Source organism: Enterococcus sp. AAFC-DPL-6103, from assembly GCF_058216595.1.
In genome coordinates, this window is record NZ_CM177102.1 from 1 (window position 1) to 57,671 (window position 57,671).

Annotated in this window: 53 protein-coding genes (1 of these 53 running past the window's edge); 44 read left to right on the forward strand and 9 right to left on the reverse strand. The window is 35.5% G+C overall.

Features of this window, described 5'->3' with window-relative positions; genetic code table 11:
• From dnaA to AC4BC3_RS00070, 14 genes are all read left to right on the forward strand, one after another.
• A complete protein-coding gene (gene dnaA, locus AC4BC3_RS00005; RefSeq protein ID WP_490466657.1) occupies positions 1-1,335 on the forward strand; it encodes a chromosomal replication initiator protein DnaA in 1,335 nt (444 codons plus the stop codon).
• Between the two features lie 169 nt (positions 1,336-1,504).
• Positions 1,505-2,635 (forward strand): DNA polymerase III subunit beta, encoded by a 1,131-nt coding sequence (gene dnaN, locus AC4BC3_RS00010; RefSeq protein WP_490466658.1) that lies wholly within the window; start codon positions 1,505-1,507, stop codon positions 2,633-2,635.
• A 225-nt stretch (positions 2,636-2,860) separates the two neighbouring features.
• Entirely contained in the window at positions 2,861-3,103 is a 243-nt protein-coding gene (gene yaaA, locus AC4BC3_RS00015) for a S4 domain-containing protein YaaA (RefSeq protein ID WP_067483660.1), read from the forward strand.
• A complete protein-coding gene (gene recF, locus AC4BC3_RS00020; RefSeq protein ID WP_490466659.1) occupies positions 3,090-4,214 on the forward strand; it encodes a DNA replication/repair protein RecF in 1,125 nt (374 codons plus the stop codon). Before yaaA ends, recF begins: the two co-directional genes overlap by 14 nt.
• Positions 4,211-6,157, forward strand: a complete 1,947-nt coding sequence (gene gyrB, locus AC4BC3_RS00025) for a DNA topoisomerase (ATP-hydrolyzing) subunit B (RefSeq protein WP_490466660.1) — start codon at positions 4,211-4,213, stop codon at positions 6,155-6,157. The genes recF and gyrB overlap by 4 nt, the downstream gene beginning before the upstream one ends.
• Before the next feature lie 21 nt (positions 6,158-6,178).
• A complete protein-coding gene (gene gyrA / locus AC4BC3_RS00030) occupies positions 6,179-8,671 on the forward strand; it encodes a DNA gyrase subunit A (protein WP_206907815.1) in 2,493 nt (830 codons plus the stop codon).
• 182 nt (positions 8,672-8,853) lie between these two features.
• A complete protein-coding gene (gene rpsF / locus AC4BC3_RS00035; protein WP_067483652.1) occupies positions 8,854-9,153 on the forward strand; it encodes a 30S ribosomal protein S6 in 300 nt (99 codons plus the stop codon).
• Positions 9,154-9,200: 47 nt separating this feature from the next.
• Positions 9,201-9,713 carry a single-stranded DNA-binding protein gene (gene ssb / locus AC4BC3_RS00040; protein ID WP_206898961.1) on the forward strand — a complete coding sequence of 171 codons (513 nt, stop codon included), beginning with the start codon at positions 9,201-9,203 and terminating at the stop codon, positions 9,711-9,713.
• Positions 9,714-9,737: 24 nt separating this feature from the next.
• Positions 9,738-9,974 carry a 30S ribosomal protein S18 gene (rpsR, locus tag AC4BC3_RS00045; protein ID WP_016623165.1) on the forward strand — a complete coding sequence of 79 codons (237 nt, stop codon included), beginning with the start codon at positions 9,738-9,740 and terminating at the stop codon, positions 9,972-9,974.
• A 156-nt stretch (positions 9,975-10,130) separates the two neighbouring features.
• Positions 10,131-12,104, forward strand: coding sequence for a DHH family phosphoesterase (locus AC4BC3_RS00050; protein ID WP_206907813.1), 1,974 nt, complete (start codon positions 10,131-10,133; stop codon positions 12,102-12,104).
• 5 nt (positions 12,105-12,109) lie between these two features.
• Positions 12,110-12,562, forward strand: a complete 453-nt coding sequence (gene rplI, locus AC4BC3_RS00055; RefSeq protein WP_206907811.1) for a 50S ribosomal protein L9 — start codon at positions 12,110-12,112, stop codon at positions 12,560-12,562.
• Between the two features lie 256 nt (positions 12,563-12,818).
• A complete protein-coding gene (gene dnaB / locus AC4BC3_RS00060; RefSeq protein WP_206898959.1) occupies positions 12,819-14,186 on the forward strand; it encodes a replicative DNA helicase in 1,368 nt (455 codons plus the stop codon).
• A gap of 209 nt (positions 14,187-14,395) precedes the next feature.
• Positions 14,396-15,688: an adenylosuccinate synthase gene (locus tag AC4BC3_RS00065; protein WP_490466661.1), complete on the forward strand. Its 1,293-nt coding sequence runs from the start codon at positions 14,396-14,398 to the stop codon at positions 15,686-15,688.
• Between the two features lie 228 nt (positions 15,689-15,916).
• Positions 15,917-16,780: a DegV family protein gene (locus AC4BC3_RS00070; RefSeq protein ID WP_206907806.1), complete on the forward strand. Its 864-nt coding sequence runs from the start codon at positions 15,917-15,919 to the stop codon at positions 16,778-16,780.
• A 55-nt stretch (positions 16,781-16,835) separates the two neighbouring features.
• Here AC4BC3_RS00070 and AC4BC3_RS00075 read toward each other — a convergent pair whose 3' ends face one another.
• Positions 16,836-18,458 (reverse strand): ABC-F family ATP-binding cassette domain-containing protein, encoded by a 1,623-nt coding sequence (locus AC4BC3_RS00075; protein ID WP_490466662.1) that lies wholly within the window; start codon positions 18,456-18,458, stop codon positions 16,836-16,838.
• A gap of 226 nt (positions 18,459-18,684) precedes the next feature.
• Here AC4BC3_RS00075 and AC4BC3_RS00080 point away from each other — a divergent pair, with 226 nt between their 5' ends.
• Positions 18,685-19,209, forward strand: a complete 525-nt coding sequence (locus AC4BC3_RS00080) for a DUF308 domain-containing protein (protein WP_206907794.1) — start codon at positions 18,685-18,687, stop codon at positions 19,207-19,209.
• Positions 19,210-19,254: 45 nt separating this feature from the next.
• Here AC4BC3_RS00080 and spxB read toward each other — a convergent pair whose 3' ends face one another.
• Positions 19,255-20,982: a pyruvate oxidase gene (spxB, locus tag AC4BC3_RS00085; RefSeq protein ID WP_206907792.1), complete on the reverse strand. Its 1,728-nt coding sequence runs from the start codon at positions 20,980-20,982 to the stop codon at positions 19,255-19,257.
• Between the two features lie 154 nt (positions 20,983-21,136).
• On the opposite strand from spxB, the gene AC4BC3_RS00090 reads away from it, so the two are divergent.
• From AC4BC3_RS00090 to AC4BC3_RS00120, 7 genes are all read left to right on the forward strand, one after another.
• The gene (locus tag AC4BC3_RS00090) at positions 21,137-21,955 is read left to right on the forward strand and encodes a ZIP family metal transporter (RefSeq protein ID WP_206907790.1); all 819 of its coding nucleotides are present in this window, start codon (positions 21,137-21,139) and stop codon (positions 21,953-21,955) included.
• Positions 21,956-22,469: 514 nt separating this feature from the next.
• On the forward strand, positions 22,470-23,045 hold the full coding sequence (locus tag AC4BC3_RS00095) for a TMEM175 family protein (RefSeq protein ID WP_490466663.1): 576 nt from the start codon (positions 22,470-22,472) through the stop codon (positions 23,043-23,045).
• 321 nt (positions 23,046-23,366) lie between these two features.
• Positions 23,367-23,609 (forward strand): helix-turn-helix domain-containing protein, encoded by a 243-nt coding sequence (locus tag AC4BC3_RS00100; RefSeq protein WP_206907787.1) that lies wholly within the window; start codon positions 23,367-23,369, stop codon positions 23,607-23,609.
• A gap of 516 nt (positions 23,610-24,125) precedes the next feature.
• Complete coding sequence (locus AC4BC3_RS00105) at positions 24,126-24,491, forward strand: PTS sugar transporter subunit IIB (RefSeq protein ID WP_490466664.1); 366 nt, start codon at positions 24,126-24,128, stop codon at positions 24,489-24,491.
• A 341-nt stretch (positions 24,492-24,832) separates the two neighbouring features.
• Positions 24,833-25,240 carry an NUDIX hydrolase gene (locus tag AC4BC3_RS00110; RefSeq protein WP_206907785.1) on the forward strand — a complete coding sequence of 136 codons (408 nt, stop codon included), beginning with the start codon at positions 24,833-24,835 and terminating at the stop codon, positions 25,238-25,240.
• A 153-nt stretch (positions 25,241-25,393) separates the two neighbouring features.
• Positions 25,394-26,464: an ABC transporter permease gene (locus AC4BC3_RS00115; RefSeq protein WP_206907783.1), complete on the forward strand. Its 1,071-nt coding sequence runs from the start codon at positions 25,394-25,396 to the stop codon at positions 26,462-26,464.
• 9 nt (positions 26,465-26,473) lie between these two features.
• A complete protein-coding gene (locus tag AC4BC3_RS00120) occupies positions 26,474-27,145 on the forward strand; it encodes an ABC transporter ATP-binding protein (protein ID WP_490466665.1) in 672 nt (223 codons plus the stop codon).
• Between the two features lie 213 nt (positions 27,146-27,358).
• Here AC4BC3_RS00120 and AC4BC3_RS00125 read toward each other — a convergent pair whose 3' ends face one another.
• Positions 27,359-28,381, reverse strand: coding sequence for an LLM class flavin-dependent oxidoreductase (locus AC4BC3_RS00125; protein WP_206907779.1), 1,023 nt, complete (start codon positions 28,379-28,381; stop codon positions 27,359-27,361).
• A gap of 432 nt (positions 28,382-28,813) precedes the next feature.
• Between AC4BC3_RS00125 and AC4BC3_RS00130 the strand changes: the two genes are divergently transcribed.
• Positions 28,814-29,593 carry a sulfite exporter TauE/SafE family protein gene (locus AC4BC3_RS00130; protein ID WP_490466666.1) on the forward strand — a complete coding sequence of 260 codons (780 nt, stop codon included), beginning with the start codon at positions 28,814-28,816 and terminating at the stop codon, positions 29,591-29,593.
• A 332-nt stretch (positions 29,594-29,925) separates the two neighbouring features.
• Here the strand turns inward: AC4BC3_RS00130 and AC4BC3_RS00135 are convergent, their stop codons facing one another.
• The gene (locus AC4BC3_RS00135) at positions 29,926-30,798 is read right to left on the reverse strand and encodes an Rgg family transcriptional regulator (RefSeq protein WP_490466667.1); all 873 of its coding nucleotides are present in this window, start codon (positions 30,796-30,798) and stop codon (positions 29,926-29,928) included.
• A gap of 179 nt (positions 30,799-30,977) precedes the next feature.
• On the opposite strand from AC4BC3_RS00135, the gene AC4BC3_RS00140 reads away from it, so the two are divergent.
• From AC4BC3_RS00140 to AC4BC3_RS00150, 3 genes are all read left to right on the forward strand, one after another.
• Positions 30,978-31,781, forward strand: a complete 804-nt coding sequence (locus tag AC4BC3_RS00140) for a hypothetical protein (RefSeq protein ID WP_490466668.1) — start codon at positions 30,978-30,980, stop codon at positions 31,779-31,781.
• 20 nt (positions 31,782-31,801) lie between these two features.
• On the forward strand, positions 31,802-32,233 hold the full coding sequence (locus AC4BC3_RS00145; RefSeq protein WP_206898940.1) for a DUF6568 family protein: 432 nt from the start codon (positions 31,802-31,804) through the stop codon (positions 32,231-32,233).
• Positions 32,234-32,974: 741 nt separating this feature from the next.
• Entirely contained in the window at positions 32,975-33,724 is a 750-nt protein-coding gene (locus AC4BC3_RS00150) for a restriction endonuclease (protein ID WP_490466669.1), read from the forward strand.
• A 191-nt stretch (positions 33,725-33,915) separates the two neighbouring features.
• On the opposite strand, the gene guaA is transcribed toward AC4BC3_RS00150, so the two are convergent.
• Together guaA and coaA are read right to left on the reverse strand one after the other, a co-directional pair.
• Positions 33,916-35,481, reverse strand: a complete 1,566-nt coding sequence (guaA, locus tag AC4BC3_RS00155) for a glutamine-hydrolyzing GMP synthase (RefSeq protein ID WP_206907770.1) — start codon at positions 35,479-35,481, stop codon at positions 33,916-33,918.
• Between the two features lie 57 nt (positions 35,482-35,538).
• Positions 35,539-36,462, reverse strand: a complete 924-nt coding sequence (gene coaA / locus AC4BC3_RS00160; protein WP_490466670.1) for a type I pantothenate kinase — start codon at positions 36,460-36,462, stop codon at positions 35,539-35,541.
• A 252-nt stretch (positions 36,463-36,714) separates the two neighbouring features.
• Between coaA and AC4BC3_RS00165 the strand changes: the two genes are divergently transcribed.
• The 13 genes from AC4BC3_RS00165 to AC4BC3_RS00225 all read left to right on the forward strand — a co-directional run bounded on the left by AC4BC3_RS00165 (position 36,715) and on the right by AC4BC3_RS00225 (position 50,159).
• Positions 36,715-37,320, forward strand: coding sequence for a class I SAM-dependent methyltransferase (locus AC4BC3_RS00165; protein ID WP_490466671.1), 606 nt, complete (start codon positions 36,715-36,717; stop codon positions 37,318-37,320).
• Positions 37,321-37,486: 166 nt separating this feature from the next.
• Complete coding sequence (locus tag AC4BC3_RS00170) at positions 37,487-38,503, forward strand: LacI family DNA-binding transcriptional regulator (protein ID WP_490466672.1); 1,017 nt, start codon at positions 37,487-37,489, stop codon at positions 38,501-38,503.
• 140 nt (positions 38,504-38,643) lie between these two features.
• Positions 38,644-39,945: a pyrimidine-nucleoside phosphorylase gene (locus tag AC4BC3_RS00175; protein ID WP_206907765.1), complete on the forward strand. Its 1,302-nt coding sequence runs from the start codon at positions 38,644-38,646 to the stop codon at positions 39,943-39,945.
• Positions 39,946-39,959: 14 nt separating this feature from the next.
• Positions 39,960-40,622, forward strand: coding sequence for a deoxyribose-phosphate aldolase (gene deoC / locus AC4BC3_RS00180; RefSeq protein ID WP_490466673.1), 663 nt, complete (start codon positions 39,960-39,962; stop codon positions 40,620-40,622).
• A 1-nt stretch (position 40,623) separates the two neighbouring features.
• On the forward strand, positions 40,624-41,025 hold the full coding sequence (locus AC4BC3_RS00185; protein ID WP_206907763.1) for a cytidine deaminase: 402 nt from the start codon (positions 40,624-40,626) through the stop codon (positions 41,023-41,025).
• A 61-nt stretch (positions 41,026-41,086) separates the two neighbouring features.
• Positions 41,087-42,172, forward strand: coding sequence for a BMP family lipoprotein (locus AC4BC3_RS00190; RefSeq protein ID WP_206907762.1), 1,086 nt, complete (start codon positions 41,087-41,089; stop codon positions 42,170-42,172).
• Between the two features lie 214 nt (positions 42,173-42,386).
• Positions 42,387-43,946 carry an ABC transporter ATP-binding protein gene (locus AC4BC3_RS00195; RefSeq protein WP_490466674.1) on the forward strand — a complete coding sequence of 520 codons (1,560 nt, stop codon included), beginning with the start codon at positions 42,387-42,389 and terminating at the stop codon, positions 43,944-43,946.
• A complete protein-coding gene (locus AC4BC3_RS00200; protein ID WP_206898907.1) occupies positions 43,943-45,076 on the forward strand; it encodes an ABC transporter permease in 1,134 nt (377 codons plus the stop codon). The genes AC4BC3_RS00195 and AC4BC3_RS00200 overlap by 4 nt, the downstream gene beginning before the upstream one ends.
• Complete coding sequence (locus AC4BC3_RS00205; RefSeq protein WP_206907760.1) at positions 45,076-46,032, forward strand: ABC transporter permease; 957 nt, start codon at positions 45,076-45,078, stop codon at positions 46,030-46,032. The genes AC4BC3_RS00200 and AC4BC3_RS00205 overlap by 1 nt, the downstream gene beginning before the upstream one ends.
• Before the next feature lie 102 nt (positions 46,033-46,134).
• The gene (gene deoB, locus AC4BC3_RS00210) at positions 46,135-47,301 is read left to right on the forward strand and encodes a phosphopentomutase (RefSeq protein WP_490466675.1); all 1,167 of its coding nucleotides are present in this window, start codon (positions 46,135-46,137) and stop codon (positions 47,299-47,301) included.
• 34 nt (positions 47,302-47,335) lie between these two features.
• Positions 47,336-48,154 carry a purine-nucleoside phosphorylase gene (locus AC4BC3_RS00215; protein ID WP_206907758.1) on the forward strand — a complete coding sequence of 273 codons (819 nt, stop codon included), beginning with the start codon at positions 47,336-47,338 and terminating at the stop codon, positions 48,152-48,154.
• Positions 48,155-48,193: 39 nt separating this feature from the next.
• Complete coding sequence (gene deoD, locus AC4BC3_RS00220) at positions 48,194-48,901, forward strand: purine-nucleoside phosphorylase (RefSeq protein ID WP_206898904.1); 708 nt, start codon at positions 48,194-48,196, stop codon at positions 48,899-48,901.
• 73 nt (positions 48,902-48,974) lie between these two features.
• Positions 48,975-50,159, forward strand: coding sequence for an iron-containing alcohol dehydrogenase (locus AC4BC3_RS00225; protein WP_490466676.1), 1,185 nt, complete (start codon positions 48,975-48,977; stop codon positions 50,157-50,159).
• 59 nt (positions 50,160-50,218) lie between these two features.
• On the opposite strand, the gene gpmA is transcribed toward AC4BC3_RS00225, so the two are convergent.
• The 3 genes from gpmA to rpiA all read right to left on the reverse strand — a co-directional run bounded on the left by gpmA (position 50,219) and on the right by rpiA (position 52,459).
• Positions 50,219-50,905 (reverse strand): 2,3-diphosphoglycerate-dependent phosphoglycerate mutase, encoded by a 687-nt coding sequence (gpmA, locus tag AC4BC3_RS00230; protein WP_067483560.1) that lies wholly within the window; start codon positions 50,903-50,905, stop codon positions 50,219-50,221.
• Positions 50,906-51,070: 165 nt separating this feature from the next.
• Positions 51,071-51,652: a recombinase family protein gene (locus AC4BC3_RS00235; RefSeq protein WP_206907755.1), complete on the reverse strand. Its 582-nt coding sequence runs from the start codon at positions 51,650-51,652 to the stop codon at positions 51,071-51,073.
• A 117-nt stretch (positions 51,653-51,769) separates the two neighbouring features.
• On the reverse strand, positions 51,770-52,459 hold the full coding sequence (gene rpiA, locus AC4BC3_RS00240; RefSeq protein ID WP_206907754.1) for a ribose-5-phosphate isomerase RpiA: 690 nt from the start codon (positions 52,457-52,459) through the stop codon (positions 51,770-51,772).
• Between the two features lie 310 nt (positions 52,460-52,769).
• Between rpiA and rpsL the strand changes: the two genes are divergently transcribed.
• The 5 genes from rpsL to rpsJ form a co-directional block, all read left to right on the forward strand.
• Entirely contained in the window at positions 52,770-53,183 is a 414-nt protein-coding gene (gene rpsL, locus AC4BC3_RS00245; RefSeq protein WP_002294318.1) for a 30S ribosomal protein S12, read from the forward strand.
• 90 nt (positions 53,184-53,273) lie between these two features.
• Positions 53,274-53,744 (forward strand): 30S ribosomal protein S7, encoded by a 471-nt coding sequence (rpsG, locus tag AC4BC3_RS00250; protein WP_067483554.1) that lies wholly within the window; start codon positions 53,274-53,276, stop codon positions 53,742-53,744.
• A 90-nt stretch (positions 53,745-53,834) separates the two neighbouring features.
• Positions 53,835-55,922 (forward strand): elongation factor G, encoded by a 2,088-nt coding sequence (fusA, locus tag AC4BC3_RS00255; RefSeq protein WP_206907753.1) that lies wholly within the window; start codon positions 53,835-53,837, stop codon positions 55,920-55,922.
• Positions 55,923-56,094: 172 nt separating this feature from the next.
• On the forward strand, positions 56,095-57,282 hold the full coding sequence (gene tuf / locus AC4BC3_RS00260; protein ID WP_206898899.1) for an elongation factor Tu: 1,188 nt from the start codon (positions 56,095-56,097) through the stop codon (positions 57,280-57,282).
• A 331-nt stretch (positions 57,283-57,613) separates the two neighbouring features.
• On the forward strand, positions 57,614-57,671 hold the beginning of the coding sequence (rpsJ, locus tag AC4BC3_RS00265) for a 30S ribosomal protein S10 (RefSeq protein WP_005880808.1). 251 nt of this gene lie beyond the right edge of the window; the window shows 58 of its 309 coding nt (coding positions 1-58); its start codon is at positions 57,614-57,616; the stop codon falls past the right edge of the window.

Genomic DNA, 57,671 nt, shown 5'->3' on the forward strand with positions numbered 1-57,671 from the left:
ATGGTATCCCTCGATGCTTTATGGAACGAATTAAAAACTACTTATCAAAGAGATTTATCTCCAGCGAGTTATAATACTTGGATTGAAACTGCAATACCTCGCTCACTAGACAAGCATCAATTTGTCTTAGAGGTTCCAAGTAAGATTCACAAAGAATATTGGGAGAAAAATCTAGCTACAAAAATTGTTGAAGTTGGCTATATGTTGACTGAAGATGAAATTATTCCACGTTTTGTCACTGGTGATGAGATTGAACAAGAAGAAATCGTTATTGAAAAAAATGAGAAGCCAGCTGTCGTTGCCCCGATAAAAAAAGCCATGTTAAATCCTAAATACACTTTTGATACATTTGTCATAGGTAAAGGAAACCAAATGGCGCATGCTGCAGCATTAGTTGTAGCAGAAGATCCTGGATCTATTTATAATCCACTCTTCTTTTATGGTGGTGTTGGTTTGGGTAAAACTCACTTGATGCATGCAATTGGTCATCAAATGTTGTTAAGCCAACCAAATGCAAAAGTAAAATATGTAAGCAGCGAAACTTTCGCAAATGATTTTATCAATTCAATCCAAAATAAAACTGCTGAAGAATTTCGCCAAGAATATCGGAATGTTGATTTACTATTAGTAGATGACATTCAATTTTTTGCAGAAAAAGAAGCTACCCAAGAGGAATTTTTCCATACATTTAATGCACTGTACAATGAAGGTAAACAAATCGTATTAACAAGTGATCGTTTGCCCAATGAAATTCCAAAACTACAGGAACGCCTAGTTTCACGCTTTGCTTGGGGACTTTCTGTCGATATCACGCCACCAGATCTGGAAACTAGAACAGCAATTTTACGAAAAAAAGCTGCTGCTGAGCAATTAGAGATCCCAGATGACACCTTAAGTTATATTGCAGGTCAAATAGACTCGAACATTCGCGAACTTGAAGGAGCTTTGGTTCGAGTTCAAGCTTTTGCCGCAATCAATAGCTCAGATATTTCAACTAGCTTGGCCGCTGATGCTTTAAAGACATTAAAATCTGGAAAAGGTCATTCTCAATTGACTATTTTACAAATCCAAGAAGAAGTTGCTAAGTATTACCATGTTCAGCTGAAAGATTTAAAAGGGAAGAAACGTGTCAAGTCTATTGTTGTTCCACGTCAAATTGCGATGTATCTTGCACGCGAGCTCACAGACAGTTCATTACCAAAAATTGGTGCTGAATTTGGCGGAAAAGATCATACAACTGTCATCCATGCACATGAAAAAATTCAACATTTGATGGATTCAAGCATGAGCATGCAAAATGAAGTTTCAGAAATCAAAAATTTCTTACTTAATTAGTTTGTGGATAAATATGAAAGTTTTTCTTTTTTTATCCACAGTTTGTCCACAGTCTTTTTTTCTACGGACAATTATGGTTTCACTAGTTTTCCACAAAATTAACATGCCCTATTACTTTTATTATTTTAATTAACTAATAATAAATTAACTAATCAAAAGGAGATTCATCATGAAAGTTACTTTAAATCGAGCTAGCTTTATGCAAGAACTACAAACTGTTCAAAGAGCTATCTCAAGTAAAACGACTATCCCAATTTTAACTGGGGTCAAAATCACGTTAACTGAAGAAGGTTTAACTTTAACAGGGAGCAACGCAGATATCTCAATTGAAACACTTTTATCTGTTGAAAACGAAAAAGCTCAAATGCAAATTGAATCTACAGGTTCAATTGTTTTACAAGCACGCTTTTTCAGTGAAATTATTCGTCGTTTACCGGAAGAAAATTTTACTTTGGAAGTTTTAGAAAATAAACAGGTAGCAATTACTTCTGGTAAAGCTAACTTTACTGTCAATGGATTAGATGCAGATAATTACCCACATTTACCAGTTGTTGAAAGTCATAACCAAATGAAATTACCAGTACATGTATTAAATAAACTGATTAATGAAACAGTTTTTGCTGTTTCTCAACATGAAAGTCGCCCAATTTTAACTGGGGTGCATTTAATTTTATCGGATGAATCTTTATTGGCTGTTGCTACAGATTCACATCGTTTAAGTCAACGAGTTATACCAGTAGAACAAACAGCTGATCATTTTGATATTGTTATCCCTGGTAAAAGCTTGACAGAACTTTCTCGCTCGTTGACAAACGAAGAAGAGATTGTTGAAATTAGTATCATGGAAAACCAAGTACTCTTTAAGACAGAAACAATGTTCTTCTATTCTCGTTTACTAGAAGGAAACTATCCTGATACAAATCGTTTAATCCCATCAAGCTTTAACACAGAAGTTGAATTTTCAGTACCAAGCTTATTAGCTGCGATTGAACGTGCTTCATTATTGTCTCATGAAGGTCGCAATAACATTGTTCGTCTATCTATTAATCCAGATTCAGTTGTGTTATATGGAAACTCACCTGAAATTGGTAAAGTAGAAGAAAGCCTAACTTATACGACTAGTAGTGGAGATCCATTAGAAATTTCATTTAATCCAGACTACATGAAAGCTGCTTTACGTGCATTTGGGGATATGAGTATCAAAGTTAAATTCATTTCAGCTATTCGTCCGTTCACACTAGAACCAGCTGAAGAAGGTGTTCAATTTATTCAATTAATCACGCCAGTTCGAACAAATTAATCTTTTTTTCACTCTTTTGCAAAATACTTTGAAAAGAAATAGAAAAAATAAATTTTTAAACAGAGGGCCCTAAAATCAATTTTAAGGCTTTCTGTTTCTTTTTATTCAAAAGACCTTTTTAGAATTAAATCTTCTTATATTTGAAAATATGTGGGAAAATTTGTTTTATTCCTCAAAAAAAGGTATAATAATGCTATGTTTAATAATGAAAATGAGGGATGGATATTGAAACAACAAGTCATTTTAGAAACAGAATTTATGACGTTGGGCCAAATGTTGAAAGAAACTACTGTTATTGGTAGTGGTGGCCAAGCAAAGTGGTATTTAGCTGAAAATACTGTTTTAGTTGACGGTGAACCAGAAAACCGTCGTGGAAGAAAACTTTATCCCGGGATGATGATTGAAGTTCCAGATGTAGGAACTTTTTTTATGGTAAAAAAAGGAAAAGTGAATAATGAGGCTGAATAAGCTCCACCTTAAAAATTATAGAAACTATGATGAATTAACTATGGATTTCTCCAAGAATTTGATTATTTTTTTGGGGGAGAATGCTCAAGGAAAGACGAATCTATTAGAAAGCATTTATGTACTGGCTATGACACGAAGTCATCGTACAACCAGTGAGCAGGAACTAATTGGCTGGGAACAAGAACAAGCGCTTGTTCAGGGAGAAATTAGTAAAGGTTCTTCTAAACTTCCTTTAGAGATTTTACTATCTAAAAAAGGACGTAAAACTAAAATCAATCATATTGAACAAAAAAAATTAAGTAGTTATGTTGGGCAGCTAAATGTCATTTTATTTGCACCAGAAGATTTATCATTAGTGAAAGGTAGCCCTCAGATACGACGAAAATTTTTAGATATGGAATTAGGCCAAATTAATCCTATTTATCTGTATAATTTGGTTCAATATCAGTCAATTTTGAAACAAAGAAATCAATATTTAAAGCAATTGAGTGAAAAAAAACAATCAGATTTGCTTTATCTAGATATTTTATCGGAACAATTGGCAGACTTTGGAAGTAAAGTGTTAAAAGCTAGAAGCCAATTTATTAAAAGATTAGAATTTTGGGCCAATTCACTACATCAACAAATCACGCATCAAAAAGAACAGCTAAGAATTGAATATGTGACTACGCTTAATTCTTTAGAAAATCAAACACAAGAACAAATTCAAAAACAATTTTTAGAAGAATTAGTGAAAAATCAAAAAAAGGATCTATTTCGAGGTACGACAACAGTAGGACCCCATCGAGATGACCTTCATTTTTTTATCAATGAAAAAAACGTTCAAATTTATGGTTCACAAGGACAGCAGAGAACTACTGCTTTAAGTGTAAAATTGGCCGAAATCGATTTGATTAAAGAAGAGACAGGTGAGTATCCAATTTTGTTATTGGATGATGTGATGAGTGAATTAGATGATAACCGCCAATTACATTTGTTGGAGACTATTGAAGGAAAAGTCCAAACTTTTTTAACAACGACAACACTTGACCATGTAAAAAATAAAATGACCGTTGAGCCAGAAATATTCTATGTTCAACAGGGAAAAATAAAAGGAGACGAAACTGAATGACAGAAGAAAAAAGTTTAGTGGATCGCGCTAAAGAATATGATGCCAGTCAGATTCAAGTATTAGAAGGACTGGAAGCCGTTCGTAAACGTCCAGGGATGTATATTGGGACAACAAGCTCAGAAGGATTACACCACTTAGTATGGGAAATCGTTGATAATTCAATTGATGAAGTATTAGCTGGTTTTGCTACTTCTATTCATGTAATTATTGAAAAGGACAACAGCATAACAGTCATTGATGATGGTCGTGGTATACCTGTTGGTATTCAGGCTAAAACAGGTCGTCCTGCTGTTGAGACAGTTTTTACTATTTTGCATGCTGGAGGTAAATTTGGCGGTGGCGGATACAAGGTGTCTGGTGGTCTTCATGGTGTAGGATCTTCTGTTGTTAATGCATTGTCTACGTCGTTAGATGTCAGAGTTTATAAAGATGGAAATGTTTATTATCAAGAATATCGTCGAGGTGCAGTTGTCGATGATTTGAAGATTATTGACACAACTGATCGTCATGGAACAACTGTTCATTTTATTCCAGATCCAGAAATATTCACTGAAACAACTGTTTTTGATTTTAATAAATTGGCAACACGTATTAGAGAATTAGCTTTCTTAAATCGTGGCATGCATATTTCAATTGAAGACAAGCGTGAAGAAGAACCGGTTATTAAAGAATATCATTATGACGGTGGTATTAAGAGCTACGTCGAATTTTTAAATAACAGTAAAAATGTCTTGTTCCCAGAGCCAGTTTATTTGGAAGGTGAGCAGCAAGATATCACAGTCGAAGTATCAATGCAGTATACAGATGGTTATCATTCAAATATTATGAGTTTTGCCAATAATATTCATACATATGAAGGTGGAACACATGAATCTGGATTTAAAACGGCACTGACACGCGTTGTTAATGACTATGCAAGAAAACAAAAATTGATGAAAGAAAATGATGACAATTTAACTGGAGAAGATGTTCGCGAAGGTTTAACAGCTGTTATTTCAATTAAACATCCCGATCCACAGTTTGAAGGTCAAACGAAAACAAAACTAGGGAATTCTGAAGTTCGTACTGTAACAGACCGCTTGTTTAGTGAACATTTTATGAAATTTTTACTTGAAAATCCAAGTGTTGGGCGACAAATCGTTGATAAGGGATTACTAGCATCTAAAGCACGTTTAGCTGCTAAACGGGCACGTGAAGTTACTCGACGCAAAGGCGCACTAGAAATTAGTAATTTACCAGGAAAATTAGCGGATTGTTCAAGTAATGACCCTGAAAAGTGTGAATTATTCATCGTCGAAGGAGACTCTGCGGGAGGATCAGCAAAACAAGGACGTGATCGACAGTTCCAAGCAATTTTGCCAATTCGTGGGAAAATTTTAAACGTCGAGAAAGCAAGTATGGATAAAATTTTAGCCAATGAGGAAATTCGTTCATTATTTACAGCAATGGGTACAGGGTTTGGAGCAGATTTTGATGTATCAAAGGCACGTTATCACAAATTAGTCATCATGACCGATGCCGATGTCGATGGCGCTCATATCAGAACATTACTATTAACACTGTTCTATCGTTACATGCGTCCAATCGTAGAGGCAGGCTATGTTTATATTGCACAACCACCTTTATACGGGGTAAAACAAGGAAAGAAAATCACTTATGTTCAGCCTGGAAAAAATGCAGAAGAGGACTTGAAAAATATTATTGCGACCTTACCTTCATCACCTAAACCAAATGTTCAGCGTTATAAAGGTCTAGGGGAAATGGATGACCATCAACTATGGGAAACAACCATGGATCCTGCTAATCGAATGATGGCTCGTGTAACTGTAGATGATGCAATTGCTGCAGACCAAATTTTTGAAATGCTGATGGGAGATCGCGTAGAACCTCGACGTGCGTTCATTGAAGAGAATGCACACTACGTTAAAAACTTAGATATTTAATCATGAAGGGGGAAAAGAATTGTGAGTGAAAAATTTAGTGAAAACATCCATGATGTCAATCTAACCAATGAAATGAAAGACTCCTTCATCGATTATGCAATGAGTGTTATTGTAGCTCGTGCATTACCTGATGTTCGAGATGGATTGAAACCAGTTCATCGTCGTATCTTGTACGGAATGAATGAATTAGGTGTGACACCTGATAAACCACATAAAAAATCAGCCAGAATTGTTGGGGATGTTATGGGTAAATACCATCCCCACGGTGACAGTGCTATTTATGAATCTATGGTTCGGATGGCTCAGCCATTTAGCTATCGCTATATGCTAGTTGACGGTCATGGAAACTTTGGCTCTGTAGACGGTGACGGAGCTGCCGCAATGCGTTATACAGAAGCTCGAATGAGTAAGATTGCTATGGAAATGCTAAGAGACATTAACAAAAATACAGTTGATTTCCAAAGTAACTATGATGATACGGAAAAGGAACCAGAAGTTCTTCCTGCTCGGTTCCCTAACCTTTTGGTCAATGGAACAACTGGTATTGCGGTAGGAATGGCAACAAACATTCCACCACATAATTTATCAGAAGTTGTGGCAGCAATTGATTTATTGATAGAAAACCCAGAAGTTACGACAAATGAACTAATGGAAGTGTTACCCGGACCTGATTTTCCAACTGGTGGTCTAGTTATGGGGAAATCTGGAATACGCCGTGCATATGAAACAGGTAAAGGATCAATTACTGTTCGTGCAAAAGTTGAAATCACTGAAATGCCAAATGGGAAAGAACGAATTTTAGTTACAGAATTACCATACATGGTAAATAAAGCGAAACTAATTGAACGAATTTCTGAACTTCATAGGGATAAGCGAATTGAAGGAATTACTGATTTACGAGATGAATCTTCTCGTGAAGGAATGCGTATTGTTATTGATATTCGCCGTGATGCTAGTGCTTCTGTTATTTTGAACAACTTATATAAAATGACTTCACTACAAAACTCGTTTGGATTCAATATGTTAGCAATTGAAAAAGGTGTTCCAAAAGTTTTAAGTTTGAAAGAAATTCTTGAAAATTATGTTGAACATCAGCGTGAAGTAATTACACGTCGTACAATTTTTGACAAAGAAAAAGCTGAAGCAAGAGCACACATTTTAGAAGGTTTACGAATTGCGTTAGATCATATTGATGAAATTATTGCTATTATTCGTGGATCAAAATCTGACGATATTGCAAAAGCAACAATGATTGAACGATTTGCTTTGTCAGATCGTCAAGCACAAGCCATATTAGATATGCGTCTTCGTAGATTAACTGGTTTAGAACGTGAAAAAATCGAAAATGAATATCAAGAGTTACTAAAACTAATTGCAGATTTGACAGATATTTTAGCTAGACCAGAACGAATTACTGAAATCATCAAAACGGAACTTGCTGAGTTAAATCAACGTTTTGGCGATAAACGTCGGACAGAACTTTTAGTTGGTGAAGTTTTGAGCCTAGAAGATGAAGATTTAATCGAAGAAGAAGAAATCGTTATTACTTTGACAAATAATGGTTACATCAAACGTGTTGCTAATAACGAATTTAGAGCCCAAAGACGTGGTGGACGTGGTGTACAAGGTATGGGCGTTCATAATGATGATTTTGTAAAAAATCTAGTATCTTGTTCAACCCATGATACTTTACTATTCTTCACGAACAATGGAAAAGTATATCGTGCAAAAGGATATGAAATTCCAGAATATGGGAGAACTGCTAAAGGAATTCCTGTTATTAATTTACTTGGAATTGATTCTAGTGAAAAAATCCAAGCAATTATTGCTGTGACAGGGAAGGCAGAAGAAGGCCATTATCTGTTCTTTACTACTCGCCTCGGAACTGTAAAACGGACAGCGGTGACAGCATTTTCTAATATTAGAAGTAATGGTTTGATCGCCATCGGATTAAAAGATGGTGATGAGTTAGTCAATGTCTTACTAACAAATGGCGAATCGAACATTATTATTGGAACACACAATGGTTACTCTGTTACGTTCAAAGAAGAGGCTATCCGTGATATGGGTAGAACAGCTTCTGGTGTAAGGGGAATTCGTTTAAGGGAAGAAGACTATGTCATTGGCGCAGCTTTGATGACAGAAAATCATGAAGTTCTTGTAATTACAGAAAAAGGATATGGAAAACGCACAAAAGTATCCGAGTATCCTGTAAAAGGTCGTGGTGGTAAAGGAATTAAGACGGCTAATATTACAGAAAAGAATGGTCCTTTGGCAGGATTAACGACTGTTACTGGTGAAGAGGATATCATGTTGATTACGGATAAAGGTGTCATTATTCGATTTAATGTATCAACTGTCTCTCAAACTGGTCGTTCAACATTAGGTGTTCGTTTAATGAAAATGGAAGCTGATACGAAAGTTGTAACGATGGCAGCAGTTGAACCTGAAGCGATTGAAGAAGTTGCAGATGTAAATTCAGAAAATGATGTAGAAGAAACAACAGAAGAATAAAAATTTTCTTTGAAAATCATGTATAATAAGAGTACCTTAATTTTTAAGGTACTCTTATTTTTTTGTTGCGCAAAGAGTGGCTTACGTGTATAATTAAAGATTGTGAGTAGTCTAATTATATTAGAAAACTCTCCTTGCTCTTGGAATAACAAGAGCCTAAAGTCCATAGGGAGGTGAAATCAATGGAAAATACGAAATATGAAATCATGTATATTATTCGTCCAAACATTGATGAAGAAGCAAAAACTGCTTTAATCGAACGTTTCGATACAATCTTAAAAGATAACGGAGCTGAAGTTATCGAATCTAAAGATTGGGAAAAACGCCGTTTAGCTTATGAAATTAACGGTTACCGTGAAGGTATCTATCACATCGTTAAAGTGTCTTCTCCATCAAATGCAAGTGCAATCAATGAGTTTGATCGTCTTGCTAAAATCAACGACGATATCGTTCGTCACATGATTGTTAAAGAAGAAGCTTAATTTGTTTCACATGGAACAAAAGAAAACGATGAGAGGAGATGGCTGTTTTGATTAATAATGTTGTACTAGTTGGACGTCTGACTAAAGATCCGGATTTACGATATACATCAAACGGAACTGCAGTAGCAACGTTTACTCTGGCCGTAAATCGTAATTTTACAAACCAAAGTGGAAATCGAGAGGCTGATTTTATTAACTGCGTTATTTGGCGTAAATCAGCAGAAACAATGGCTAACTATGCACGTAAAGGTACACTCTTAGGTGTTACCGGACGTATTCAAACACGTTCTTATGATAATCAACAAGGACAAAAAGTTTATGTTACAGAAGTAGTAGCTGATAACTTCCAATTATTGGAATCTCGTTCTGCATCAGAGAATCGTCAACAAAGTGGCGGGTATCAAAGCTCAAACCAATCAACAAACACATTTGGTGGAAACAATAACTTTAATCAAACATCTCAATCATCCAACGGTATGCCTGATTTTGATCGTGATACAACTGATCCATTTGGTTCAAGTTCAACGATTGACATTTCAGATGATGATTTACCATTCTAAACGAATTGATAGGAGGGAAATAGAATGGCACAACAAAGAAGAGGCGGACGTAAACGTCGTAAAGTAGACTACATTGCTGCTAATCATATTGAATATATCGATTATAAAGATATCGAATTGCTAAAAAGATTTATCTCAGAACGCGGTAAAATTTTGCCACGTCGTGTAACTGGTACTGGCGCTAAAAACCAACGTAAACTTACTGTTGCAATTAAACGCGCTCGTATTATGGGCTTACTACCTTTCGTTAGTGAAGACTAATAAATTGTAAAAGTTGAAGCAACAACCTAAAAGGTTGTTGCTTCTTTTTTATATAAAAGAGAACTAGTTTTTGATTTAGTGAGCAATATAGATGTTAGTCGCTTGTAATGATGAAAATATGGTAAAATTGAACTAATTATTAGTGGGAGGGAGAACATGGAAAATGAAAATTTAAATTTTACCCCTAAACCATTCTTCTTTTTTTTATTTATTCTAATTGAAGTTACGGTCATTCTAGTGTTTCCATTTCGATTAATTAGTGCATTAATTGTACTGATCATGAATGCGCTTTGGTTCCGTTATTGGTTGAAAGTGAGTCGATGGTTAGTTTTAAGGAATCGAGAGAAAATTCAACAAGCATCAACTGTGGCAGAAACCAACCTTGCATATGTTTCAGAAATTATGCCTGTAGGGGTAATCGCTTACCAGCCAACAACACAAAAAATCGAATGGTTAAATCCCTTTGCTCTAGATATAAAAGATAAGAGTGCGTTATCGGAAACTGAATTATTGGATGCTTTTTTCTCTGCAAAGGAAAAAAATAAAAATCAATTATATTTAGCAGATAAAACCTTTCAGTTTGATTTAGATACAATCAAAGGGGTTATTTACTTCAGTGACGTTACACAAAATCAATTATTAAAATTGCATCAAACAAATGTACAACCCGTGATTGGAATTTTGTCAATTGATAACTATGCAGATGCAATTGATAAATTAGATGATAAAGAAATTTCTTATCTAAATTCATTCATTACCACCTTGATTTCTGATTGGATGGACGAATATCATATTTTTTATAAGAGAATAAACGCAGAGCGTTTTTTCTTTTTTGCACAAATGATTGACTTAAAAAAGATGATGGAAAAGAAATTCGATTTGTTGGACCGATTGAGAGCTGAAGCGGAGAAACAAAATTTACCGATTACACTAAGCATGGGTGTTGCATATGGGCAAAAAACGTTAGAAGAAATTGGCGATGAAGCGCAGAATAATTTAGATATTGCTCTAGTTCGCGGGGGCGACCAAGTTGTTGTTAAAGAAGTTCATGAGGGATCAAAACCAACTTACTATGGTGGGAAATCAGCAAAAAATGTAAAAAGAACAAGAGTAAGATCCCGTGCAATGAGTACTGCATTACGGAAAATATTTACGGAAACAAGTGATGTGTTTATTATGGGACATCGTTTTCCAGATATGGATGCTTTAGGTTCTGCTTTCGGTGTTAGTTGTTTGGCACGATTCAATCAAAAAAAAGCATATGTTGTGATTAATGAAGACGAAATTATACCAGATGTTTCCAGATGTTTAGAAGAAATTCATAAGCATCCAGAACTAGAAGCTCAAATAATTTCGCCAGAGCAAGCGATGGAGATTAAACAGGATAATGATTTGTTAGTTATGGTAGATTATCATAAACCGTCATTATCAATCTCACAGAGCTTATACGACCAATTTGACAAAATTGTTATCATTGATCATCATCGACGAGGAGAAGAATTTCCCAATAAACCATTATTAACTTATATTGAATCCTCCGCGTCATCAGCCTCAGAATTGGTCACAGAATTGATTCAATATCAAAGTACGAGAATCAATAAACTTGATCGTTTTGAAGCAACTCTTTTGCTTGCTGGGATGACTGTAGACACGAATAGTTTTAATGTGAGAACTACAGCTCGAACATTTGATGTGGCTAGTTATTTAAGGTCTTGCGGAGCAGATGCATCATTAGTACAATATTTATTAAGTTCTGATTTAGATACTTACTTAGAAATCAGTGATCTAATTGCGCACAGTGAGTATGTGACAGAAGATATTGTTGTAACAGCAGGAACAAATGAGAAAGAGTATAATAGTGTTATTGCCGCTAAAACAGCTGATACACTGCTGTCAATGATTGATATTAATGCTGCATTTGTTATTACTAAGCGAACGGATGGCTTGATTGGGATTAGTGCAAGAAGTAGCGGAACAATCAATGTCCAACTCATCATGGAATCTTTAGGTGGCGGTGGCCATTTTACTAATGCAGCGACACAATTGGAAAATACCACGGTTGAAGAAACAAAAGAGCAGTTATTGGCAGCAATTCATAACAATATAAATCAAATATATGATAAGGAGTAGGCCAAATGAAAGTAATTTTCTTACAAGATGTAAAAGGAAAAGGCAAAAAAGGGGACGTTAAAGAAGTTCCAACTGGATATGCACAAAACTATTTATTAAAAAATAATTTAGCCAAGGAAGCTAATAAAGGAAGCATCAGTCAATTAGCTGGACAGAAAAAAGCGCAGGAAAAGCATGAAGCAGAAATTTTAGCTGAAGCAAAAAAATTAAAAGATTTTCTTGAAAAAGAAGACACAGTTGTTGAAATCAAAGCAAAAGCTGGTGAAGACAGTCGTTTGTTTGGATCAATTCCATCAAAACAAATTGCAGAAGGCTTGAACAAACAATATAAAGTAAAAATTGATAAACGAAAAATAGAATTGGAAACACCGATCAGAGCTTTAGGTTACACCAATGTGCCAGTTAAATTGCATCATGATGTAACTGCGATAATTAAGGTACATGTTATACAAGAATAAAAAGTACAAAGCGGCTGTTTTGAGAACACCGTGAATAAAGTTGTGGCTCCAAATGATCAGCTTCGAAAAAAAAAACTGTCAAAAATAGCTCCACATGTTTTTGAACAATTATGAATTATCTGAGGCGTTGCTTGGGAAACACTATTTATTTGGAGAAAGGAGGTATGACAATTCCTTGTCACACCTCCTTTCTTACGGTGTACATTTCAGTTATTTTCTTGTAAAATGAAGCAACTGAAGACAAGGAGCGATAAGTATGAGTGAAGTGTGGCAGGATCGAATCCCACCGCAAAATATTGAAGCGGAACAAGCAGTCTTAGGCTCTGTTTTTCTTGATGCAGAAACGATCATTGATGCCATGGAATACATAGAGCCAAAAGATTTTTATCGTCGTGGTCATCAAATTATTTTTGAAACAATGATTGAATTGAATGATCGGAATGAAGCAATAGACGTTGTGACTGTGAAAGATCGATTAGAGCAAGGAAATCTTTTAGAAGATGCCGGAGGATTGAGTTACCTTTCAGAACTTGCTTTGGCAGTACCTACAGCTGCAAATGTGGCTTATTATGCCAAAATTGTTGAAGAAAAATCTTTACTGCGAAATTTAATCCAAACCGCAACTGGAATTGTAACTAAGGGTTTCGAGCAAGGTGAAGAAGTTCAGTCGATTTTAGATGATGCGGAACGAAGTATTTTAGAAGTATCTGAAAAAAGAAATCGTAGTGGTTTTTTATCAATTGCAGAAGTTTTGAACTCTACGATTGAAAATATAGATCAGCTTGCACAAAATAATGAAGAGATTACTGGTTTGCCGACAGGGTATCAAGGTTTAGATAAAATGACTGCAGGGTTCCAAGCGGAAGAATTAATTATTATTGCTGCTCGTCCTGCAGTAGGTAAAACAGCATTTGCTCTGAACATTGCTCAAAATGTGGGAACAAAAACAGATCGTTCTGTAGCAATTTTTAGTTTAGAAATGGGTGCGGAATCGTTAGTAAATCGTATGCTTTGTGCAGAAGGATCTATTGAAGCTAGTCATTTACGAACGGGACAGTTGTCAGAAGAAGAGTGGTCCAACTTAATTGTCGCTATGGGAAGCTTGTCACGAGCAAATATTTATATTGATGATACTCCGGGTATTAAAATTTCTGAAATTCGTGCGAAGTGTAGAAAACTGGCACAAGAAAAAGGAAATTTAGGGTTAATCTTGATTGATTACCTACAATTGATTGAAGGAAGTGGACGAGAAAATCGCCAACAAGAAGTGTCTGATATTTCACGTCAGCTGAAAAAATTGGCAAAAGAGTTAAAAGTACCTGTCATTGCTTTATCCCAACTTTCACGTGGTGTAGAACAGAGACAAGATAAACGTCCAGTTCTTAGTGATATCCGGGAATCTGGATCCATTGAGCAAGATGCCGATATCGTGGCGTTCTTATATCGTGATGACTATTATGATCGTGAAGGCGGCGAAGACGGAGAGGCGACAGAACCGCAAAATGATAATGTAATCGAAGTGATCATTGAAAAAAACCGAAGTGGCGCACGTGGGACTGTTGAGTTACTTTTTATAAAAGAATACAATAAGTTTTCTTCACTTTCACCAAGGGAAGAATTCTAAATGATTTTATTTGAGAAAAGTTTGGTTTTATTGTGTAGACAGTAAAGCCGAGCTTTTTTATTATAGAAATTTTTTAAATAATTAGTAAATTGTTCGTAAATAAACCGTTTTTACGAAATAAAATAAAATATCATTCGATTTTGTTTGAATATATAGGTGTAAATTGGTACAATAGTTCAGGATCAAATAATATAAAATGAGGTGTTCGAATGTCATCTGTAGTAGTAGTAGGTACACAATGGGGCGATGAAGGGAAAGGAAAAATCACTGACTTCCTTAGTGAGAACGCAGAAGTAATCGCACGTTACCAAGGTGGCGATAATGCAGGACATACAATTAAATTTAGTGGTGTTACGTATAAACTGCATTTAATTCCTTCTGGGATTTTTTACAAAGATAAAATCAGTGTGATTGGGAATGGTGTTGTTGTTAATCCTAAATCTTTAGTAAAAGAGCTTGCCTATCTACACGAAAAAGATATTACGACGGACAATTTAAGAATTTCTGACCGTGCGCATGTCATCTTGCCATACCACATTAAATTAGATCAATTGCAAGAAGATGCGAAAGGCGAGAATAAAATTGGAACAACGATCAAAGGAATCGGACCTGCATACATGGATAAAGCAGCACGTGTAGGGATTCGAATCGCAGATTTATTAGATAAAGAAATTTTTGAAGAACGTTTACGTATGAATTTAGAAGACAAAAATCGTCAATTTGTTAAAATGTTTGACTCTGAACCAATTTCATTCGAAGAAATTTTTGAAGAATATTATGAGTATGGTCAACAAATCAAACAATATGTGACAGATACTTCAGTCATTTTAAATGATGCGTTAGATGCTGGGAAGCGCGTGTTATTCGAAGGTGCACAAGGTGTTATGTTGGATATTGATCAAGGAACATATCCATTTGTTACTTCATCTAATCCAGTTGCTGGAGGCGTAACAATTGGTAGTGGCGTTGGCCCATCAAAAATCAATAAAGTGGTTGGTGTATGTAAAGCTTATACTTCACGTGTAGGCGATGGTCCTTTCCCAACTGAATTATTTGATGAAACTGGTGAACAAATTCGTAAAGTTGGTCGGGAATATGGTACAACAACTGGCCGACCACGTCGTGTTGGATGGTTTGATACAGTTGTTATGCGTCATTCAAAACGTGTATCAGGGATTACGAACCTTTCACTTAACTCTATTGATGTTTTAAGTGGCCTAGACACAGTAAAAATCTGTACAGCTTATGAATTAGATGGAGAATTAATTTATCATTACCCAGCTAGCTTGAAAGAATTAAAACGTTGCAAACCTGTATATGAAGAATTACCAGGTTGGTCTGAAGATATTACTAGTTGTAAAACATTAGCAGAATTACCAGAAAATGCTCGTAATTATGTAAGACGTATCTCAGAGCTTGTAGGCGTGCGTATTTCTACTTTCTCAGTTGGACCAGATAGAAACCAAACAAACATCTTAGAAAGCGTGTGGGCGCAAATTTAAGACACTTTTAGCCCATATAGATAACTGAATCAGGACATTTCTTTTAGAAGTGAGTTATCTTGGGAAAACTTTTTAATATAAAACAACTGAAACTTGAAGTAACCTTGAATTTATTCATGTTGCTTCAAGTTTTTTCGTAAATAATAGCCATAAATTCCTTTTGATTACAAGACGTTTGTTATAATGTAGTAGTTAGGCGGGTTAAGAATAAAAAAGGAGTTGAATCATGTGTATCAAATAGTGACTGATTCTTGTTGTGATTTACCTTATCAGGTATTAAAAGAAATAAATGTCGACTTTTTATCAATGAAAATCCAGCTAAATGGCGAAGAATTAATTGACGACTTAGGAAAAACTTTTGATTATGAAAAATATATGAATGAATTAAAAGGTGAAGCAATGCCAACCACTTCACAAATAAATGTGGGTGGCTATTTAGAATTTTTCCGATCATATGTTGAAAAAAAGATTCCTGTCCTTTATGTTGCTTTTTCTAGCGCAATGAGCGGTTCTTATAGTAGTGCAATGCAAGCTGTTGAGCTATTGAAGGAAGAGTACGAGAATCCAGAAATTTATGTTTTTGATACAAAGGCGGCTAGTATTGGTGAAGGACTGTTGGTTTTAGCTGCAGCCAGATTAAAAGAAGAAGGAAAGCCTCTTGAAGAAGTTTTAGAGTGGTTGAAGAATAATTATTTAAAAGTTCGCTCTTGGGTAACTGTTGATGATTTAAAACATCTTGAGCGTGGGGGAAGAATTTCTAAGACAAGTGCGACATTAGGAAGTATTTTAAGTGTAAAACCTATCATTACCGTTGATGAAGCAGGACGTTTAACAAACGTTGATAAGGTTCGTGGAAGAAATAAATCCATTCAAAAAATTGTTGATGAAACGATCCAATCAATTGTAGCACCTCTTGAACAAACCATTTATATTGCTTATGCAGGAGATTTAGAAAGTGCTGAAAAAGCTAAGAAACAATTAGAAGAAAAAATCCAAGTAAAAAATATTGTGCTTTATCCATTAGGACCAACGATTGCTAGCCATACTGGTTATGGTTGCATTGCTATCTTTTCAATGGGGACGAGTCGTTAATCCATAATAAAAAAAGCGTAGGGCAGTTAATTGTCCCTACGCTTTTTTGTGGGTTTTATGAAAATAATACATCCATATTTTTCTTGACATCAGGATTTTCTAAAAACTCATCATAGGTTGTATCTGCTCGATCAATTACACCTTTATCAGAAACAGCAATAATACGGTTTGCTAGTGTTTGGATAAATTGATGGTCATGAGAAGCAAATAGGATAGAACCAGTGAAAGCCATCAATCCATCATTTAGAGCAGTAATTGACTCTAAATCTAAATGATTTGTTGGATCATCGAGCACTAAGACGTTTGCTTTTGAAAGCATCATCTTTGAAAGCATACAGCGAACTTTTTCTCCCCCAGATAAAACGTTAACTGGTTTTAAGACTTCTTCTCCAGAAAAGAGCATTCGTCCTAAGAAGCTTCTCAAGAAAGTGTTGTCGTCTTCTTCTTTACTTGCATACTGACGTAACCAGTCAAGGATCGTTAAATCAGTATTGAATTCTTTTGTAGTATCTTTCGCTAAATAAGAGTGACTGGTTGTTACACCCCAGCGAACAGTCCCAGTATCGGGTTTGATTTCGCCCATGATTACTTTAAACAATGTAGTAGTTGTGATATCATTATCTGCTATAAAAGCAACTTTGTCTTCCTTGTTTAAAGTAAATGATATATCTTTTAAGATTTGTTTACCATCAATGGTTACACTCACATTATCTACTTGTAAAAGATCATTTCCAATTTCACGTTCAGGTTTAAATCCAACAAATGGATAGCGCCTTGAAGACGGTTGAATGTCATCTAACGTAATTTTTTCTAGCATTTTTTTACGTGAAGTTGCTTGTTTAGATTTCGAAGCATTTGCACTGAAACGCGCAATAAATTCTTGTAGTTCTTTGATTTGTTCTTCTTTTTTGGCATTTGCATTTGCTTGAAGTTTTGTTGCAAGTTGGCTAGATTCTAACCAAAAATCATAGTTTCCGACATAAAGTTTGATTTTACCGAAGTCCAAATCTGCCATGTGCGTACAAACTTTGTTCAAAAAGTGACGGTCATGTGATACTACGATTACAGTGTTTTCAAATTCAATTAAAAATTCTTCTAACCAATTGATTGATTGAATATCCAGTCCATTGGTAGGTTCGTCCAGCAGTAATACATCAGGTTTACCAAAAAGTGTTTGCGCCAGTAAAACTTTTACTTTTTGACCAGCAGTTAATTCACTCATTAATTGATGGTGTAGTTCTTCAGGGATATTTAAGCCTTGTAATAAAACTGCTGCTTCTGGTTCAGCTTCCCAACCATTTAGCTCAGCAAACTCTCCTTCTAATTCTGCAGCACGAATGCCGTCAGCATCAGAAAAGTCTTCCTTCATATACAAAGCATCCTTTTCTTTCATTACTTCATACAATCGTTTGTGTCCCATGATAACAGTTTCTAAAACAGTATATTCTTCATAATCAAAATGATTTTGTTTCAAAACAGCCATACGTTCATTAGGACCTAAAGTAACATTCCCAGTTGAAGGTTGTAAATCTCCAGATAAAACTTTAAGGAAAGTTGATTTACCTGCTCCATTTGCACCAATCAATCCATAACAATTTCCCGGAGTGAATTTAATATTAACGTCATCAAACAGTTTGCGATCTGAAAAGTGCAAACTTACATCATTTACAGTAATCAATTTTTTTCCTCACTTATATTTATAGTAGTTTTGACGAATTTGAGTCTTATAGAATTATAAAGGGGAAAGGTAAAAGTTTCAAGGTAATACCAATTTTAATTGTGTTTCACGTGGAACTTAAAAATTTTGCTGAAAAATTTTTAGCGAGATAGACAGCATAACTTTTGACGCACGTCGAAAGTGCGTCTAGTATTAGTTATGTAAATAAAAGAAAGAAGGTATGAAAATGAATGAAAATAGAAGAATGGTTGATTGGGGATCACTACTGATAGGTATTTTATTTGTAATTGTATCGCTATTATCATTTCAAGACCCAGTTGGAAATTTAGTGGCAATTGTTATGGTATTTGCAGTATTTGCTTTTTTAAAGGGAATTTTTGAAATTATTGGTCGTAATCGCTTGAAAGAATTAACCGGTTATAAAGCAAAAATGCCTTTAGTAGTTGGAATTATTGATATTCTAATTGGACTCTTTTTGCTGTTTAACGTAAATGCAGGTGTGATGGCCTTGCCTTTTGTATTTGCTATTTGGTTTATTATTGATTCGGTGTTTGCTTTATTTGTTACTGATCTGGCAAAAAATATCAGTACAGGATATTATTGGTTTACAGTTATTATCAATATTTTAGGTATCTTTTTAGGTATCGTGTTACTTTTTAACCCAATTTCTTCAGCATTAACTTTGAGTTTCTTAGTTGGTTTTTACTTTATGATGTTTGGAATCACTCATATTGTTTATGCATTTAGATAAAAAAACAAAAAAAATGCGTATGCTTTTTGAGCATACGCTATTTTTTTATAGACTTTCGTAAATTTCATGAAGGACTGGCATGTCATGTACTTCATATTTTTGTTTGAAACTTTCAATTTCTTCAGTTGAATAAAGACGAGGATCCAGATGTAGATCTTCAACTGGTAATGGACGCTTATCTGAAATTTTGACATCGATGACTACTGGGCGAGTTGATTTTGCCGCAGCATCAAATGCAGGTCGCAATTGTGAGAATTCAGTGATTGTGAAACCATCAGCCCCCAACGCTTCTCCTGCTTTTCCAAAATCAGCACCTTCCAAAAAGACGCCAAATTTATTTTGCTCAGAATCTTCTTGCTCAGCTTCGATAAAACCAAAGGATTCATTTGAAAAAACAACATTGATAATAGGTAATTGATATTTTACTTGAGTAATAATATCTTGCATGACCATTGCAAATCCACCATCACCACTGAGTGTAAAAACTTGTTGTTCAGGATAACTTAATTTTGCAGCAATCCCAGCCGGAACGGCGTAACCCATCGTGGCAAACCAACCAGATGTTGTATGCTTTTGTTGACCATTTAAATCTAATAGACGAATAGATTGGATCGTTGTATTACCGACATCTGTTACAAAAATAGCTGATTCTTCTGCAATACGATTGATTTCATTGTATACAGCTTCGGGACGAATTGGCTTATCAGCTTTGGTTGCAAATGATTGAAGCCAGTTGACCCAATTTTCTTTATTTTTTTGGTTCGCAAGTAACCAGTTATCTGAAGGACGTGATTTTCCAACTTCAACCAGAGTTTGCAATGTTGTGATAGCATCTCCTAAAATAGCTAATGAAGTTTGGTGTCGACGACCAAATTTTGACGCATCAATATCTACTTGTACAAATTTAGCATCAGGATTGAAGAAGTATTTGGCAAAAGGAAAATCACTTCCTACGAAGAAAATTAAATCAGCTTCAGCCAATGCTTCATTTGCAGGTTTGGTAGCGACACGCCCAGCAAAACCAAGAAAATTAGGATAGTTGTCTGGAACAATCCCCTTTCCTAATACAGAAGAAACAACAGGCATTGAAAAATGTTCTGAGAAAGCTTTGATTTGTTCAAACCCTCCACGAGTCCCTTGGCCAATATAGAGCACAGGTTTCTTTGCTTCACTGATGTATGGTAAAGCTTTGATTACTTCCTCTTTTTTTGGTAGCAAAACATTGTTCTGGTGTGTAGAGGCTGTACTGAATTCTTGGTCTTCGATATCTGCATAACCAAAATCAACTGGGATAGTTACTATGGCAACACCATTGTATTTATAAGCCGCTTTGATAGCTTCGTCGGTTACATGAGGGAGACTTTCTGGTGTCATTACTGTTCTATTATAGACACTAACATCGGCAAACATAGGGTTTTCATTTAATTCTTGGAAAGCATTATAATTCATTGCAGTCGAAGCGACTTGACCAAGAAATGCAACTACTGGTACATGATCCATTTGTGCGTCATACAGCCCATTGATTAAGTGTGTAGCTCCAGGACCAGCTGAGCCAAATACAGCACCAATTTTACCAGTCAATTTTGCATCTGCCGCGGCAGCAAGTGCTCCTACTTCTTCATGACGAACTTGAATATATTTAACAGAGTGTTTTTCTTGGTATAAAGCATCCATGATGGAATTAAAAGAGCCGCCAGGGATACCATAAATATGATCAATGCCCCAACTTTCTAAAACTTTGACCATAGCTACGCCTGAATTTATGGTTGACATATGATGTATCACTCCTTTTATTTTGTTAGACTCAGTATAACTCTTTCTTTATTTTGTCCCAACTAATTCGTTTTTTCACATAATAAGTTGTGATAGGTGTCGAAAAAATACTTTTTTTAGTATGATGAATAAGTAAACGAGAAAGGAGAAATCAATGGTTACTTGGTTATTAGGGTTAGATCCATGGGTACAAGCATTAGTGGGAACAGGATTCACTTATTTTATGACAGCGCTAGGCGCAGCACTTGTATTTTTCTTTAAAGACATCAAGAAAGAGTTATTAAATTTGATGCTAGGATTTGCTTCGGGAATAATGATTGCTGCCAGTTTTTGGTCATTGCTAGATCCAGCAATCTCAAAGGCAGAAGAAAATGGTGACATTGCCTGGTTGGTTGTAAGCATAGGATTTGGTTTAGGGGGTGTCTTTCTTTACATAGCAGATAAGACGTTACCTCACATGCATTTTGGTCCAAAACATGAAGTAGAAGGATTCCAAACACATTTGAAACGAACGATTTTATTGGTTTTTTCGATTACATTACACAATATACCAGAGGGATTGGCAGTAGGTGTAGCGTTTGGGGCAGCTACGAATGCTAGTGATCCTAAGGCAGCAACGTTAGCCGCTATTTCAGTAGCTTTAGGAATAGGCATCCAAAATTTCCCTGAGGGTGCAGCAGTATCGATTCCATTGAGACAAGAAGGGTTAAGTCGAAGAAAAGCGTTTTGGTATGGGCAGGCTTCGGGAGTGGTCGAACCAATTGCAGGAGTGTTAGGTGCATTGCTTGTAACGAGAGTTTCGCTATTATTGCCTTATGCGCTAGCTTTTGCTGCGGGTGCAATGATTTACGTTGTTGTAGAAGAATTGATTCCAGAAGCGCAACAAACGTTGTCAAGCCGACGACACTTTGCGGTATTTGGTGTCATGCTCGGTTTTATGATTATGATGATTTTAGATGTAGCATTAGGATAACAGACTTGATTAAACTTTTATTCAAAGCAAAAACCAGAGAAAAATTTCTCTGGTTTTTTTACTTTTTGAATAAAAATCATAAAAAATTGAAGGCTCTCTAGTTGAAGTTAGAAAATATTTTTTGAGATCTCTTCTTTTTTCGTGCAATAATTAGTAGTATCGTCTATTGTTACCGGACGTGCCTGTAATCAATCGGACTAGCCAAATAGCAATAGCCAATGGGATGAGTAATTTGATTGCAAACCACAAGAATCCGCTTAGTAAACCAACAAACAGACTGATAACAGAGCTAGCGATGATTAGAAAAAGAATTAACAAGAATACTTTTCCGATTATATTTTTTTGTCCCATGAACTATTCCCTCATTTCATATGTTTTTTCTATATAAAAAGTTTAACAAATTTTTACTTTTTTCACGTCCAACTAAAGACTGATTATTTCATCAGACTTCAGATGATTATCTTTTGCTTTTTTTGAATGTTTCCATATAAAATAAGCGAAAGGAGAGAAAATTATGACAAAGAATCGTTTAGAAGCATTTACAGATGCAGTTATTGCAATTATTATGACCATTTTAGTTTTAGAATTACATCAACCAGGTTCAGATACTTGGTCGGCATTAATTGGACTTGAACATAAAATTTTGATTTATGTAATCAGTTTCTTTACACTGGTTATTTATTGGAATAACCACCATCATTTATTTTTAGTGGTCAAAAGAATAAACGGACAAGTATTATGGCGAAATAGCGTTTTTATTTTTTCTTTATCTTTATTCCCATTTGCAACTGCTTGGATCAGTGAATATATTAATAGTCTAGTGCCTGAACTTGTGTATGGGTTAGTGACCTTGTTTGCTAATGTTACCTATTATTTTCTAGCAAGAGAACTCGCTAAAGTAAATAAAAAAGAAAGTGTTGTGAAAGAATTACTGATTGATTACCGGAAATCTTATCTGTCCATTGGACTGAATATTTTAGGATTATTATTGGGATGGTTAGTCGCACCTATAGCAGTTTTAGTTGTAAATGTATTGATTTTATTGATGTGGTTCATTCCAATAAAAAGAATAGAACAGTATTTTGGATGAAAAGAAAGGTGTAGGACAAACAGTCTTGCACCTTTCTTTTGTGGATTAAACATATGCATAAAAGTTTTCCACAGTGGATAACTTAAAAAACATCAAAACAAGGAGGGCAAACGTGTTATTTATAAATGATGAATTAGCACATTTTTACCGTATTCATTTAAGAGATAAACATCTAGTTTTTTATACCTTTAGGGGGTATTTTTAGTAGTAAGTAGTGGCTAGAATGGTTAGGTAAAAGAAATGTTATGTTGTTGAAGGAAAAGGGAACAGTTTTCTTATACTGAGATAGATAGGTTACAATAAATAAAAAGGAAAAAAATAATGAATAATTTACGTAAATTGCGATTAGAACACCAATTAACTATTCGAGAGTTAGCTGACATTTTAGCTTGTGACTTCTCTTTATATTCAAAATATGAACGCGAAGAGCGGAGTATTCCAATTAAATTACTGATCATACTATCCGACTTTTATGGAACGAATAGTGATTTTCTACTAGGACGGACAGATTATCCCAAAAAACTTCCATCGTCTAAAGAGCCATCTGAATATGATCGTACATAGAATTACTAATAAAAGAATGCTAACTAAAATTTGATATATCAAATTTTAACTAAAGATTAGATAAACAGTAAATAAAAAATAGATAGATCAAAACAATAGTTTACTTTGGTAATCTTATCAGATTGCTGAGCATTTTCATAAAGATAAAAATGCGGAATTTATTAGCTTTGCAATGTATGAGGTTTTTACTACATAAGCTATTACATGGATGTTAAATAACATAGAAATCTTCCATAGTGGAAAGGAATAAAAAAATGTTTGTTGAGTAAAGAAAGAGTGAGTCTAGCAAAAGATTCATTGTCAAACTATTCTTCAAGGAGTACATTGATGGTAGAAAATAAAAGAATTGAGACAATCAAAAAATGACACAAAAAGCATCAGCAGAAATCCTAAATGTCACACCTCAATCAGTATTTAAAGAGGAGTGAAATGTGGTAATCTGGATATTCAAACACGTTTAATACTAAGCAGATATTTTTGAATTTTCTTTTTTCAAAAATGAAAAGGGGTGAGCAGATGAAAAGGTCTCAAAATACGAATATAGAACAAGTTTCAACTGATATAAAAGTCTTGATTTTTGACTTGAGTGGGAGTTTCATGAGTGATAAAGGCTTGTTACAAACACAAATTTTGAATAGTAAATTACAGTCACTGATGAATAAAAACGAAAAAAATATCATAGTAGACACATATGGATCTAGTCAGATAAATAAATACGGAGAACAAGCAGATGTTATTCTATTGACGCCTTCATTTAGTTTTGCACGAAAAGAAATTGAAAAACAATTTCCTATAATACCTGTGATTGAAATATCAAAGAGGGACTATGGCTTGTTGAATATTGAAAATATTTATCAAGAGATTCTCAACTTAGTAAAGTAAAAATTAAGAAATAACTAAGTAAAAAAAGGCAGCTTTTGAGTAAACAACTCAGAGGCTGTTCTTACACAAGGTGTTGCTAGTTTTCGTACATTTCCTACTTCTAGTAACATTATAGCCACAGCAAGAGAGTACCTATATATCATCAGTTGTTAAAGTGCTTGAACTAGGTGTCGTTAAAATTAACTCAGAAAAAGCTTATGACCATTATTTTACATAAATCATCAAGTGGCAGCAGCTTTTTCTAATTGTTTTTTGAGTAACTAAATTTAACTACTAAATTTGCTATACTAGTAGATGAAAGCGAAAACAAGTTATTGCTATAACTCAAAAGGACTGATTTTATGAAAAAAGTTTTTTCTCGCGTATTTATTAAAGACACCGCTGGGGATTTCTTGGTGATTAGGGACAGAGTAGATGTTTGGAATTTTCCAGGTGGGAAAAAAGAAATTGGTGAAACTACAATGGAGTGTGCCATACGTGAAGTGTACGAGGAAACTGCGTTACGAATTTCTCAAGTGGAAGAAGTTTATCAAGCGGATTTTCTTTTTGAAGAGGTGGAATGGGAAGGACATTTCTATTTTGCTTATCAGGCTTCAGGGCGTCCAACATTGAATGAGCCTAATAAAATTAAAGGTGTACAATTTATTTCTGAGCTAAGCTCTGTTGAATTTTCTCCTAGTTTAGCTTCGTTGTTTCAATGGCTTTCTAGACAAGATGATTTAAAGACAGCACAGACAACTTGGTGTTAAAAAATACGCAGTTACTTTTATATTTAACTTTTTAAATATGTTATCTTCCTGACTAGATAGTCAGTTTTTTATGGTAAATAAGTCACTCTGTTTTTACCTTAGAAAGAAAGATGGTACGCTTGTTTTATTCGATAGAAGGTAAGGAGGAACGTCATGTTTTTAGCAATAAACGAAATCAGGTATTCAAAGTTGAGGTATGCTTTGGTAATTGGGGTTATGTTTTTGATTGCATATCTAGTATTTTTTTTAACAGGCTTAGCTTATGGATTAGCTCAAGACAATCGGACAGCGATAGATAAGTGGCAAGCAGACGATATATTATTAGCAGATGAAGCGAATAATAATTTAAATATGTCAATGATTCCATTAACGAAATTTGATGAGGTAAAGGCGGAAAAGAAGGCCTACCTAACACAAACTGCAGGTGTGATACAGAAAGAAAAAGGAAAAGAAAAAATTGATGTTACTTTTTTTGGAATTAATCAAGATCAATTTTTAGCTCCGAAAATCAGTGATGGAAAAATGTTCCAGTCTGATGATGAAACAGTGGCGGATAGTAGCGTAAAAGAGCAGTATGGCTTGAATTTGGGTGATACAGTTCAGCTTGCGGGGAGTGATAAAAAATTAAAAATCGTAGGATTCACGAAGAATGCAAAATTTAGTGTTGCTCCAGTTTTATATATAACAGTGAGTGCTTATCAAGAAATTCGTTTTGAAACACAAGGTAGTCAGACTAGCGAAAAAACGAGAGTCAATACGATAATTACTAGAGGACATGTAAGTAAAATTCCTGATAATCTAAAAAAAATTAGTATTAAAACATTTATAAATGATTTGCCTGGATATAACGCACAAGTCTTAACATTTGGTTTTATGATTGGCTTTTTGATTGTGATTGCTGCAATTGTGATTGGGATATTTATTTATGTTTTGACTATGCAAAAGGCAGAAATCTTTGGTGTTATGAAAGCGCAAGGGATTTCTAGTAGATACATCGCCAATTCAGTAATTGTTCAGACTTTTTTATTGGCTATTATCGGCGTGGTAGCGGGATTAGCAGGAACGCTGGGGACAAGTTTATTGTTGCCTGAAGCCGTGCCGTTTCAAATAAATCTTCTGTTCTTTTTAAGTATTAGTATCTTGATGATTGTGATAGCTGTTTTAGGTGCCTTGTTCTCTGTAAGGACAATTGTAAAAATTGATCCATTAAAAGCTATCGGATAGGAGAAGACAATGAAAGCAATTGAATTCAAGCAAGTAAAAAAATCATTCAAAGATGGTGATTCCGTTATTGAAGCTTTAAAAGAAACTGATTTTTCAGTTGAAAAAGGAGAATTTGTAGCAATTATTGGTCCTTCTGGTTCTGGCAAAAGTACACTTTTAACGATTGCTGGAGGGTTACAGGCTCCTTCTGCTGGACAAGTATTGATTAACGATCGTCCATTTAGTGAAGAAAAAGAAAAGCAGCGTGCAGCTTTGCGCTTTAAGGAAATTGGCTTTATCTTGCAGGCATCTAATTTGGTTCCTTTTCTAACTGTAAAAAAACAATTGAAATTAGTTGATAAAGTTAGTAAAGAAAATCGATTAGATAATGGGATTAAGCTGTTAGAACAGTTGGGTGTAGGTAGATTACTTGATAAATACCCTGAAGAATTATCAGGAGGAGAACGTCAACGTGTAGCAATCGCTCGAGCATTGTACCATGATCCGACAATTATTTTAGCAGATGAACCAACAGCAAGTCTTGACTCAGAAAAAGCTTATGAGGTAGTAAAAATATTAGCTGAAGAAACCAAAGAAAAACAAAAAGCAACGATTATGGTGACACATGATACACGTTTGATTGAACATTGTGATCGTGTGTTGGTGATGAAAGATGGTCAGTTAACAGAACAGAAAGAGTAATTAATTATTAAAAGTGATCATTAATTTGTTTTAAACATAAAAGCACTTAGGAGTTATTTCTCCTAAGTGCTTTTTATTTGAATTAATAAGGAAGATAGAGTAATTTTCAGCAAGAGAACTTATACCTAAAGCAGGGAAGGCTACTTTAGGTATAAGTTATTATCTTACAAAATTAAAGTTCGCAAACAAAAAATAGTCTTGCCTGCTCAATTTTTAACGCCAACCTAGACCAGGAGCGACATCTTTTACAATGGATTCAAGCAAATGAACGTTATATTCAACTCCTAAAGTATTCGGAATAGTTACAAGAACGGTATCTGCTTCTTTGATTGCTTCGTCTTCCGCTAATTCTTTTACGATTTGATCGGGTTCGCCAGCAAATGTTCTACCAAAAATTGTTGGATTTTGATGATAAGCTAAGAAACCAACTTGATCATACTTGGAATCATCATTTCCACCGAATAAACGACGATCTAAATCACTTGTAATTGGTTGAATGGAACGAGTAACAAGTGTTCTTGGTTCAAAATCATGACCTGCTTCTTTCCAAGCTTCTTTGTAGACACGTAATTGTTTTGCTTGTTGGACGTGGAAAGGTTCGTTTGATTCGTTATTAACAAGTGTAGATGATTGAAGATTCATTCCATGTTTAGCTGCCCAAATAGCTGTTTCTTGTGAGCCTGCTCCCCACCAAATACGTTTTTCTAAACCTTCTGAATAAGGTTCAATACGCAATTTTCCAGGTGCTTGTGGGAACATTGGCATTGGATTTGGTTCAGCAAAACGTTCACCTTTCAATAACTCTAAAAATTCCAGTGTTCGTTCACGTGTAACTTCTTTGATTTCTTCTTCACTGTAATCATAACCAAAGTATTTCCAACCATCGAGAACTTGTTCAGGTGAACCACGACCGACGCCTAATTGCACTCGTCCTTGAGTAATGATATCTGTTAATCCAGCATTTTCTGCCATGTAGTAAGGATTTTCGTAACGCATGTCGATTAATCCTGTTCCAATCTCAATCTTACTTGTTTGTGCACCAATCGCAGAAAGTAGTGGAAATGGTGAGCCGATTTGTGGTGCAAAATGATGGACACGGAACCAAGCACCATCAATGCCGAGTTTTTCTGCTTCAACAGCTAGCTCAATTGATTGTAGATAAGCATCTTGAGCTGTTTTTACTAAAGAACCTTGATCCATCCAATGACCGAAACTTAAAAAGCCAATGTTTTTCATAATTGAAATCCTCCTTAATCTTGAATAATTTTACTTACTTTTAATAAGTTGAGTTCATTCTACTACTTTTTGTTTAAAAACGCGAATAATTGTTCTGGTGGTGAAGTGAGCTAAAAATAGTTGGCTTTTTTGACAAAAACAGGAACTACCTGATCTTCCATAGGACTTTATTTATTATCTATACTCGACTGATTATAAAGGGGTTACATTCGTAATACCTTTTAAAATCATTTATATTTATAGTAACGAAAATTACTTGAATCAGATATTTCTGACATGTTTGTAAGTATCAGTCATGCTTAAAAAGTGTGAACGTTAGCCATTTCAACAAATGTGTGGGGATGGTTAAGAATATCGTGATTACCGAAAAAGACTAGAACAATATAGATCAAAAATAGAAGGAATACTGATTTGATTGTAGGAGGTGGAAAGGTGATAGGGATTCTTTACTTTATTGTCATTGTTTTAGCTAATGCCGTTGGGGCAATTTCTGGAATGGGTGGTGGCGTGATCATCAAACCTGTTTTTGATTTTATTGGCGCACATGACGTGGCGGCTATTTCTTTTTATTCTGCTACAGCAGTATTTACGATGTCTATTGTTTCTACTGCGCGTCAATTGGCGAGTGGTCGAAAATTTGATTGGCAAATTGTCAGTTGGGTATCAGCTGGGGCAGTATTAGGAGGAATTTTAGGAAACAGTGCATTTGAAGCTTGTTTAAATTGGTTTGGAAATAATGATATCGTGCAGTTGATTCAAATCATATTGACTGTGTTTACCTTGATTTTTGCTTTTGTTTATACAAAATATGATTGGAAAAATTTTCAACTCACACACGTTGGTTGGTATTTTATTTGTGGATCGATCTTAGGATTTTTAGCTAGTTTATTAGGGATTGGCGGTGGTCCAATCAATGTCTCGTTACTCATGTTGCTATTTTCACTACCAATTAAAGACGCAACAGTTTATTCTATTTGTACCATTTTCTTTTCACAATTTGCAAAATTACTTACGATAGCTTTTACCACAGGATTTAATCGCTATGATCTAACTATGTTGTGGTTTGTGATTCCAGCCGCAATTATTGGTGGTTTACTAGGAGCAAAATTCAGTAATATTTTATCGCCGAAAAGAGTTACGGCTGTCTTTCAAGGAGTGATTATCCTTGTACTATTCATTAATCTTTACAATGCTTATCAGTTATTACAATAGGAAGATGCGGAAGATTACTTTAGACAATTGAGAAGTTATAACATGAGCCTTGTACCACTATCGTCAAGAACACTATAAGTTTTAAAAAAGAAACCATGAGTTCCTATCAAAGGACTCATGGTTTCTTTTTTTTCTTTCCACTCAATAGCTTATTGGGTTTTTGAACAGTAGAGCTAGCGTGATTAGATTTAAACTGTGACCAAAAGTGTGATTATTATATATCACGTGATTCAAGTGGTTTATATCGGTGTACTGTGATATGAATTTTTAGTGATGAACAATTATTTTTCAAAAATTTTAATTGAAAATCGCAGTAATAACTTTTTTAATTGTTATTTTTGAGCATATACAGAATGAAAAAATTTTTTTAGTTCCATTGCTTTATCGTTGTTATCTAAAAGATAGAAAATATTAATTAATCCCTCTATTTTGTTAATGTCGATGGTCGCTACGTTTTCTTCGCAAATCGGTGATAATGTGCTAAATATTTTATAGTAAATTTGTTCATATACATTTTTAGATTTTACTGCAAGTCTCTTTAAAGGAGCTAGAAAAATAGAAAGTAAATCTAAGTTTTTTCTTTCAAAGCTTAAATAGCAACCATTTATTAAAAATGATGTATAAAGAGATGGATAAAAATTATTTTTGTAAAATAGTTTCATTTTTTCTTCACTATTTTTAAACAGCAATTTTATTGTGTCAGTTGGAAAGATAAACATTAAATTATTAAAAGTCGTCAATTCAAAATAACCCCAGGTTTCAATTCTAAATAGCCGGTCCCTAATGTATCTAATCTCTTTTTCAAATACTTCCAAATTTAATACATCCTTTTCTTTAGCTAGTAGCATATTAAATTGGATAAGTAAAATAAAATAGTACTCATCATTTGTTTGTTTAAACAGAGAAAGTAGTTGATTTCTAAATTCTTCTATTTTTTGGGGGGTAGAATTCTTATAAAGAATTTCTACAAAATTTTTGGCTGTAGCTTCTTTCAAAGTAATCTTGTTGTTTTGCAGATAAAACATAAATTCTGGTAATTTTATATTCATTCTGTCTAAGTATCTAAGCAATATTTCAGAAGAAAGAAGTGTGTGTCGGGTCTCGAATGAACTTAAAGTTGTTCTAGAAGAAATTTGTTTTGTTAAATTTGCTTGAGATATTTTACGTTCAACTCTTAACTTTTTTAACAGGTCAGCTTGATCCATAGATACCTCCTAAAACAGACGCATTTTTGTTCATTTTAACACATGAATAAGAATTAATAATAAACTAATTTTGAAAAAATGAAAAGGAGGAAATAATTATGAATCCATATACATGGGAAATTGAGCCACCACAAAAAATTGAGAAGTAAAAAGTAGAAAGAAATCGGAGGGAAAATATCATGATGAGAAATTTCAACCTAGAAAAAATTATAAAAATAATGTTGCTAAGTATGTTGTTAACATTAGTATCCCCCGCAGTGACTAATATTGTATATGCTGAAACAGATAGTCAACCTAAAGAGACTGAAGTAAACAACCCTGAAAATGTAAATAAATCTTTTGATAAAATGCAATCGATTGCGTCTCAATCACAAGAAATTACTAGTCCAACAGTTATTGAGACGATGAAAAATAACACATTAAATTCTATCAAAGAAAAAAAACTAATTCTTAATGGACAAAATATTAATTTACTTTGGAATGACTCAAAATTTTTATCTATAGATGAAGAAGAGACAAATTATAAGTCCATCTCTGTACCAATAGAAGGGAAAGAATACAGTTACTTTAGTAATTTAACAGTAGTATTTGATAAAAATGAAAATGTAGTAACTTATTCAGAAAGTTTAATCACAAAAAATCAAGTAAATAAGTTTGTTATTGATACTTACATTGAAGGTAAAAAAGTTAGCACTCAAAATACGGATATAGATTATATAAATAATTCTAAATTAAAAGAAGGCTTGTTCAGTCTTAAACAAAGTGTGAAAGAAAGTAAAAATGTAAATACTAGAGGTATCGGAGCAATCGCAGGATGTATAGCGGCAATCGCAGGAATAAACGGAACAATAGCATATTTGATTGCAGGAACTTGCATTGCAGCATGTCCAGCTGTTGCACCGATTTGTGCAGCTTGTATAGCAGGTGTTTGTACAATAGGCGCTGCAGATATTGGTGGGGTCATTGCTTGTTTTAAATTATAATGAGGGAGAGTGGTTAAATTGTGATAGGAAAGAAGAGAAAGATTATTTTCTTATTGTTTGTTATTATTTTAATGAGTGGTGAAACATATTTTTACGCTAATCAAAAAGAAAAAAATTTTAATCCCTTGAATAGTATAAATAGTAATCAAATTCAAAAGCTAATTGATAATACCGATACTGGATACATTTATATTGGTAGACCTACATGTGAAGAATGTCAGGAATTTCTCCCCAAATTAAGATCTGTTTTAATAAAAAAAAGACAAAAAGTATTTTATTATAACACTGATAATGCCCGTAAGGAAAATCAAGACAAACTTGTAAAAGAATTAAATAATTTAAACGTAAAGATAGTACCAACAATTCTTTATATGAAAAAAGGAAAGATAGACGAGAAATTAGAAGGCTCTACTAATAAAAGTGAGATTGAAAAGTTTTTAGCGTACGAATAAAACTGTTGGTTAGAGAAGGTGTAGACTCTGGAAAAAAAATCTAAATTAATATTTTTTGTTGGAATTTGTAATTTTATATTGGCCATCTATTGGTTAATCTCGAATTTCAATGAAATGCATCCACAAGATATTTTTATAATTGGTTGGCTTATCGTAAATTTTATTTTCCTACTTAGTAGTACTATAAAAAAATAGTTCGAGAACAGGGGTAAAAATAAAAAATAGTTGAATACTGTAACCACAAAAAAAGAAAACCGCTAGAAAACCTATAAATTAGGCATTTCTAGCGGTTTCTTTTTTTATTTCCATTCAATGATGTATAAAAAGAGAGAAATCGGGAAACTTGATTTTAAGATAATTTACTAGATTAAAAAAGTATAGCTTTGTACTAAATTTATAAGAACTGTGATAAAAGTGTGATAATTATTTTTTCATTTCAGTAAACTATATAAAAACTAGTAAAATAAAATTAAAAGCTCACATTATCCTCTGTATCTATATTTATTTACCAAACAATGTGCATAGTTTAGGAATCAATTTTTTACAAAACTAAGGTACTCTATCAATCTATTAAATAAAGCTGACTTACTCATGAAAAAATACTTAGCCACTTCTTCAAAAGAATTAAACTTCAAAACTACTTTCCTAACAAAAAAATTTTTTGAAATATATAAATAACTCTTATTTAGAGTTATTATAACTATATATTGTGAAATAGAATATATAATAGGAGGAGTATTTATGCTTAAAAATTTTTTACAAAAAGTTACACATAAAACAGAAGAAATAAATTCAAAAGAAGTTTTATCTAAAAATTATCGTGAAGTAAAAGGATTATCTTTTGTACAGAACAGTGATGAAACAATAGTGATAGATTTTTTAAATAATATGGATAAAGAGTTTCCGGTAGGAAAAATAGGTTGGAGACAGCAGGGAGATTATTTTGAACAATTTCTAGCAGCTGTTTTTCGATTAGCTAATTATGAAGTTGAAATAACTAAAAAAGAATATAAAAAAGACAGATATGTATATACTGGGGATAATAATATAGACTTAATTATAAAAAAAGATAATGAATGTATTGCAGTGCAAGCAAAACATTATCGTCTAAACACTAAAGCACCAAAAATTATTACAGTGGATTATATTAAAAATTATTCTGGAATCTCAGATAAGGGATGGACAAATAAACTATTCATTACTACTTCTTTATTTAATCCATATGTATACATAGAAATAGAAAAAAATGAAAAGGCACAAAATATTGAGTGGTATGATAGATATGGTCTGTTACAGCTACTGAATCAGCTGATCCCAAACACTATGGAAAAATATATTTTTTTGAAAAGTTTGCCTGAAAAAGTTGTTAAATGTCCAAAATGTGAATCTGGATTTATTGTAGATAAATGGAGTGAGAGCAACCATAGTTATTTTAGAGCTTGTACTATGTATCCTGAATGTAGACATACAGAAAAGATTCCTAGTAAATAGGAAATTACAATAAGCGTTCATTAGAAACTAGGGGGAACGAATGCTTATTTTTAACTTTATGAAAGATAAAAGTGGAATAGTGTTAAAAATAAATTTAAGAAATAAAAGGAATAACTGTGATAAAAGTGTGATAATGAAAAAATAAACAGCCAACAAACATTGATTTAACAACGTTTGTTGGCTGTTTTTTATTATTCCCACTCCACAGTTGCAGGTGGCTTAGAAGTAATATCGTACACAATACGGTTTACGTGTGCGACTTCATTTACGATGCGGACAGAGATTTTTTGTAAGACATCCCAAGGAATACGAGCAAAGTCAGCTGTCATTCCGTCAATTGAAGTAACGGCACGGATACCGACTGTGTAATCATACGTACGTCCATCACCCATAACACCAACTGAACGGATGCCAGGTAAGACAGTAAAGTATTGCCAGATATCACGGTCAAGTCCAGCTGCTGCAATTTCTTCACGCAAGATAGCATCTGATTCACGAACGATTTCTAATTTTTCTTCGCTAATTTCACCTAAGACACGGATACCAAGACCAGGTCCAGGGAATGGTTGGCGCCAAACGATAGAGTCAGGCATTCCAAGTTGAGTACCTAATTCACGTACTTCATCTTTGAAGAGTGTATTCAGAGGTTCAATTAATTCAAATTGCATATCTTCAGGTAATCCACCAACATTGTGGTGAGATTTGATTGTTTGAGCTGTTTCAGTTCCACTCTCGATAACATCAGTATAAAGTGTTCCTTGCGCTAAGAAAGAAATACCTTCTTCGCCAGCCAATTTGGTTGCTTCATCATCAAAAACATAAACAAATTCATTCCCAATGATTTTACGTTTTTGCTCAGGATCAGAAACACCTTTTAGTTTGTTTAAGAAACGTTCACGTGCATCTACTTTAATGATATTTAAGCCAAATTTTCCACCTAAGCTTTCCATTACTTGATCTGCTTCGTTTTTACGTAACAAACCGTGGTCAACAAAGATTGATGTTAATTGGTCACCAATTGCTTTTTGTAAAAGAACACCGACAACACTAGAATCGACTCCGCCAGAAAGGCCAAGTAAAACTTTTTTGTCGCCAACTTGTTCACGGATTTTTTCAACTTGCATATCAATAAAGCTATCCATTGACCAATCACCTTGGCAGTGGCAGACATCGAATGCAAAGTGACGTAATAATTCGATTCCGTATTCAGAATGACGCACTTCAGCATGGAATTGGATTCCATAAAAGTTACGCGTAGTATCTTGAATCGATGCGATAGGACAGTCTTTACTTGTACCAACGATTTCAAAACCTTCGGGAACTTTTGTTACGAGGTCACCATGACTCATCCAAACAGTCTGTTCTTTTGGTGTATCACTAAATAACACAGCATCATCTGTTGTAACTTCCAATAAAGCTTTTCCGTATTCACGGTTTTTAGCAGGTTCAACTTTCCCACCAAGATTGTACGTAATTAACTGCATTCCGTAACAAATTCCTAATACAGGTATACCTAAATTGAAAATCTCAGGATCAATGCTAAAAGCACCTTCGTCATAAACACTGTTTGGTCCACCAGAAAGGATAATTCCTTTTGGATTCATAGCTTTAACTTCTTCTGCAGTAATTCGGTGGCTCAATAATTCAGAAAAGACTCCTAGATCACGGATGCGTCGTGTAATCAATTGATTATACTGGCTACCATAATCTAATACGATAATCTTTTCAACGTTCGTCATATCGGCAACGTTTGTCACATTTATTACCCCTATCCATTTAAATTTATCTCAAAATAGTTTTACTATTTTAAAATGCTAATATTTGCGCATGAAAATCGAATCAATGATATGATTTTCAGTTTTATGGAGAATTATATCCGCTCTACCACGTGTAGGCAAGATATATTCCTCTAAATTTTTCAAATTCACATTTTTCCAGACTTCTTTAGCCATTTTAAAGGCATCTTCACGATTACCGATTGCAAAACGATAATAATAATTCTCAGGATTTTGAAAAGCTGTGTCTAACAGCGCTGCAAAACGATCAAGATACCATTTTTCAATCAAATCGGGTTCAGCATCAACAAAAACAGAAAAATCAAAAAAGTCACTAACGTAAATTTGTTGGTTAGCTGGGAGTTGTAAGGTATTGATTCCTTCAACTATTAAGATATCTGGTTGCTGGATGACTTCATACTCGTCAGGAATAATGTCATAAACATCATGAGAGTAAATTGGAACTTTCAGCTCATCTTTTCCGGACTTCACTTGATTTAAAAAATCAATTAGCATTTCCATATCATAGCTTTCAGGAAATCCTTTACGATCCATGATTCCTTTTTCACGCAAGACCTTATTGGGATACAAAAAACCATCAGTCGTAATCAATTGAACGTTCCGTCGTTTTAACGTACGCGACAAAATCGTTTGTAACAAGCGTGCAGTTGTACTTTTTCCGACAGCAACACTCCCTGCAATTCCAATAATGAAAGGTGACACAGGTACATATTTATGGAGAAAGAGTCCTTTACTTAATGATAAAGATTCGAATTCTTTCATATAAAGATGAATGAGATGCGTTAAAGGAACATAAATATCTTGAACATCTTGCATCGAGATTCGATCATTCAAGCTTTTGATACTGTCTAGTTCCACTTGTGTCAGTGGTGCTTGTCCATTACGATAAAATTCTTGCCATTCTTCCCTTGCAATACGATAGTAGTTCATTGGGTCGTTCATAATAGCCTCCTGCGTTCTCTCCCGTCAATGGATTTATTCTAACATAAAATAGTGTTAAACCCTACCTCTTATAAAGGGAATGAAGAGACTTTTTCACGAATTTAGAAACATAGCTTTAACCTATCAGTTTGATTTGTTAAAATCAAAGAAAGAAACAGCTGAAACAAAGAAACTTGAAACGAAAGAGCGCTTGTTTGTTTTCAATGAAAACGGTAGACTATGTACAGCAAAGACAGAAGAAGGATGGAAAAGATGACAGATCATTATTATACAGAGCGTCCCAATGTTGCCCATGACTTTGAGCAATGGTCGTTTGAATTAAAAGGGAAATTATTTCACTTTGTGACAGATGCTGGCGTATTTTCACGTGAAACGGTGGACTATGGTTCGCGTGTGTTAATCGACGCGTTTGATTGGCAAGAAATCCCAGCTAAAGGAAACGTCTTAGATGTTGGCTGTGGTTATGGACCAATTGGATTAGCCATTGCATATGCCAGCCAACGTATGGTTGAAATGGTAGACATTAATTTACGTGCAGTGGAATTAGCACAAGGAAATGCGAATCGTAATCAACTGGCGAACGTGGACATTCATCAATCAAATATTTACGAAAACGTGCATCAAGAAAAATATGCAGCGATTATTAGCAATCCACCTATTCGTGCTGGAAAAAAAGTTGTTCACGAAATATTGACAGGTGCCTATCCGCTCTTAGAAACTGGTGGAACGCTAACAATTGTCGTCCAGAAAAAACAAGGCGCACCAAGCGCACAAAAGAAAATGGAAGAAACTTTTGGTAACGCAACAATTGTTACCAAAGATAAAGGTTATTACATTATTAAAAGTGTAAAAGAATAAGTTTGGTTATCGATTATTATTGCAAGGGACATTCAACTTTCGAATATTCCTTGCAATTTTTTTGTCCAAAAATTATTTTCATTTTAAGAAAGTGCTATCAATTAACTATTTTTTTAGAAAAGGTTTTGTTACACTGATTAAAAGTTCAAGTTGAGGAGGAGAAAAAGTGAAGTTAACAATTAGAGATATTGCGGAGATGGCTGGTGTATCAGTTACAACTGTTTCGCAAATTTTGAATAATAAAGGTAGTCGCTTTAGTGACAAAACTAGAAAAAAAGTTTTGAATATTGTCAATGAACATCATTATAAGCCAGATTATTTTGCTTCAAATGTAATCAACCGACATTCAAAAACAATTGGAATGATTGTTCCAGATGTAACAGACTTTTTTTTCTCGAAACTAATTGAAGGTGTCGAAAGCTATTTAAATCCACTTGGATATATAATTATGTTGTGTAATTCAAGACACAAACAAGAAAATGAAATCAAATATTTACGTGAGTTGGCGCATCGTTCAGTGGATGGGATTTTATTAGCTACGCCAAACGTTTTACCAGAGGCCTATGCGCTAGACAGTGGATTTTATAAAAATATGCCGATTATTTTGATTGATCGTGGCTTAAACCGTCGAGATAGTGGTCGTTTAATTGTCAAAGAATATGAGGGAGCGTATCAAGCTGTTTCACTATTTATCAAACAAGGACACACAAAAATCGGTATGTTAAAAGAAACAACTGGCTATTATCAACTAGAAGAGCGTTTCAATGGTTACCGACATGCACTAAAAGATCATGGACTACCATTTAATGGGAAATTCGTTGAGCATGGCGAATTAACGGTTCAAGGTGGATACGATGCGACTAAAAAATTATTGGAACACAAAGATATTACAGCAATTTTTTGTGGAAATGATGCAATGGCAATTGGTTGTTATCAGGCCATTCATGAAATGGGCAAGACAATTCCTGATGACATTTCAGTTATTGGCTTTGATGGATTAAAATTATCTGAGTACATGATTCCACAATTAACAACTGTACAACAACCTAGTTTTGATATTGGATTTTATGCAGCTCGTTTTCTAATCGATACAATTGAATTCCCTCAACGCAAAGTTCCGAACAAAGTCTTCGAGACAAAATTAATTATTCGTGAGAGCGTAAAAACATTGACAAATAGCTAAGTGGGCGTTATATTGCTTATGTAAGTGTTTACAAATGCAGGGCAAAGCCTTTTGCGTTTTTAGTAAACCAGTTTACTAAAGTGGTTTACCTTTTATGAAAATAATGTATAATACCGAATGAAGGCTAGGAGGATCAAGCGATGCGAATGGTAGATTTGATTGAAAAAAAGAGGGATGGAAAAACCTTAACAAAGGATGAGATTGATTACATAATTACTAATTATACAGACAATCAAATTCCGGATTATCAGCTCAGCGCATTATTGATGACAATCTTTTATCAAGATATGACTGATGAAGAAATTACAAATATGACTTTAGCAATGGCAAATTCTGGTGACGTGATCGACCTTAGTTCTTTGAATGGTATTAAAGTTGATAAACATTCTACTGGTGGAGTTGGAGATACGACAACTTTGATCTTAGCGCCGTTAGTTGCAAGTGTGGGCGTGACTGTAGCAAAAATGTCAGGACGTGGGCTTGGATATACTGGTGGAACGTTAGATAAATTAGAGGCGATTCCTGGATTCAAAATTGAACTTTCTGACGAAGAATTTATTCGGATTGTCAATGAAAGTCAAGTTGCTGTTATTGGACAATCAGGAAATTTAGCGCCAGCAGATAAAAAACTATATGCTTTACGTGACGTAACGGCGACTGTTGATTCAATTCCTTTAATTGCTAGTTCAATTATGAGTAAGAAAATTGCAGCTGGTGCGGATGCAATTGTTCTAGATGTAACAACTGGTGACGGAGCTTTCATGAAAAACATTGAAGATGCGAGACGCTTAGCAAAAACAATGACAAGTATTGGCAAACTTGCTAATCGTCAGACAATAGCAGTGATTTCTGATATGTCTGAGCCATTAGGGGAAGCAATCGGAAATAGTTTAGAAGTAGTTGAAGCAATTGAAACATTACAAGGACATGGACCAGAAGACTTGATCGAAATGTGTTACGTATTAGGTAGTCAAATGGTTGTTTTAGCTAAGAAAGCTGATTCCGTGGAAGAAGCGCGTGTGATGCTACAAGAAGCCTTAACTTCTGGTAAAGCCTTAGAAAAATTCAAAGAAATGATTCAAAATCAAGGTGGAGACATTCGAGTAGTTGAAAAACCAGAATTACTTCTGACAGCGCGACATCAAGTAGAACTTCCTGCAAGATCTGCTGGATTAGTTTCTAAAATCGTTGCTAACGAGTTAGGTATCGCAGCAATGATGTTGGGGGCCGGTCGTAAAACGAAAGAAGATGCAATTGATCATGCTGTGGGTTTGAAATTACACAAAAAAATTGGTGATTCAGTACAAGAAGGTGAATCATTATTAACTATTTATAGTAATACAGAAGAGCTTTCACAAGTTATCGAATTATTATATCAAAACATTGAAATTAGTGATTCAGCTACAAAACCAATTTTAGTACACGATATTATTACTGAGTAGGAAGGAAGAAAAAGATGGAATTAAATCGAATTATTGACCACACAATTTTAAAAGCAGATGCGACAGAGGAAGATGTGTTACGCATTATTGAAGAAGCAAAAAAATATCATTTTTATTCTGTATGTATCAATCCAACCTGGGTTTCATTGGCAAAAGAACAGTTAAAGGGTGAACCTGTTGCAGTTTGTACAGTAATCGGTTTTCCTTTAGGAGCAAATACTTCCGCTGTTAAAGCATATGAAACAACAGATGCAATCAATAATGGTGCAGACGAAGTAGATATGGTTATCAATATTGGCGCATTGAAATCAAAACAATTCAATAAGGTTCAAAAAGATATTGAGGCAGTAGTTGAAGCAGCAAAAGATCGCGCACTTGTTAAAGTGATTATTGAAACAGCATTGTTGACAAATGACGAAATTGTCAAAGCTTGTGAACTTGCAAAAATCGCAGGAGCAGATTTTGTTAAAACTTCAACTGGATTTTCAACAGGTGGTGCTAAAGTAGAAGATATACGTTTAATGCGTGCAACTGTTGGTCCAGAAATGGGTGTGAAAGCTTCTGGTGGTATCCATAACGAAGAAGAGGCCGTGGCAATGGTTGAAGCAGGTGCAACACGAATTGGTACAAGTGCTGGAGTTGCTATTATGTCTGGTGCTGTTGGTGAAGGATACTAAAATGAGTGAAGTGACAAAACAAGAATGGATTGACATTGCGGTAGCAGCACTCGACAAAGCATATGTTCCGTATTCACATTTTCCAGTGGGTGCATGTCTAGTAACTGATACAGGGAAGATGTATCAAGGTGTAAATATTGAAAATGCTTCTTTTGGATTAACAAATTGTGCTGAACGAACGGCATTTTTCAAAGCTGTATCAGAAGGCGAGAAACAATTTTCTCATTTGGTTGTTGCTGGTCACACACCAGAACCAATTTCACCATGTGGTGCTTGTCGTCAAGTGATGGCAGAATTTTGCTCACCAGAAATGCCAGTCACGTTGGTTGGCGATGAAGGTGTGACAAAAACAATGACGGTTAGAGAACTACTACCGTATGCATTCACAGAAAAAGATCTATAACCTACGTTCATTCAGTCAGCTGACTGTTGAAAAAACAATTATTTTAGGGGGCTTTACAGAAATGAAAAAAGCAAAATTATTTGGTTTGGGTGCCGTAGCATTAACAGCTGGATTACTTCTATCTGCATGTGGCAATGGCAATAGTGGAACAGATTCAACTGATGGTGGAAGTTCATCAGCAGGAACAACTGCAGCATTAATCACAGATACAGGCGGTGTCGACGACCGTTCATTCAACCAGTCAGCTTGGGAAGGTCTAGAAGCTTGGGGTAAAGAACACAAGCTTTCACGTGGAAACGATGGCTACCAATATTTCCAATCTTCAAATGAATCAGATTATATTCCAAATATCGACCAAGCTTTAACAGCGGGATTCCAAACAATCTTTGGAATTGGGTATAAATTACAACCTGCTATTAAAGAACAAGCAACAAATAATCCTGAAACAAACTTTGTTATTATCGATGATGTTATTGATGGTGTAGATAACGTAGTTTCTGCAACATTTAAAGATAACGAAGCTTCTTATCTAGCTGGGATTGCTGCAGCTTACACGACTGAAACAAACGTTGTTGGTTTCATTGGTGGAGTAAAAGGTGAAGTTATCGACCGTTTTGATGCTGGATTTACAGCTGGTGTTGAAGCCGGGGCGAAAGAATTAGGTAAAGAAATTGAAGTGAAAAACCAATATGCTGGTGATTTCTCTGCGCCAGATAAAGGACGTTCAATTGCACAAGGTATGTACGCACAAAATGCAGACATTATCTTCCATGCTTCAGGTGGAACTGGTAACGGCGTATTCCAAGAAGCAAAATCATTAAATGAATCTGGCGACAAAAAAGTTTGGGTAATCGGTGTTGACCGTGATCAATCAGACGAAGGTGGCTATACTCTAAACGGCGAAGATAAAAACTTTACATTAACATCTACACTTAAAGGGGTAGGAACTGTTGTTGAAGATTTAGCTCAAAAATCTGCAGATGGTGATTTTCCTGGTGGAGAACATACTGTTTATGGCTTGAAAGAAGATGGTGTTGGCTTAACAAAAGGTCAACTTTCTGATGAAGCACTAAAAGCAGTTGATGCTGCTAAAGAAAAAATCATTGCAGGCGATGTAAAAGTTCCAGAAGTTCCAGAAAGCAAATAATAATTTTTCTATAGCCTTGTTAGACAACTGTTTGACAGGGCTATGGTTTCAATTTTAGTAGTTGTTTGTTTATTCAAGTGGTCAAATTTTGACTATTTGAATAAGGGAACACCCCCTGAAGTGAGTTTACTTCAATTTGCGAGGATAGATTTCCGATAGCCAGAAATCTTTACTCATCGTTGCCCTAGATAGAAATCGTTAGGATGTGAAAAATGTGGTTCAAGAAAATATTGTCATCGAAATGCGGAATATTACCAAGCAGTTTGGAACATTCAAAGCAAATGACAACATCAATTTGCAAGTAAAAGCTGGGGAAATCCATGCGTTACTTGGAGAAAACGGTGCTGGCAAGTCAACATTAATGAACGTTTTATCCGGTCTTTTAGAACCAACATCAGGAGAAATTTTGATGCATGGGAAACAGGTTCAAATCACAAGCCCGACTAAAGCCAATCAATTAGGGATTGGGATGGTTCACCAACATTTTATGTTAGTTGATGCGTTTACTGTTACTGAAAACATAATTTTAGGTAGCGAGCCAAGTCGGATGGGAATCGTTGATCGCAAAAAGGCACGTGAGGAAATTCAAAAAGTATCAGAACAATATGGTCTATCAGTTAACCCGGATGCTTATGTTCGTGATATTTCTGTTGGAATGGAACAGCGTGTCGAGATCTTAAAAACACTTTATCGTGGTGCAGATGTCTTGATCTTTGATGAACCAACAGCTGTTTTAACACCACAAGAAATTGATGAACTAATTTTGATTATGAAAGAGTTAGTTAAAGAAGGTAAATCAATCATTTTGATTACCCATAAATTAGATGAAATTAAAGCAGTAGCGGATCGTTGTACAGTTATTAGACGGGGTCAAGGGATTGGAACTGTTAATGTGAAAGATGTTAGTTCACAACAACTTGCTGACATGATGGTTGGACGTACTGTTTCGTTTAAAACGGATAAAAAAGAGGCTCGTCCTCAAGAAGTTGTCCTGGCAATTGAAGATTTAGTTGTAAATGAAAATCGGGGATTAGAGGCAGTGAAAAGTCTGAGTCTTGAAGTTCGTGCTGGAGAAGTTTTAGGAATCGCGGGAATTGATGGTAATGGGCAATCTGAGTTGATTCAAGCATTAACAGGCTTACGAAAAGTTGAAAGTGGCAGTATTCGCTTAAAGGGTGAGGAAATCAGTAACAAACGTCCGCGGAAAATTACGGAGTCTGGTGTCGGGCATGTTCCAGAGGATCGTCATAAATATGGTTTAGTTTTAGACATGACATTGTCAGAAAATATTGCTCTTCAAACGTATTACCAAGCTCCTTATAGTAAAGGTGGGCTATTAAATTATTCAGTTATCAATGAACATGCAAGAGACTTGATTGATGAATATGATGTGCGAACAACGAATGAATTAGTCCCTGCTAAGGCTTTATCAGGTGGAAATCAGCAAAAAGCAATTATTGCACGTGAAATTGATCGCGACCCTGATTTGCTGATTGTTGCGAATCCAACACGTGGATTAGACGTAGGTGCTATAGAATTTATCCATAAGCGTTTGATCGAGCAAAGAGATAAGTTTAAAGCAGTGTTGTTAGTCAGCTTTGAATTAGAAGAAATTTTAAATGTATCTGATCGAATTGCCGTGCTTCACCAAGGTAAAATCGTTGGAATTGTTAATCCAAAAGAAACATCTGAAAATGAATTGGGACTATTAATGGCGGGCTATTCTTTAGAGGAAGCAAGAAAAGAGTTAGAAAAGGCGGGTGGGCGCACATGAATGATCGTAGCGAAAAACTCCGTAATTTACTTGTACCTATTTTTTCAGTAATTTTAGGATTAATTTTAGGTGCATTATTGATGGCAGCTTTTGGATATAATCCAATTCAAGGCTATTCTTCTATGTTGGAAGCTGCGCTAGGTTCACAACGAAGTATTGGTGAAACTTTACGACAAGCAACACCGCTTATCTTTACAGCATTAGGATTTTCAGTGGCGAATTCAGCGGGATTCTTTAATATCGGGCTTTCTGGACAAGCGCTATGTGGTTGGATCGTTAGTGTGTGGTTCGCGTTGGCTTTTCCAGATTTACCAAAAGTGATTTTGCTTCCAGCTTGTGTCATCTTAGGCGCTTTGGCTGGTGCAATGGCCGCGGCGATTCCCGGCTTGTTGCGTGCGTTCTTTGGAACCAGTGAAGTAATTGTCACGATTATGATGAATTATATTTTATTATATTTAAGCACTTATGCTTTACATGACGTAATGCCAGAAAGTTATCGTTCAAGTTTGGATTCATCAAATCTAATTAGTCAAAATGCTTCATTAAGAGTTCCTTGGCTAACTCAAATGTTTGGTGGCTCACGAGTAAACGCTGGTTTATTCTTAGCTTTGATTGCTTTGTTCCTTGTATGGTTACTTATGAAAAAGACTACTTTAGGTTATGAAATTCGTTCCGTTGGACTAAATCCTTTTGCATCAGAATATGCGGGGATGAGTAGCAAACGAACAATTGTTTTATCCATGGTTATTTCTGGAACACTTGCAGGATTAGGGGGCGTAGTTGAAGGTTTGGGAACGTACCAAAACTTCTTTGTTCAAACAACTTCTTTAGCAATTGGATTTGACGGAATGGCAGTATCTTTATTGGGATCTGGTTCAGCAATTGGTGTGTTGTTATCAGCAATTTTATTCAGTATTTTGAAAATTGGTGGTTTGGGAATGCAAACAGGCGCCGGTGTGCCATTTGAAATCGTGAATGTATCGATTGCATTGATTATCTTCTTCATTGGTATTAATTTCTTAATTCGCTTGATTATGGCAAAATTTTTCCAAGGTAAAAAACAAGTAGCTGTAGTTGAAACAATTGAATCTAAATCAACGCATCAAGATCAAGAAGGAGGGAATTTATAATGACAGCTGTAGAATTGATTGCTCTAATCCTTACGTCAACATTAGTTTATTCCACACCTTTGATTTTGACATCGTTAGGTGGAACGTTTTCTGAACGAAGCGGAATCGTTAACGTTGGTTTAGAAGGAATTATGGTAATGGGCGCTTTCAGCTCAATCGTATTCAACTTAACAATGAGTCCATCTTTAGGTGCGATGACGCCTTGGATTGCCATTCTAGTTGGTGGGATAGTTGGTGTTTTATTTTCATTACTTCATGCAGTGGCAACTGTTAGTCTTCGTGCAGACCACATCATTAGTGGTACGGTCATCAACTTGATGGCACCTGCGTTAGGGGTATTCTTAGTTAAAGCATGGTACGGAAAAGGACAAACAGATAACATCACAAGAAATTTGGGCTACTTCTCATTTCCTGGGTTATCAAAAATTCCTGTAATCGGTCCAATTTTCTTTAAAAATACTTTCTTGCCAGCTTATTGTGCCATTTTAATTGCTGTAATTGCTTGGTTTATCATTTTTAAAACAAGATTTGGCTTACGTCTTCGTTCTGTCGGAGAAAATCCACAAGCTGCAGACACTTTAGGTATTAACGTTTATGCGATGCGTTATTCAGGCGTTTTACTTTCAGGTTTATTAGGTGGCATGGGTGGAGCAGTATTTGCTCAATCAATCTCAGGTAATTTCTCTGCTGGAACGATTGTTGGTCAAGGTTTCATCTCGATGGCAGCAATGATTTTTGGTAAGTGGAATCCTTTGGGCGTAATGGGTGCATCACTATTCTTTGGTTTTGCACAAAGTTTGAGTATTATAGGAGCACAGCTTCCAGTAATTTCTTCCATCCCGCCAGTGTTATTACAAATTGCGCCTTACTTGTTAACAATTATCGTCTTAGTTGTTTTCTTAGGACAAGCATCTGGTCCAAAAGCAAATGGAAAGAATTATATCAAATCCAAATAATTTTTAGTTAATAAAAAGGGTGGGACTATGGGAAATGTTTCTTCGTCTCGCCTTTTTTGTTTAGTTTAAAGTAGAAAAGATGAAAAGAAAGAAGGAATCGAAATGTTTAAACGCGTACACTTAATTGTAATGGATTCAGTCGGAATTGGGGAAGCACCTGATGCAGACAAATTTAACGATGTTGGGTCAGATACTCTAGGGCATATTGCAAAAGAAGCAGGTTTAACAATTCCTCACCTAGAAAATTTAGGTTTAGGTACGATTCGACCATTAGACGGTGTAAGGGCTGTAGCTGATCACCAAGGCTATGCAACAAAATTAGAAGAAGTTTCTGTTGGTAAAGATACTATGACAGGGCATTGGGAAATTATGGGATTGAATATCAAGACACCATTTCGGGTATTTCCTAATGGATTTCCTGATGAGCTATTACAACAAATTGAAGAGTTTTCTGGACGAAAAATCGTTTGTAACAAGCCTTATAGCGGAACAGCTGTAATTGATGATTATGGTGAACATCAAATGAAAACAGGCGACTTGATTGTTTATACGTCTGCAGATCCTGTTTTGCAAATTGCTGCACATGAAGAAATTATTCCTTTGGAAGAGTTGTATCGTATTTGTCAATTTGTTCGCGATATTACGAAAGATGATCCATATATGATTGGCAGAATTATCGCACGTCCTTATATTGGAGAACCAGGAAACTTTACTCGAACAAGTAATCGCCATGACTATGCTCTTGATCCATTTGGTCACACAGTTTTGGACTCATTAAAAGAAGCTGGTAAAGATGTGATCGCTGTTGGTAAAATTAATGATATCTTCAATGGTCAAGGAATCACTCAATCTGTCCGCACTAAAAGTAATATGGATGGTGTAGATCAACTGTTAAATGTGATGAAGCAAGACTTCAATGGATTAAGCTTTACTAATTTAGTAGACTTCGATGCTTTATTTGGTCATCGTCGTGATGTTGTTGGTTACGCACATGCAATAGAAGAATTTGATTTACGTATTCCGGAGTTGCTTGATGCAATGAATGATGATGATTTATTGTTGATTACAGCAGATCACGGAAATGACCCCACATTCCCAGGAACAGATCATACACGTGAATACGTACCATTATTGGCTTATAGTAAAAAAATGAATGAACAAGGAAGTTTACCACAAGGTTACTATGCGGATATCTCAGCAACAATTGCTGAAAACTTTGAAGTACCAGCAACGGAAAATGGTGAAAGCTTCTTAAAATTACTGAAATAATTGTTACTAAAAACCATAACTTAGGAGAAAAAGAATGAAAAAATTAAGCGAAATGTTACAAGAAACAACTCAATTCATCCTTGATAAAGGGGTAAAAGAAATTGAATTTGGTATGATTCTTGGCTCAGGTCTTGGTGAGTTGGCAGATGAAATTGAAGATGCAATTAAGATTCCATATGACACAATTCCTTTCTTCCCAGTTTCAACGGTTGTTGGACATGCGGGACAACTAGTTTACGGTACATTATCAGGTAAAAAAGTTTTAGCGATGCAAGGACGTTTTCATTTTTATGAGGGGCATTCGATGCAAACAGTTACTTATCCAGTCCGAGTAATGGGTGCACTTGGTGCGCATTCAGTGATCGTAACAAATGCTTGCGGTGGCGTAAATGAATCTTTTGTACCAGGTGATTTGATGTTGATTAGTGATCACATTAATTTTACAGGCACGAATCCATTGATTGGTCCAAATGAAGATGAAATCGGCCCACGTTTCCCAGATATGAGTCAAGCTTACACACCTGCATACCGAGAATCTGCAAAAGAAGTTGCTAATAAGCTAGGGTTAGACTTAAAAGAAGGTGTTTACATGGGGTATTCAGGTCCGACTTATGAAACGCCAGCAGAAATCAAAATGTCACGTGTCATGGGTGCTGATGCAGTCGGAATGTCGACCGTTCCTGAAGTAATTGTTGCGGCACATGGAGGTTTAAATGTATTAGGTATTTCTTGTATCACGAATTTAGCGGCAGGAATGCAAGCAAATTTAAATCATGAAGAAGTAGTGGAAACAACGGAACGTGTTAAACAATCATTTAAAGCTTTAGTGAAAGAAACACTAGCAGTATTATAAAAAAGAGTATTAGTTGAAATTGAAGGAGAGATAAACTGAATGAGTGTTCATATCGAAGCAAAACAAGGTGAAATTGCTGACAAGATTTTACTTCCAGGAGACCCGTTACGTGCAAAATATATTGCAGAAACTTTTTTAGAAAATCCTGTTTGTTATAATCAAGTTCGTGGAATGCTAGGTTACACAGGAGAGTATAAAGGTGAGCGTGTTTCTGTACAAGGTACAGGGATGGGTATGCCTTCAGCAACGATTTATGCGCACGAACTAATTAATTCTTATGGCGTGAAAAAATTGATTCGCGTGGGGACTTGTGGTGCATTATCAACCGATGTCCATGTGAGAGATTTAGTGATTGCTCAAGGAGCAGCAACAAGTTCATCTATGATTGAAAAGAATTTTCAGCAATTCCATTTCCCGCCAATTGGTGATTTCGATTTATTATTGAAAGCTTATGAATTTGCTAAAGGAAAAGGGTACACAACTCATGTAGGAAATGTTTTGTCAGAAGATACATTTTATAAAGATGATTTAACTGAAACACTAAAATTAGCTGAACTTGGTGTTTTGGGTGTTGAAATGGAAGCTGCAGCACTTTATTATCTAGGTGCGAAATACAAAGTACAAACGTTAGGAATTATGACAGTTAGTGATCATTTGATTACTGGAGAAGAAACAACGGCACAAGAACGTCAAACAACGTTTAATGAAATGATTGAAGTTGGTTTAGAGACAGCAATCGCAAAATAATTGTAGAAAAAGCTTGGAACGACTATTATTAATATTGGTTCCAAGCTTTTTTAATAAGTAAGGAGGAAAAGAAATGGAAAATTTTCGCTTTGATGTAGCAACAGATATTCGTTTTGGAAAAGATCGTTGGGATGAATTACCAGAGGTCTTAAGTCACTTTGGAAAAAATGTTTTACTTGTTTATGGTGGAGGAAGTATTAAGAAAAATGGTGTTTATCAAAACATTATGAGTCGTCTACAAGATCATGACTTTAATGTAACAGAACTAAGTGGGGTAGAACCCAATCCTCGTATTGAAACAGTTAGAAAAGGGATTGCTCTTTGCCAAGAAAATCAAATTGATGTGATTCTTCCAGTTGGTGGAGGGTCAACGATCGATTGTGCTAAAGTAATTGGTGCAGGTTTTTTCTATGAAGGAGATCCATGGGATTTAGTTATCAAAAAAGCAAGTGTTGGGAAAGTGTTACCCTTAGTAACAGTGTTAACACTTGCAGCGACAGGGAGTGAAATGAATCGAGGAGCAGTCATTTCAAATCCAGAGACCAATCAAAAACTTGGCCTAGGTGGTTGGGAAATGTTACCTAAAGTTTCATTTCTTGATCCAACCACAACATTCACTGTACCAAAGAATCAAACTGCGGCAGGTTCAGCAGATATTTTCAGCCATCTAACTGAAAATTATTTTAAACGGACAACTGGAACAGATATTCAGGATTTCGTTGCAGAAGGGATTTTTAGAACAGTCATTAAAAATTGTCCAATTGCATTGAAATATCCAGACGATTATGATGCACGGGCAAACTTAATGTGGGCTAGTACCTTAGCTTTAAATGGATTAACTGGTAGTGGAAAAACGGGTGCGTGGTCCTGCCATCCAATTGAACATGAGTTGAGTGCATTTTATGATATTACGCACGGCGTTGGCTTAGCCATTTTGACCCCACGTTGGATGAACTATGCATTGAATGAAGAAACTGAAGAAAAATTTGCCCAATTTGCTCGTAACGTGTGGGGAATTCAAGAGTCAGTAAATCATCTTGCTGCAAAAGAAGGAATTCAGAAAACTTATGATTACTTTAAAGCATGTGGTATTCCTATGACTTTACCTGAAGTAGGGATCGATGAAACCAAATTTTCTTTGATGGCAGAACAGGCTGTTAAACACAGCCAAATTGCAACAGATGCGTATGTTCCATTGAACGAACAAGCAGTCGAAGAAATTTTGCGTGAGTGTTTGACAGAATCTAATTATTTATAATTAAAAAAGGAGTGGCGATAAAATCGCCACTCCTTTTTTTGGCTTATAATCAATAAAAATTATAAGTAGTATTTTTTAGCAACAGTTAGATCATCATTCAATTCATAAACAAGTGGTTGACCCGTTGGAATTTCAAGATCCATGATGTCTTCGTCAGAGATACCTTCAATATGTTTTGCTAAAGCGCGTAATGAGTTACCATGTGCAGCTACTAAAACAGTTTTGTCATCTAGTAATGCTGGAGCAATATGATCTTGCCAGAATGGTAAAGCACGTTCCAAAGTAACTTTTAAGTTTTCGCCACCAGGGATATCGCGTTTGTCTAACATAGCGTAACGACGTTCGTTTGCAGCTGAACCTTCGTCAGTTTCATCCAATAATGGAGGAAGAGTGTCGTAAGAACGGCGCCAAATATGAACTTGTTCGTCACCATATTTTTCAGCAGTTTCTTTTTTGTTCAAACCTTGTAATTTACCATAGTGACGTTCGTTTAAGCGCCATGATTTTACTTGAGGTACCCAAAGTTGATCTGAGTATTCTAAGATAAGGTTACAAGTTTTGATGGCACGAGTTAAAACAGAAGTATAGGCAATGTCAAATTCGATTCCAGCTTCTTTGATTTTGCGTCCGCCTTCTTTTGCTTCTTCGATACCTTCTGGTGCTAAGTTTACATCAGCCCAACCAGTAAATTGGTTTAAAGCATTCCATTCACTAAGACCGTGACGAGAAAAAACTAATTTTGGCATGTTTTGTGCTCCTTTTTAAAATATATTTATTTCTGAAAATTTCAGTTCTTGTTTATTGTACAATTTTTTTGAAAAGATTTCCATTGAAAATGATAGAAGATTAGGTTCAGATACGCAAAAAATATAAAAAAATAAGCAATCTTCGAAAAGATTACTTATTTTTAATTAATTATATAATTGCTCAATATCTTTTTCTGGAAGATTTATATATTTATAGCAAGTTCCAACAGAAACCCCACATTTTGATGAAATAAATTGGATTGTTTCTTTTTTTTCATAATAAAGACGACGAATTTTTTTGATAGTTTTGGCATCAATTTTAGGACGACCACCAATTTTTCCTTTTTTACGTGCTTCATTCAAGCCAATTAAAGTACGTTCTTTAATCAATGAGCATTCCATCGTAGCTAGACCTTCCATCAATTGAAAGTAAATTTTGCCCATTGGTTTACGAGTATCGATTTCTTCGGCAATACTTACTAAGTGAAGCCCACGATCGTTAAAAAGTTTTGTGAATTCCGTTAATTGTCTCGTTGATTTGCCAAGACGATGCAGTTGGCAAATGACAAGTGTGTCTCCTTGTTGCATTTGTTCAATGACGGATTCTAATTTGATCATTGTCTCAGCATCTTTTGATTCGTACGTTTCATGGAAAATTTCCTGACAACCAAAGGTAGATAGTTGTTCAACCTGAGTTGTTAAATCAACATCGTTTATGGTTGTGCGTGCATAACCAATAATTTTCATGATGATTCCTTTCTAGCGGTGATTTTTAAACAGAATACAATAGTAAAAATTTAGCATAAAGTCCATAAAAAAGATAGTATTTTAGCGGATTTTATCTAGAAGGTTTATCTGGAAATACTATACTTTAGGAGCGTGTGGTGTATCCAAAATTTGCACTCCATTGTCAGATCCGACAACTACTTTTGAAACAAGATTCAAGAATAAGCCATGTTCAACAACACCAACAAGATTATCTAAGTAGTCGGCAAGTGTTTCTGGCTGTTCAATAGTTTGAAGATGTAAATCAATAATGAAATGTCCACTATCAGTTTTAAGGGTTTCACCATTCGTTGTTTTTCGTAAAACTGGATGAAAACCTTTTGCTTCAAATAGACGTAGCAACTGTTGTGAACCATATGGGATAACTTCAACAGGGAGAGGAAAATTCCCGAGTTTTTCGACTAGTTTTGATTCATCGACGATCCAAATCGTTTCTTTTGAATAGGTAGCGACGATTTTTTCGAATAGTAAGGCCGCACCTCCGCCTTTAATTCCTTGAAAATCAGTACTGATTTCGTCTGCACCATCAATCGTTAGGTCAACTTCAACAACATCATCAATACTCTTTAATGGAATACCGAGTTTTTCGGCTTGTTCTTTCGTTGCATTTGATGTTGTTACACCTACGATTTTTAGTCCCTCTTCTCTCATCCGGCGACCAAGTTCTTCTACCATATAATAAGCAGTAGATCCAGTTCCGAGACCAACGATCATACCATCTTTGACAAATTTTGCGGCTTCGATACCAGCCTGTTGTTTTAGATTCATGTTTGCTTTCCCCTTTTTTTGAGTTTGAGCTTTCCAGCTTATTTTAGCGTTTATTTCAGTAAAAAGATACCTTTCTTTAGAGTCAATTTGAATGATTTTCAAAAAAAATATGGAACAAGTTGACATGGGTTTTCATTCATGCTATTCTAACGAAGGTGCTTTATCTACAGGTCTCTGTAAAGAGACGTGCTGACTGTTTATCAAAGCATATTTGATAAAGATGCAGACATTGCATTTATTTTTTATCGCAAAAAAAGAACCACCTGGATGTGTGGAACTAGATGCGAATGAGGGAAGGAGGAAACAAGGAATGCCTACAATTAACCAATTAGTACGTAAACCTCGTAAATCAAAGGTGGAAAAATCAAATTCACCTGCTTTGAACAAAGGATATAACAGCTTTAAGAAAACTCAAACTAACGTGAACTCTCCTCAAAAACGTGGGGTAGCAACTCGTGTGGGAACTATGACACCTAAAAAACCGAACTCAGCTTTACGTAAATATGCTCGTGTTCGTTTGTCAAACTTGATTGAAGTTACTGCTTATATCCCAGGGATTGGTCATAACTTACAAGAACATAGCGTTGTATTATTACGCGGTGGACGTGTAAAAGACTTACCAGGGGTACGTTACCACATCGTTCGTGGTGCACTAGATACTGCTGGTGTTAACGATCGTAAACAAAGCCGTTCTAAATACGGTACTAAGAAACCTAAAGCTTAATTTTAATTAATTAGCCAAACAAACAATTAAACTTTACTTCTATATAAGAGGTAAATACTAAGAACTATATTTCGGAAGGAGGAGTTACGGATGCCACGTAAAGGTCCTGTTGCAAAACGTGATGTTTTACCAGATCCTATTTATAACTCAAAATTAGTAACTCGCTTAATCAACCGTGTAATGGTTGATGGAAAACGCGGGATTGCAGCTAACATTATCTATAATGCCTTTGATTTAATCAAAGAATCTACAGGTAACGATCCATTAGAAGTGTTTGAACAAGCAATGAAAAATGTAATGCCTGTTCTTGAAGTTAAAGCACGTCGTGTTGGGGGTTCAAACTATCAAGTACCAGTTGAAGTTCGCCCTGAACGTCGTACAACTCTAGGTCTTCGTTGGGTAGTAAACTACGCTCGCTTGCGCGGTGAACACACAATGGAAGAACGTCTAGCTAAAGAAATCATGGATGCTGCAAACAATACAGGTGCTTCTGTTAAAAAACGCGAAGACACTCATAAAATGGCAGATGCTAACCGTGCGTTTGCTCACTACCGCTGGTAAGATTCTCTCTGTTTGGTCGGCTTTATGCCGACCTCAGAAGATGTCCTTATTTTTAGCAACTAGATAGTAAAGAGAGGAGAAACAAGGAGAATGACCAGAGAATTTTCTTTAGATAATACTCGTAATATCGGTATCATGGCCCATATTGATGCTGGTAAAACAACTGCTACTGAACGTATCTTGTACTATACTGGTAAAATCCATAAAATTGGTGAAACTCATGAAGGAGCTTCACAAATGGACTGGATGGAACAAGAACAAGAACGTGGAATTACGATCACTTCTGCTGCAACAACTGCACAATGGAAGGGTCACCGAATCAACATCATCGACACACCAGGACACGTAGACTTCACTGTTGAAGTTGAACGTTCATTACGTGTACTTGATGGTGCTGTTACAGTTCTTGATGCACAATCAGGTGTAGAACCTCAAACTGAAACAGTTTGGCGTCAAGCTACAACTTATGGTGTACCTCGTATTGTATTTGCAAACAAAATGGATAAGATCGGTGCTGACTTCTTATATTCAGTATCAACTTTACATGACCGTTTGCAAGCAAATGCTCACCCAATTCAATTACCAATTGGTGCTGAAGATGACTTCACAGGAATTATTGACCTTGTAACAATGAAGGCTGAAATCTATACAAATGATTTAGGTACTGAAATTGAAGAACGAGAAATTCCAGAAGAATATCTTGAACTAGCTGAAGAATGGCGCGAAAAATTAGTTGAAGCAGTTGCTGAAACTGATGAAGAACTTACTTTGAAATACTTAGAAGGTGAAGAAATCACTGAAGCTGAGTTAAAAGAAGGTATTCGTCGTGCAACACTTAATGTAGACTTCTATCCAGTATTGTGTGGTTCAGCATTCAAGAATAAAGGGGTTCAATTGTTATTGGACGCTGTTCTTGATTACTTACCATCACCATTAGATATTCCTGCTATTAAAGGGATTGATCCTAAAACTGATGAAGAAGTTCTACGTCCTGCAGACGATGAAGCTCCATTCTCAGCATTAGCATTTAAAGTTATGACTGACCCATTCGTAGGTCGTTTAACTTTCTTCCGTGTGTACTCTGGTGTTTTAAAATCAGGTTCATACGTACAAAACGCAACAAAAGGCAAACGCGAACGTGTTGGTCGTATCTTACAGATGCACGCTAACTCACGTTCAGAAATCTCTGAAGTTTACGCTGGAGATATCGCTGCTGCTGTTGGTTTGAAAGATACAACAACTGGGGACACACTTTGTGACGAAAAGAATTTAGTAATTCTTGAATCAATGGAATTCCCAGAACCAGTTATCCAAGTCGCTATTGAACCTAAATCAAAAGCTGACCAAGATAAAATGGGTGTTGCTCTTCAAAAACTATCTGAAGAAGATCCTACTTTCCGTGCTGAAACAAACGTGGAAACAGGCGAAACTGTTATCGCTGGTATGGGTGAACTTCACTTAGACATCATCGTAGACCGTATGCGTCGCGAATTTAAAGTTGAAGCTAACGTAGGTGCTCCTCAAGTATCTTACCGTGAAACTTTCCGTGCTGGTACTCAAGCCGAAGGTAAGTTTGTACGTCAGTCTGGCGGTAAAGGTCAATACGGTCATGTATGGATTGAATTTACTCCAAACGAAGAAGGCGGCGGCTTTGAATTTGAAAATGCAATCGTCGGTGGGGTTGTTCCACGTGAATACATCCCAGCTGTTGAAACAGGTTTGAAAGATGCTATGGAAAATGGTGTCTTAGCTGGATATCCATTAGTTGATATCAAAGCAAAACTTTACGATGGTTCATACCATGATGTCGATTCAAATGAAACTGCCTTCCGTGTTGCTGCTTCTATGGCATTACGTGCGGCAGCTAAGAAAGCTAATCCAGTTATCCTTGAACCAATTATGGCTGTTGAAGTAGTTATTCCAGAAGATTACTTAGGTGATGTTATGGGACACGTTACTGCACGTCGTGGTCGCGTTGAAGGTATGGAAGCTCGCGCTGGCGGACAACAAGTTGTTCGTGCTATGGTTCCTCTTGCTGAAATGTTTGGTTATGCTACAACGCTTCGTTCAGCTACTCAAGGTCGTGGTACGTTTACTATGACATTTGACCACTACGAAGATGTACCAAAATCAGTTCAAGAAGAAATCATTAAGAAAAACGGCGGAAAAGCTGAATAATTTCTTAAAAACTTGATAATCACGTAAAGAGATTATCTAAAGAGACTATATTTTTAATATAGTTTCGTGTAAAATAACTATCGATGATATGGGCATGTGATGTACGTTGAGTACATCATGTTCCTATCAGATAAATAAAAAATTATATTGTATTTTGGGAGGACATTTTAAAATGGCAAAAGAAAAATTTGACCGTTCTAAACCACACGTTAACATTGGTACTATTGGCCACGTTGACCATGGTAAAACTACATTAACAGCTGCAATCACAACTGTACTATCTAAGAAAAACGGCGGCCAAGCTATGGCTTACGATCAAATCGATGGTGCTCCAGAAGAACGTGAACGCGGAATCACTATCTCAACAGCTCACGTTGAATATGAAACTGACACACGTCACTATGCTCACGTTGACTGCCCAGGACACGCGGACTACGTTAAAAACATGATCACTGGTGCTGCACAAATGGATGGAGCTATCTTAGTAGTTTCTGCTGCTGATGGTCCTATGCCTCAAACTCGTGAACATATTCTATTGTCACGTCAAGTTGGTGTTCCTTACATCGTTGTATTCTTGAACAAAGTTGACATGGTTGACGATGAAGAATTATTAGAATTAGTTGAAATGGAAGTTCGTGACTTATTAACAGAATACGAATTCCCTGGTGACGATGTTCCTGTTGTTGCTGGTTCAGCTTTGAAAGCTTTAGAAGGCGACGCTTCATACGAAGAAAAAATCCTTGAATTAATGGCTGCAGTTGACGAATATATCCCAACTCCAGAACGTGACAACGACAAACCATTCATGATGCCAGTTGAAGATGTATTCTCAATCACTGGTCGTGGTACTGTTGCAACTGGTCGTGTTGAACGTGGACAAGTTCGCGTTGGTGACGAAGTTGAAGTTGTTGGTATTGCTGAAGAAACTTCAAAAACAACTGTAACTGGTGTTGAAATGTTCCGTAAATTATTGGATTACGCTGAAGCAGGCGATAACATTGGTGCTTTATTACGTGGTGTTTCACGTGATGATATCCAACGTGGTCAAGTTTTAGCTAAACCAGGTACAATCACACCTCATACAAAATTCTCTGCAGAAGTATACGTGTTGACTAAAGAAGAAGGTGGACGTCATACTCCATTCTTCACTAACTACCGTCCACAATTCTACTTCCGTACAACAGACGTAACTGGTGTTGTTGAATTACCAGAAGGAACTGAAATGGTTATGCCTGGCGACAACGTAACTATGGAAGTTGAATTAATTCACCCAATCGCTATCGAAAACGGTACTAAATTCTCAATCCGTGAAGGCGGACGTACAGTTGGTGCTGGTGTCGTTACTGAAATCAAAGCTTAATTTTTAAGCTTACTCAAAGCAACATTATATTCGGACTTAAAAGCTCGAAACAATCATTGTTAGTGATTGTTTCGAGCTTTTTCTTTTTTTATGAAAAAATATGAAAATAAATTGAATTTCCAAAGAAAAAGCCTTGCGTTGTATGTTTTAATATACTATAATTACAAAGGTGCGTTTACCTTGGTGAATTGCACAGACGGAATCAGGTTGATTCTTGTCGGCTAAGAAACGAGAGGTTGCGACACGCCCGGACGCTTTGCCACGAACGAGCGTGACGGAAATTTTCGTGGAGCTATGTCTACTTTTCAAAATAGGCGAAGGAGGGAACAAGATGGCAAAACAAAAAATTCGTATCCGTTTAAAAGCGTATGAACACCGTATTTTAGATC

Coding starts and splice junctions, on each gene's coding strand:
- dnaA (WP_490466657.1), top strand. CDS start 1: ATGGTATCCCTCGATGCTTTATGGAACGAATTAAAAACTACTTATCAA.
- dnaN (WP_490466658.1), top strand. CDS start 1,505: ATGAAAGTTACTTTAAATCGAGCTAGCTTTATGCAAGAACTACAAACT.
- recF (WP_490466659.1), top strand. CDS start 3,090: ATGAGGCTGAATAAGCTCCACCTTAAAAATTATAGAAACTATGATGAA.
- gyrB (WP_490466660.1), top strand. CDS start 4,211: ATGACAGAAGAAAAAAGTTTAGTGGATCGCGCTAAAGAATATGATGCC.
- rpsF (WP_067483652.1), top strand. CDS start 8,854: ATGGAAAATACGAAATATGAAATCATGTATATTATTCGTCCAAACATT.
- rpsR (WP_016623165.1), top strand. CDS start 9,738: ATGGCACAACAAAGAAGAGGCGGACGTAAACGTCGTAAAGTAGACTAC.
- AC4BC3_RS00050 (WP_206907813.1), top strand. CDS start 10,131: ATGGAAAATGAAAATTTAAATTTTACCCCTAAACCATTCTTCTTTTTT.
- rplI (WP_206907811.1), top strand. CDS start 12,110: ATGAAAGTAATTTTCTTACAAGATGTAAAAGGAAAAGGCAAAAAAGGG.
- dnaB (WP_206898959.1), top strand. CDS start 12,819: ATGAGTGAAGTGTGGCAGGATCGAATCCCACCGCAAAATATTGAAGCG.
- AC4BC3_RS00065 (WP_490466661.1), top strand. CDS start 14,396: ATGTCATCTGTAGTAGTAGTAGGTACACAATGGGGCGATGAAGGGAAA.
- AC4BC3_RS00080 (WP_206907794.1), top strand. CDS start 18,685: ATGAATGAAAATAGAAGAATGGTTGATTGGGGATCACTACTGATAGGT.
- spxB (WP_206907792.1), bottom strand. CDS start 20,982: ATGTCAACCATAAATTCAGGCGTAGCTATGGTCAAAGTTTTAGAAAGT.
- AC4BC3_RS00090 (WP_206907790.1), top strand. CDS start 21,137: ATGGTTACTTGGTTATTAGGGTTAGATCCATGGGTACAAGCATTAGTG.
- AC4BC3_RS00095 (WP_490466663.1), top strand. CDS start 22,470: ATGACAAAGAATCGTTTAGAAGCATTTACAGATGCAGTTATTGCAATT.
- AC4BC3_RS00100 (WP_206907787.1), top strand. CDS start 23,367: ATGAATAATTTACGTAAATTGCGATTAGAACACCAATTAACTATTCGA.
- AC4BC3_RS00105 (WP_490466664.1), top strand. CDS start 24,126: ATGAAAAGGTCTCAAAATACGAATATAGAACAAGTTTCAACTGATATA.
- AC4BC3_RS00110 (WP_206907785.1), top strand. CDS start 24,833: ATGAAAAAAGTTTTTTCTCGCGTATTTATTAAAGACACCGCTGGGGAT.
- AC4BC3_RS00115 (WP_206907783.1), top strand. CDS start 25,394: ATGTTTTTAGCAATAAACGAAATCAGGTATTCAAAGTTGAGGTATGCT.
- AC4BC3_RS00120 (WP_490466665.1), top strand. CDS start 26,474: ATGAAAGCAATTGAATTCAAGCAAGTAAAAAAATCATTCAAAGATGGT.
- AC4BC3_RS00125 (WP_206907779.1), bottom strand. CDS start 28,381: ATGAAAAACATTGGCTTTTTAAGTTTCGGTCATTGGATGGATCAAGGT.
- AC4BC3_RS00135 (WP_490466667.1), bottom strand. CDS start 30,798: ATGGATCAAGCTGACCTGTTAAAAAAGTTAAGAGTTGAACGTAAAATA.
- AC4BC3_RS00140 (WP_490466668.1), top strand. CDS start 30,978: ATGATGAGAAATTTCAACCTAGAAAAAATTATAAAAATAATGTTGCTA.
- AC4BC3_RS00150 (WP_490466669.1), top strand. CDS start 32,975: ATGCTTAAAAATTTTTTACAAAAAGTTACACATAAAACAGAAGAAATA.
- coaA (WP_490466670.1), bottom strand. CDS start 36,462: ATGAACGACCCAATGAACTACTATCGTATTGCAAGGGAAGAATGGCAA.
- AC4BC3_RS00165 (WP_490466671.1), top strand. CDS start 36,715: ATGACAGATCATTATTATACAGAGCGTCCCAATGTTGCCCATGACTTT.
- AC4BC3_RS00175 (WP_206907765.1), top strand. CDS start 38,644: ATGCGAATGGTAGATTTGATTGAAAAAAAGAGGGATGGAAAAACCTTA.
- deoC (WP_490466673.1), top strand. CDS start 39,960: ATGGAATTAAATCGAATTATTGACCACACAATTTTAAAAGCAGATGCG.
- AC4BC3_RS00185 (WP_206907763.1), top strand. CDS start 40,624: ATGAGTGAAGTGACAAAACAAGAATGGATTGACATTGCGGTAGCAGCA.
- AC4BC3_RS00190 (WP_206907762.1), top strand. CDS start 41,087: ATGAAAAAAGCAAAATTATTTGGTTTGGGTGCCGTAGCATTAACAGCT.
- AC4BC3_RS00200 (WP_206898907.1), top strand. CDS start 43,943: ATGAATGATCGTAGCGAAAAACTCCGTAATTTACTTGTACCTATTTTT.
- AC4BC3_RS00205 (WP_206907760.1), top strand. CDS start 45,076: ATGACAGCTGTAGAATTGATTGCTCTAATCCTTACGTCAACATTAGTT.
- deoB (WP_490466675.1), top strand. CDS start 46,135: ATGTTTAAACGCGTACACTTAATTGTAATGGATTCAGTCGGAATTGGG.
- AC4BC3_RS00215 (WP_206907758.1), top strand. CDS start 47,336: ATGAAAAAATTAAGCGAAATGTTACAAGAAACAACTCAATTCATCCTT.
- deoD (WP_206898904.1), top strand. CDS start 48,194: ATGAGTGTTCATATCGAAGCAAAACAAGGTGAAATTGCTGACAAGATT.
- AC4BC3_RS00225 (WP_490466676.1), top strand. CDS start 48,975: ATGGAAAATTTTCGCTTTGATGTAGCAACAGATATTCGTTTTGGAAAA.
- gpmA (WP_067483560.1), bottom strand. CDS start 50,905: ATGCCAAAATTAGTTTTTTCTCGTCACGGTCTTAGTGAATGGAATGCT.
- AC4BC3_RS00235 (WP_206907755.1), bottom strand. CDS start 51,652: ATGAAAATTATTGGTTATGCACGCACAACCATAAACGATGTTGATTTA.
- rpiA (WP_206907754.1), bottom strand. CDS start 52,459: ATGAATCTAAAACAACAGGCTGGTATCGAAGCCGCAAAATTTGTCAAA.
- rpsL (WP_002294318.1), top strand. CDS start 52,770: ATGCCTACAATTAACCAATTAGTACGTAAACCTCGTAAATCAAAGGTG.
- rpsG (WP_067483554.1), top strand. CDS start 53,274: ATGCCACGTAAAGGTCCTGTTGCAAAACGTGATGTTTTACCAGATCCT.
- fusA (WP_206907753.1), top strand. CDS start 53,835: ATGACCAGAGAATTTTCTTTAGATAATACTCGTAATATCGGTATCATG.
- tuf (WP_206898899.1), top strand. CDS start 56,095: ATGGCAAAAGAAAAATTTGACCGTTCTAAACCACACGTTAACATTGGT.